The sequence below is a fragment of the Arsenophonus endosymbiont of Apis mellifera genome, from assembly GCF_903968575.1.
Classification (GTDB): domain Bacteria; phylum Pseudomonadota; class Gammaproteobacteria; order Enterobacterales; family Enterobacteriaceae; genus Arsenophonus; species Arsenophonus apicola.
Genome location: NZ_CAJCFU010000051.1, coordinates 1 through 45,215, shown reverse-complemented (window position 1 = coordinate 45,215; position 45,215 = coordinate 1). Strand labels below are relative to the sequence as shown.

Sequence of the window (45,215 nt, the reverse complement as noted above, 5' to 3'; positions counted from 1 at the left end):
CGGGCTTTTCAAGCCCGACCAAATTCCCCTCCCACCTTATGTCGGTGGGAGTACCCTTTGGAGGTTAAGATGGTTTTTTGATCCGTCTCACAATTTAATTAATTTTGTCATGGTGTTAGTCTAAAAAAAAGATTTGACGATACCGCAGTCAAAAAAACCATAACTGTCTTTATTTCATAAACCTAAAGCATATTTTAGTACCCTTTTCTTAACGCCATTTAGTCTTTGTACTAGCATTAAGGCTAAATTTCGGCCAGATTTTACAGCCGCTAATTGGGAACTAAACAGTGTATAGATAGTATCCATGCCTGCCTGCATCAATTTATTATCTAGCATTCTATCTTTTTGATAAATCAGCAAAGTGTTTTGGGCATAGCAAGGTAATAAATGCGCCTTGGCATCAATCAACACCTTTAATAGACTATCAACTTCACGGTAACCGAGATTTACGCCCTGCCCCGCAAGTGGGTTAATACTATGAGCAGCATCGCCAATCAACGCTAGCCCTTCGTCAACATAACGATTAGCATGATGGCGGTTTAGTGGAAAACTACCTTTAGCAACTACTTGCAGTGAGCCAAGGCGAGCTGGAAAAGCTGACATAATTTCTTGCCTCAGTTGCTCCAAAGACATAGCTTGCAGTTGTCTAATTCGGGCAGGTTTATCATACCAAACCAAACAGGCCCAATGATCAAATAAAGGCAAAAATGCGCGCGGGCCAGAAGGAAAAAATTGTTGCCAAGTAATATCCTGTTGTGGTTGTTCCATCTTAACCGTAATAAGCAGACATGATTGACCATATTGCCAACCACTACTACCAATTCCAGCTAAAGAACGCACCTGTGAACGGGCACCATCAGCAGCAATAATTAAATTTGCCAAAAATTGCTGGTTGTTATTTAAGGTAATTTTCCACTGTTGATGGTGACGCTGCATTGCAACCAATTTGGCGGGGCATAGCAAGGTAAGATTGGGATATTGAGAAAATTGTTGCCATAATGCCAATTGCAAAATACGGTTTTCAACCATATAACCCAGTTCAGGTAAACCAAGGCTGTTTGCTTCAAACATCACATGGGCATTATCTCCTTCCCATGTTTCTAATCTTCGATAAGGCGCAACCCGCATCTTTAAAACACTATTCCACACCCCAAGTTGCTTAAGTAGATCCACGGAAGTACAACTTAGCGCTGAAACCCGTAAATCAGGCTGTGCTAACGGATCGAAAGGTGCAGGTTTAATATGTTCAATTAATAGGATCCGCCAACCTTCTTTGGCTAATCCAATTGCCATAGCTGCACCTATCATACCCGCACCAACGACGACAATGTCATAATTTTCATCTACTTTATTCATATCATCTTAACTATCAATAGTTATCAATCTAATAGTAGGGCTAATTTTTCTTAAGTCATTTACTAATAATCTATTCTACATACTGGTCAGCGATGCTCCAAACGAATACAATACATATCAAAATTTTCTAATTTAATACATAATGTTTTCAGTATGACAGATTTTGCTGCTGAAAACTTCGGATAGACAAAATGTTGACGAATAAAAAACTATACATTAAAACCTGGGGCTGCCAGATGAATGAATATGATTCATCAAAAATGGCTGACCTGCTCAACAGCACCCATGGATATCAATTAACAGAGATTGCCGAAGAAGCCGATATTCTACTACTAAATACCTGCTCAATTCGTGAAAAAGCGCAAGAAAAAGTATTTCATCAATTAGGACGCTGGAAAAATTTAAAAGAGGTTAATCCTGATATTATTATCGGAGTTGGTGGTTGTGTCGCTTCACAGGAGGGGGATTTCATTCGTCAACGTGCCCCTAGTGTTGATATCATTTTCGGCCCACAAACTTTGCATCGTCTACCAGAGATGATCAATCAAGTTAAAGGTACGCGTAGTCCAATTGTCGACATCAGTTTTCCAGAAATTGAAAAATTTGATCGATTACCGGAACCTCGAGCAGAAGGCCCTTCCGCTTATGTTTCCATTATGGAAGGCTGCAATAAATACTGCTCATTTTGTGTCGTGCCTTACACGCGGGGTGAGGAGGTAAGCCGACCATGTGATGATGTTTTATTTGAAATCGCACAGTTAGCGGCGCAAGGAGTACGTGAAATTCACTTATTAGGTCAAAACGTTAATGCCTATCGTGGAGCAACTTTTGACGGTAACATTTGTTCATTTGCGGAATTATTACGTCTGGTTGCCGCCATTGATGGCGTTGATCGCATCCGTTTTACCACCAGTCATCCAATTGAGTTTACCGACGATATTATCGCTGTCTATGAAGATACCCCTGAACTTGTTAGCTTCTTACATCTTCCCGTTCAAAGCGGCTCAGATCGTATTTTGACAATGATGAAAAGATCACATACGGCCCTGGAGTATAAAAGTATTATCCGTAAATTACGTAAAGCACGACCTGATATTCTCATTAGTTCCGATTTTATTGTTGGTTTTCCTGGTGAAACAGAAGATGATTTTCAAAAAACCATGCAACTAATTGCTGATGTTAATTTTGATATGAGTTTTAGTTTTATCTACTCACCACGCCCGGGTACCCCTGCTGCTGATTTGCCTGATGATGTGAGTGAAGATGAAAAGAAACAGCGCCTCTATCTACTTCAGCAACGTATTAATCAGCAAGCAATGAATTATAGCCGAACAATGTTGGGTAGCATTCAACGTATTCTGGTTGAAGGACCTTCCCGTAAAAATATTATGGAACTTTCTGGCCGCGCCGAAAATAATCGGGTGGTAAACTTTGAAGGTACACAAAATATGATCGGAAAGTTTGTCGATGTCGAAATTGTCGATGTCTATGCCAATTCTTTGCGCGGAAAGGTTGTCAAAAATGAAGATAGCATGGCGTTAAGGAGCCAAGAATCACCCGAATCGGTTATTGCTCGGACACGTAAAGAAGATGATCTTGGTGTAGCAAATTACCAACCTTAATATTAAATAGAGAGACTCTGTGACCCCAAAAGATAATTCACACATTGCCACTAGCGAAATATTTTTAGAACCGGCTGATAATCAACGGTTAATTAGCCTTTGTGGGCCGTTCGATGATAATATAAAGCAATTGGAGCGCAGACTCGGTATTGAAATTAATCGTCGAAATAACCGTTTCAAACTAATTGGCAAACCACTTAATATCAACGCAGCTAGTAATGTTTTACGCCGTTTATATGTTGATACAGCCCCTATTCGTGGCATTATCCCTGACATTGTCCCTGAACAAATCCACTTATCTATTATGGAAAGTAAATTTGTTGAACAATCAGTTGAAAATGTTGGCAATTACGATAAATTCATCAACATTAAAACCAAACGAGGCGCTATCAAACCACGCACAGCCAATCAGGCACAATATATTGCTAATATGCTTAGCCACGACATTACTTTCGGCATTGGTCCCGCCGGAACAGGTAAAACCTATCTCGCCGTTGCAGCTGCTGTTGATGCTTTAGAAAGACAAGAAATACGTCGAATCCTACTCACTCGCCCAGCTGTCGAGGCCGGTGAAAAACTTGGCTTTCTACCAGGTGATCTCAGTCAGAAAGTTGATCCTTATTTACGCCCTCTTTATGATGCCTTATTTGAAATGCTTGGTTTTGAAAAAGTAGAAAAATTGATTGAGCGCAATGTGATTGAAGTCGCACCCTTAGCCTATATGCGAGGTCGTACCCTGAATGATGCTTTTATCATTCTTGATGAAAGCCAGAATACCACGATTGAACAGATGAAAATGTTTTTGACCCGTATCGGGTTTAACTCTAAAACCGTGATCACTGGAGATTTAACGCAAATTGATCTATCGCGTGGCCATAAATCAGGTTTACGCCACGCAATTGAAGTACTTTCTGAAGTTAAAGAACTTAGCTTTAATTTCTTTCATAGTGATGATGTAGTACGTCATCCTATAGTGGCAAAAGTGGTTATTGCCTACGAAAATTGGGAAGCAAAAGAACAAGAACGCAAACAGTTACTTCGTCAACAAAAAGAGCCTTCAGGCGCTCTATAAAAAGGGAGATATTAGCTTGCAATCCGTTATTCTTGATCTCCAGCTTGCCTGTAGCGATCATCATGGCTTACCCGATGAAACGACATTCCAACATTGGCTTGAGTCTTTTCTGCCACAATTTCAAGCTGAAAGTGAAGTTACAATTCGTATTGTCGATATTACAGAAAGCCAATATTTAAATCTGACCTATCGAGGAAAAGATAAGCCAACAAATGTGCTATCCTTTCCATTTGAGGCATTAGATAATATTACATTACCCTTACTCGGTGATCTGGTTATTTGTCGTCAAGTAGTTGAAAAAGAAGCCATTGAACAACACAAAACCTTAGATGCTCACTGGGCGCATATGGTAATACATGGTTGTCTTCATCTACTAGGTTATGATCATCAGAATGACTTTGAGGCAGAAGAAATGGAGACAATAGAAACTGAAATTATGCAAAAATTAGGTTATCCTGATCCTTATCAGCATGAAAAAGCGTGATCATAATGCTAATTTCATGCTAAACAATGTATGATACGATTAACTACCGAGAGAAATATTAATAAAACGCCATGAGCGACGACCATCCTACCAACAATGACAATCACTCGAAAAAGAGTTTTTTCGGGCGCCTAAATCAATTATTTCACGGTGAACCAAAAAATCGTGATGACTTAGTTGAACTAATTCGTGATTCAGAACAAAAAGATGTTATTGATCCTGATACCAGAGAAATGCTTGAAGGCGTAATGAATATTTCTGACGAACGTGTTCGGGATATTATGATCCCACGCTCGCAGATAGTAACCTTAAAACGAAATCAATCGTTAGATGAATGCCTTGATGTAATTATCGACTCAGCCCATTCTCGTTTTCCAGTAATTAGTGAAGATAAAGATCATATTGAAGGTCTATTGATGGCGAAAGATTTACTGCCATTTATGCGTACCGATGCTGAACCTTTCAATATTGATAAAGTATTACGCCCTGCCGTAGTGGTACCTGAAAGTAAACGTGTTGATCTGTTATTAAAAGAGTTTCGCTCACAACGCTATCATATGGCAATTGTCATCGATGAATTTGGTGGTGTTTCCGGCTTAGTTACCATCGAAGATATTCTTGAATTAATTGTTGGTGAGATTGAAGACGAATATGATGATGAAGATGACATTGATATTCGCCAACTAAGCAAACATGCTTACTCTGTTCGTGCGTTAACCCAAATTGATGATTTCAACAAAGCATTTGGCACACGCTTTAACGATGAAGAAGTTGATACCATTGGTGGTTTGGTGATGCAAGCATTCGGCCATTTGCCCGCGCGTGGTGAAATTATCACGATTGATGGTTATATCTTTAAAATTACCATGGCTGATAGCCGTAAAATCATTCAAGTTCAGGTAAAAATCCCTGATGAAGCACCTATTCCAAATCTTGTAGAAGAATAGCATTAATGAAAAAAAAACCACTCTATCAATGTCAGTGGTTACGAGCCTTGATCGCGTTATTTTTCGGGCTCTGCGGAACACTGGCTTTTTCACCTTTTGATTTTTGGTTAGCCGCTCTTTTTTCTCTGTTTGGCCTACAACTGCTAATTGTTACCCGCTCGAGCAAACAAGCCAGTTTGATAGCATTTTGCTGGGGTATTGGTTTATTTGGCAGTGGTATTAACTGGGTTTATGTGAGTATTGCCGATTTTGGCGGTATGCCATTGCTGGTTAATGTCTTTTTAGTTATCTTATTGGCGGCTTATTTATCACTTTATCCCGCGCTATTTGCTTATCTGCTCAATAGATTCTTTTCACGCCTTAATATTGCACGCTTTTTTTTTGCCGCGCCAGCAATATGGCAAATAACTGAATATTTACGTGGCTGGATACTAACTGGTTTCCCTTGGTTGCAATTTGGTTACAGCCAAATTGATGGGCCACTTAAAGGCATTGCACCGATATTTGGCGTGGAGATGATAACCTTGCTATTGCTGATTATTAGCAGTTGTTTGGTTTTTGCTTGCATAAAACGTCGAGTTATTCCGTTAATCACGGCCGTGATCTTATTATTTTTACCGCTAGTAATTAAAAATTATCACTGGTTTACACCGGTCGCAGAAAAGAAATCACAAGTTGTTTTAGTTCAAGGTAATATTCCGCAAAGCTTAAAATGGCAACCAGGATTTCTCGAACAAACTATTAGCACCTATCTCGATCTATCCAGACCTTATTTTGGCAACGCTAATATCATTATTTGGCCTGAATCGGCTATACCCTCGATCGAATTAGATAATTACATTTGGCTAACCTCATTAGATAAGCTACTACACTTACAAAATACTCGCTTAATTACTGGCATTGTTGATGCCAAACCAAGCAAACAAGGCGTGAGTGATTTTTTTAATAGTATTATTGTGCTGGGAGAAAATAAACCTTATCAATATCCAACCAGTAACCGTTATCAAAAACACCACCTAGTGCCTTTTGGTGAATTTGTGCCATTAGAAGATATTCTTCGCCCCATTGCCCCTTTATTCAATTTACCCATGTCAGGTTTTAGTCGTGGTGATTATGAGCAACAGCAGTTATCTGCTGGCAATATTCATTTAACTGCCGTTATCTGCTATGAAATTATTTTAGGCTCCCAAGTCAGAGATAACTTTAAATCAAATACTGATTTTCTATTAACAGTTTCAAATGATGCCTGGTTTGGCCATTCTATCGGCCCATGGCAACACTTTCAAATGGCGCGCATGCGTGCGCTTGAGCTTGGCCGACCACTATTGCGTGCCACTAATAACGGTGTTACGGCAGTGATCACAGCCGATGGAGATATTCAGGCTAAACTTCCTCAATTTACTCGCTCAGTATTAAATACCGAGGTAACACCAACATCAGGTCTTACACCTTATGCACGTTGGAGTAACTGGCCTATGTGGGCCTTGGTGACTCTATTTCTTATATGGGCATGCTTTATTAAGCGAAAAGAAGATTAACTAATTTAGCATATATTAATTATCATCATGGATTAAACCACCGATGATCCGGTTTTATCTTGCTTATTAATATTTATCATTAAATTAATGTTCTCTTTTATTATAATAATTTATTATTTGTTAAAAAATTTGATTTTTTATTGATTTATTTAGATTTATGCTGGTCAGTTATCTGAAAAAGGACTATTAATGATTTCTTTAAAAAATGTTTCTAAATGGTATGGACAGTTTCAGGTGCTTTCTGATTGTTCGATGGATGTCAAAAAGGGGGAAGTTGTCGTTATCTGTGGCCCCTCTGGTTCAGGTAAATCAACATTAATAAAAACCATTAATGGTTTGGAGCCAATTCAAAGCGGTGAAATATATATTGATAATGTTCATGTTAATGACAAAAAGACCGATTTGGCTAAATTGCGGTCAAAAGTAGGTATGGTATTTCAACATTTTGAACTATTCCCTCATCTATCAATTATTGAAAATTTAACACTAGCACAAATAAAGGTCTTAAACAGAGATAAAAAAACCGCTGAAAGCACCGCCTTAAAACTATTAGAGCGAGTTGGATTAGCTAACCACACCAATAAATTTCCAGCTCAATTATCTGGTGGGCAACAACAACGCGTTGCCATTACCAGAGCACTCTGTATGGATCCGATTGCGATGCTATTTGACGAGCCAACCTCAGCATTAGATCCAGAAATGATCAACGAAGTACTTGATGTGATGATAAAGCTTGCTAATGAAGGCATGACCATGATAGTCGTCACTCACGAGATGGGATTTGCTAAAAAAGTTGCTCATCGAATGATTTTTATGAACGAAGGAAAAATTATTGAAGATAGCAATAAAGACGATTTCTTTGCTGCGCCGAAATCAGAACGTGCTAAAGAATTTCTTGCTAAGATCATACATTAATTCAACTATCCGTTATTGGGTGACAAAAACCGTTGCCCAATTAGCTAAATAATAATATAAAAAAAGGCCTAATTCGGGCTAGACGGATAATTTAAAACTTTACTCTTTGAATCTACAGAACTTTTGTCTAGATAAAATTAATTTAGCCTGGCCACTAAATATTCATCAATAGTTGTTGTTAGGGTCAATTATCCGCTATTCTATGCAGATCTATAATTCACAATTTTATTCGCGGCTAATGCCGCATTTTTCGCCATAGGAACATCGGTATCATGCAAGAACAATATCGACCAGAAGAGATAGAACAATACGTACAACGTCGTTGGGAAGAAAAACAAACATTTAAAGTATTAGAAGATAATAACAAAGAAAAATACTATTGCCTGTCAATGTTACCTTACCCATCTGGTCAACTACATATGGGCCATGTTCGCAACTATACCATTGGTGATGTTATCTCTCGTTATCAACGCATGCTAGGCAAAAATGTGCTGCAACCTATCGGCTGGGATGCTTTCGGTTTACCAGCAGAAGGGGCGGCGGTAAAAAATAATACCGCCCCAGCGCCTTGGACTTATGCCAATATTGATTACATGAAAAATCAATTAAAAATGCTCGGATTTGGTTATGACTGGAGCCGAAAAATTACAACTTGTACTCCTGAGTATTATCGTTGGGAGCAATGGTTTTTTACTAAGCTTTATGAAAAAGGTTTGGTTTATAAAAAAACCTCCGCCGTTAACTGGTGTCCAAATGATTTAACGGTCTTGGCTAACGAGCAAGTCATTGATGGTTGCTGCTGGCGTTGCGATACTCCTGTCGAGCGCAAAGAAATTCCCCAATGGTTCATAAAAATTACCGCATATGCTGAAGAGCTTCTCAATGATTTAGATAGACTCGATGGCTGGCCAGAACAAGTTAAAACCATGCAGCGTAACTGGATCGGCCGCTCAGAAGGGGTTGAAATTACCTTTGCACTGGCAGGCAAGGATGAAAAACTAACTGTTTATACTACGCGACCTGATACTTTTATGGGAGTGACTTATCTCGCTATTGCAGCCACTCATCCGCTAGCAAAAAACGCGGCAGAAAAAAATACTAAACTTAGCGCTTTCATTGATGAATGTCGCAATACCAAAGTTGCTGAAGCTGAAATGGCAACCATGGAAAAAAAAGGTATCGCCACCGATTTGTTCGCAATTCACCCGCTAACTAATGAAAAAATTCCGATCTGGATAGCCAATTTTGTATTAATGGAATATGGTACAGGCGCCGTCATGGCGGTTCCAGGGCATGATCAGCGCGACTGGGAATTTGCCAGTAAATATCATTTACCAATTAAAGCAGTTATTGTTGATAATGAAGGCCGGCTCCCCGATCTAAAAACTGGTCCATTGACTGAAAAAAATGCACTAATCAATTCAGGCGTATTTAGTGGTATGGACAACCAAACAGGCGCTAATGCGATAGCCGATAAACTGGTTGCACAAGGTACTGCTCAGCGTAAAGTTAATTATCGTCTACGTGACTGGGGCGTGTCTCGCCAACGTTATTGGGGAGCCCCCATTCCAATGGTAACCATGGAAGACGGCTCTGTTATGCCAGTACCAGAAGAACAACTACCTGTCATCTTACCTGAAGATGTTGTGATGAATGGGATCACAAGTCCAATCAAAGCCGATCCCCAATGGGCCAAAACCGACATCAATGGTCATGCGGCATTACGTGAAACCGATACCTTTGATACCTTTATGGAGTCATCCTGGTATTATGCTCGTTATACTTGTCCTAATTATGAGCAAGGAATGCTGGATCCGGCCGCGGCCAATTACTGGCTACCCGTTGATCAATATATCGGTGGTATTGAGCATGCCATTATGCATCTATTGTACTTCCGTTTTTTCCATAAATTAATGCGAGATGCTGGCTTAGTTAATTCCGATGAGCCAGCTAAGCGCTTGTTATGTCAAGGAATGGTTTTAGCCGATGCTTTTTATTACTTGGGTGAAAATGGACAACGGGTTTGGGTATCACCTGTTGATGCAACGGTTGAACGCGATGAAAAAGGTAAGATTGTCAAAGCAACCGATCAACATGGACATCAACTCTTCTATACCGGAATGAGTAAAATGTCCAAATCAAAAAATAACGGCATCGATCCACAATTAATGGTAGAAAAATATGGAGCTGATACGGTCCGCCTATTTATGATGTTTGCCGCTCCACCGGAACTAACTTTAGAATGGCAAGAATCCAGTGTAGAAGGTGCCAATCGTTTTGTTCGTCGTCTCTGGCGCACGGTTTTTGAACATACACAAAAAGGTAAAACAGCGCCATTAGATAGCACTAGTCTCACGCCAGAGCAGAAAAATTTACGGCGAGATCTGCATAAAACCATCGCTAAAGTGACCGATGATATCGGCCGTCGTTATGCCTTTAATACTGCGATTGCCGCTATTATGGAGTTTATGAATAAACTGACGCGTGCCCCCCATGACAGTGAGCAGGATCGTGCGTTACTCCAAGAATCTTTAGAGGCTATCGTGCGGATGCTGTCACCTATTATTCCTCATGCCTGCTTTATGATGTGGAAAGCACTTGGTCACCAGGAAGATATCGATAATGCGCCTTGGCCGATTGCGGACGAACAAGCAAAAATAGACGATACTAAATTAGTCATTATTCAAGTTAATGGTAAAGTGCGTGGACGTATTACTGTCGATATCAATGCATCACAAGATTCTGTTTTAGCTTTAGCAACGCAAGAATATGGTGTAGCAAAATACCTGGAAGGTATGAATATCCGTAAGGTAATTTACGTGCCTGGCAAGCTATTAAACCTGGTTGTCGGCTAATTTAATAAGGAGACAATGTGCGTTATTTAATTACCTTATTTCTAAGCTTAGCCGTGTTGATCACGGCTGGTTGTGGATTTCGCTTACAAGGTACGACGCAAGTACCTGAAGAACTAAAAACATTAAGATTAAGTAGCGGTGACCCTTATGGTCCGCTGGCACGCGCAATTAGACAGCAATTACGCCTGAATAATGTCAACTTAATCGATGATAATCTGCAGAATGTGCCCTTTTTAAAAATTGTCGGTTCATCGGAAAACACCAAAACTGTTTCTATCTACCAAGATGGTAAAAGTGCAGAAAAACAGTTAAATTTTTGGGTTAGCGCACAAATTATCCTACCCAACGGCGCTGTTTACCCAATCAAAACCCGTGTCGAGCGCGCTTTCTTTGATAATCCGTTAGAAACACTGGCAAAAGACGCCGAAAACGAACTTGTTAAACAAGAAATGCGTGAACAAGCTGCTCGTCAGTTAATTCGTAAGTTACTGATCGTTCATAGCACTATTCAAAATGAGCCTGAAGAATCAGTTGCTGTTGAAAAAGCGCTAGCGGAAGACTCAGAATGATCCGTCTTTACCCGGAACAGCTAACTTCGCAGCTTGCTGATAAGCTGCGAGCTTGTTACCTGATTTTTGGCAATGACCCTTTTTTAGCACAAGAAAGTGTGGATAAAATTTGTCAAGTAGCCAAGCAGCAAGGTTTTACAGAACGTTATAGCTATTCGCTAGATACAAACACCGAATGGGACACAATTTATCGTTTGAGTCAATCGCTTAGCCTGTTTGCCAGCCGACAAATCCTTATCTTGCTATTACCTGAAAGTGGCCCTACCACAGTCATAGCTGAAAAGCTGCTTAAGTTGGCTGAATTATTACATCCTGATTTATTACTTATATTACGCGGCGGCAAATTAACTAAAGCACAAGAGAATAGTGGCTGGTGTAAAAAAATAGGCCAAGATGGGATCTATATTAATTGTCTGACCCCAGAACAGTCCAGACTGACTCAATGGGTAACGCAACGAGCAAAAGCGATGTCTGTTACCTTAGATAAACAAGCTAATCAGCTTCTTTGCTATTGCTATGAAGGCAACTTACTGGCCCTTAATCAAGCATTAGAGCGTTTATCACTATTATATCCTGACGGTAACCTCACCTTACCGCGTGTCAAAGAAGCAGTAAATAATGCTGTTAATTTTACACCTTATCATTGGGTTGATGCACTACTTGCAGGCAAAATTAAACGCAGTTGGCATATCCTGCAACAATTACAACGCGAAGATTATGAAGCAGTGATTCTATTGCGTATAATTCAACGTGAGCTCATATTGCTTTGGACATTAAAACAACAAAGTAACGATAAAAATTTAAAAAAATTATTTGATCAGCATAAAATTTGGCAAGCGCGCCGCCCTCTTATTAGCGCTACGCTACAACGCTTACCACTGCGCGAACTACAACATGCAATACAGTTAATTACCCAAGCTGAATTACATTTAAAACAAGATTATGGTCACTCAATTTGGCCAAAATTAGAAACTTTATCTATGCTATTGTGCGGTAAATCACTGCCCGAGAGTTTTATTAATGACTCAACAAACTAAACAAACAACTAATTCCCCATCTATTCAAGCACTTTTCGGTGGCACCTTTGATCCGATTCACTATGGTCACTTACTTCCCGTAGAAGCGCTAGCCAAACAAGTTGGCTTACAACAGGTTGTTTTACTTCCTAATCATAAGCCACCACACCGCCCACAACCTGAAGCAACCGTTCAACAAAGACTCGCAATGATAAAATTAGCGATCAAAAATAATCCTCTATTTACTATTGATACCCGTGAGCTTAAACGCACAACCGCCTCCTATACTGTTGAAACATTACTCTCTTTCCGGCAACAGATCGGTTGGCAAAAACCATTAGCTTTTATTATCGGGCAAGATTCATTACTGTCGATCGATACCTGGTTTGATTGGCAAAAAATTTTAGATCTTTGTCATTTATTAGTTTGCGCCCGCCCAGGCTATACCACCTATTTTCCAACATCATCAATGCAACAATGGCTAAAACAACATCAAGTGCATGATCCGCAAATACTCAGCCATAAACCCTGTGGTGCCATATATCTGGCTGATACTCCCTTATTAAATATTTCCGCAACTGAAATTCGCGAACGAAAACGTAATAGGAAAAGTTGTAAAGATATATTGCCACCCGCAGTTTTGCGCTATATTGATAAACATCATCTTTATCAAAATTGCGCATAATTAACCAATAAATATAAAAAATTGACAAAAGTACCCTTAAACTATTGTGAGTATATAAGGTGATTGGTACTATCTTGGCGCTTTTTACACTACTGTTGAAAATAGAGCATAATTTCCGATAATTTATCCTAAAACTAATTATAAATATTCAACTGGTTTTACTAAAAATTAGATTAAAATATAGATTATCTTATGCTTATTTCTTTCAACAAAATTTTATAACTGAATAATATAAAACATTAATATTTTTTTTAACTTGAAATTAAAGGTGAACCTTTGCAAGGAACTGAACTCCAACAATTTATTATCGACCAACTGGTCGATACAAAAGCGCAAGATATTGTCACTATTGATGTAAGTGGAAAATCTAGCATTACTGATTGCATGATAATCTGTACCGGAACATCTAATCGTCACCTGACATCGGTTTCGGACAAATTAATTGAAGCATGCCGCAAGACAGGAATAATTCCTCTTGGTGTTGAAGGACAAGGTATTTCGGATTGGATCGTGGTTGATTTAGGCGATGCAATTGTTCATATCATGCAAGAAGATAGTCGCCGCATGTATGAACTTGAAAAACTCTGGAGTTAAATTTGAAATTACAACTGATTGCGGTTGGTAGCAAAATGGTTGATTGGATCCAAACAGGTTTTCAAGATTATCTTCATCGTTTTCCAAAAGATATGGCTTTTGAACTCATTGAGATCCCCGCGGGAAAACGCGGGAAAAATGCGGATATTAAACGTATTATCGAGAAAGAAGGAGAACAAATGCTGGCTGCTGTAGGCAAAGGTAACCGCATAATTACCCTAGATATACCTGGCACAAGCTGGACAACTCGACAACTTGCCGAACAATTAAATCAATGGAAACAAGATGGACGCAATATTAGCTTTCTCATTGGTGGCCCAGAAGGTCTTGCTCCTGCCTGTAAAGCAGCAGCAGAGCAAAGTTGGTCACTGTCATCCTTAACAATGCCTCATCCTTTAGTTCGAATATTTGTTGTTGAAAGCCTTTACCGGGCATGGAGCATTACAACAAATCATCCTTACCATCGGGAATAACATATATATGTAGGTTATGAGTGTGAATGCGAAGAAAGAAACAAAAAAAAAGAAGCGCACCCCTTTTCGCGATTACACCGCTGAATCTACTCTATTCATTCGTCGGGCGTTAATAACTTTTATTATCATCGTAATATTAGTCAGTATTTTAATTGCTAATCTTTATCATATACAAGTGGTTCGCCATGAAGATTACCAGACGCGCTCCAACGATAATCGGATAAAACTGGTTCCTGTTCCACCAAGTAGAGGTATTATTTATGACAGAAATGGTATTCCTCTCGCGTTAAATCGAACATTTTATCAATTAGAAGTCATTCCTGAGAAAGTCACTAATTTACCAGAGATATTAGCCCAATTGCGTGATGTGGTTGATCTTACTGACGACGACATTGCAAACTTCAAAAAAGAGCGTAAACGTTCACGCCGCTTTACCTCTATCCCATTGAAAACCTCATTAGATGAAGTACAAGTTGCACGTTTTGCCGTTAATCAATACCGGTTCCCCGGGATTGAAGTCAAAGGTTACCAACGCCGTTATTATCCTTATGGCTCGGCGCTAACCCATGTTATCGGTTATGTCGCCAAAATTAATGATAAGGATATAGAACGTCTAGAAAATGACGGTCTACTAAAAAATTACACTGCCACCCATGATATTGGTAAATTAGGTATTGAACGCTATTACGAAAATATTTTACATGGTAAAACAGGTTATGAAGAAGTTGAGGTGAATAGTCGGGGAAAAGTCATACGCCAACTACATGAACAACCACCGCAAGCTGGCAAAGATATTTATCTTACTATCGATCTCAATTTACAAATTGAGATTGAAAAATTGCTAACCACCAGCCGAGCTGCCGTTGTTGTCACCGATCCCCGCAACGGAGAAGTACTGGCTCTGGTATCCACTCCTAGCTATGATCCTAATCTATTTGTTAATGGTATCTCTAATAAGGATTATCAAGCTTTATTAAATAATCCCAATCGCCCACTAATTAACAGAACGACGCAGGGATTATATCCACCCGCCTCTACCGTTAAACCGTTTATTGCCGTTGCCGCATTAAGTGAAAATGTTGTCACCCCTAACTCAACAATTTTTGATCCTGGTTGGTGGCAGTTACCAAATTCCGAAAAACGTTATCGAGATTGGAAACGTTGGGGACACGGTAGATTAAATGTTGTCAGAGCCATTGTCGAATCAGCCGACACCTTTTTCTACCAGGTTGCTTATGATATGGGTATCGATCGTATCTCCGATTGGATGCAAAAATTTGGCTATGGTCACTATACTGGTATTGACCTGTCGGAAGAACGTTCAGGTATTATGCCAACGCGTGAATGGAAACAAAAACGTTATAAAAAACCCTGGTATCAAGGAGACACAATTCCAGTAGGCATTGGCCAAGGTTATTGGACGACAACACCAATCCAAATGGCCAAAGTATTAATGACGTCAATTAATGACGGCGTGGTTAAAATTCCCCACCTACTTTATGGCACTAAATTAGGTAACGCTATGCTACCCTATGAACAGAAAGAACATATCCAAATCGGCAATATTCATTCAGGCTTTTGGGAATTAGCTAAAGAAGGTATGTATGGGGTTGCTAATGCACCAAACGGTACAGCACGTAGAAGTTTTGCCAACACACCCTATAAAGCGGCAGTCAAATCAGGTACGGCACAGGTATTCAGTTATGAAACCTACAATGCCAGTAAATTGGCTGAGCACTTGCGTGATCATAAATTAATGATTGGATTTGCGCCTTACCAAAATCCAACCGTTTCCGTAACTATTATTTTGGAAAATGGTGGTGCCGGACCGGCCGTTGGCGATCTTGTTCGCAGTATTTTTGATTATGTATTGCTTGGTAAAAAAACGACATCACAAACACCGGATACGAATGTATCTCTAGAAGAAGATCAGTAATATATGAGCGATAATTCACGTAAATTACCTATTTGGACACGTTTACATATTGATATTCCAATGTTGCTGATTATTCTTGCCTTAACAATATATAGTGTCATGATCATGTGGAGCGCGAGTGGGCAAGATATTGATATGATGCAACGTAAACTAATACAAATCGCGATTGGATTTGTTGTTATGCTTGTTATGGCGCAAATTTCACCGCGTATATATGAAAATTGGGCGCCTTATCTCTATATTTTCTGTCTAATTTTATTAGTTTTTGTCGATGCATTTGGTCAAATCAGTAAAGGTGCACAAAGATGGTTAGATCTTGGCTTCATTCGTTTTCAACCCTCTGAAATTGCTAAAATTGCGGTTCCATTGATGGTAGCACGTTTTGTCAATCGCGATCTCTGTCCTCCCACACTAAAAAATACGCTATTAGCATTGATACTTATATTTCTGCCTACACTACTTGTTGCCGCTCAACCTGATCTGGGTACATCTATTCTAGTTGCTGCTTCCGGTTTGTTTATCCTTTTTTTAGCAGGCATGAATTGGAAATTGATTGCCATTGCAGCCACAGGTATTGCTTGTTTTATTCCCATTCTATGGTTCTTTTTGATGCATGATTATCAACGAGATCGCGTTATGATGTTACTCGATCCAGAAACGGATCCACTGGGAGCGGGTTATCATATTATCCAATCAAAAATTGCTATTGGTTCAGGGGGATTATTTGGCAAAGGCTGGTTACATGGCACCCAATCGCAATTAGAATTTCTACCAGAACGCCACACTGATTTTATTTTTGCAGTACTAGCTGAAGAGCTTGGCTTAATTGGCGTCGTTATTTTACTTGCATTATATCTATTGCTAATTATGCGCGGACTAATAATTGCTGCCAATGCACAAAATACCTTTGGTAGAATGATGGTTGGTGGCCTAATGTTAATTTTATTTGTCTATATATTCGTCAACATTGGCATGGTTAGCGGTATCTTACCTGTAGTGGGTGTTCCTTTACCATTGGTAAGTTATGGCGGCTCTGCATTAATCGTTTTAATGGCTGGGTTCGGTATTATTATGTCAATCCATACCCACCGAAAATTTCTGTCAAAAAGTTTATAACCATGAGGTCTGTAATGCACTATCACGGGCTTATGCTTAGCATTATAATAGCAATTTTAGCTGGCTGTGCTTCCCAAACTCAACAAAATACCGATATGCCTAAGATGCCGGTACAAGATATATTAGGAGCAGAGCCCCGTTACGAACCTTATCATGCTGGCGCTAATAATGACTATCAACTGAATGGTCTAACTTATCAAATAGTAAAAGATCCTGCTCATTTTAGTGAAACAGGTTTTGCCAGCATTTTTGGCTCTGAAGTTATCGGTAAAATAACTGCAACAGGTGAAAAAGCCAGCCCTTATGCGTTCACAGCTTCACACCCTACTTTACCTATTCCAAGTTATGCCCGCATTACTAATTTAATTAATGGCAGAATGATAATAGTACGCATTAATGATCGAGGACCCTATATATCAGGTAAAATTATTGCCCTATCACGAGCAGTTGCCGATAGATTAAATTTAATGCAAACGGCGCGTATTAAAATTGATCCGATCTTAGTTTCCCCTGCCGGCACTTTAACCGGACCTGGTACACTTGGTGTCAATATTGCTAAACAAAGTTATGCTTTACCTAAACCACCGAAATTAGAAACCCATTCCATAAACTTGGCTGCAAGCACCAATCAATCAACAGCGGGGAATCAGCCTCACCACCCAGCCGCTTTATCTCAATCAACCCAACCAATGACAATCGGCAATACGCTAGCAACGAATGGGATTGTTGAAAATAACCATCCTAAGCCGTCGCCAGTGAAATCAGCTAGTGGAGCTGCTAAACATTACTTTGTACAAATAGGTGCATTAAGTGATCAAGCAAAAGCAGAAGCATGGCAACAGTCTGTTTCGAAACAACTGAACACACCTGGCCGTATTCAAGCATTTAACAATATCTATCGCGTACAACTTGGCCCATTTCAAGATCCTCATACAGCGGAACAAATAAAAAATAAAATATTAACAGAGTTACAACAATCGAGCATTATCATAAATAGCGAATAATTTATTGATTAATCAATAAAATCTAATTAGAGTAAAACAAAAATCAACTAAGCTGGCATCTCTGTTTTAGAATAGAATATTGCTTTTTTATGCTGATAATAGGATGCCCACTCTATTAACATATTGCCCGCGGATCTCGTATATTATTATGAACTATGCAATTTTCTCCCGTTCTATCGGTAGTCTAATATTAATTACTAGTCTTATATTTTCCAGCACTCTATTAGCTAATAGCAATAATCCGATGCAAATCAATATGATACCTTCAGCACCAAATATTGACGCTGAAGCTTATATTCTTATTGATTATTATTCAGGCAAAGTTTTAGCAGAAAAAAATGCCGACCAACGTCGTGATCCTGCCAGTCTAACTAAAATGATGACCAGTTATATCATTGGTCAAAGCATTAAAGCCGGCAAAATTAGCATGAATGATATTGTTACTATCGACGAAAATGCTTGGGCTACTGGTAATCCGGTTTTTAAAGGCTCTTCGCTAATGTTCTTAAAACCCGGTGATCGCGTCTCTGTATCTCAACTGATACGTGGTATTAACCTGCAGTCTGGGAATGATGCATGTGTTGCAATGGCCGAGTATGTAGCGGGTGACGAAGCGAGTTTTGTCAAATTAATGAACGATAATGTGCAACGGCTTGGATTAAAAAATACTCACTTTCTTACTGTCCATGGCTTAGATGCCGATGGGCAATATAGTTCCGCACGTGATATGGCGTTAATCGGTCAAGCCTTGATCCGCGATGTGCCTGAAGAATATGCCATTTATAAAGAGAAAGAGTTCACCTTTAATAAAATCCGTCAATTAAATAGGAATGGTTTGTTATGGGATAAAAGTCTGAATGTAGATGGTATTAAGACCGGACACACTAGTGCTGCCGGTTACAATCTAGTTGCCTCTGCTACCGAGGGTAATATGCGACTAATATCTGTTGTATTAGGTGGTCATAGCAGTAAAGGGCGTGATGCAGAAAGTAAAAAATTACTCACTTGGGGCTTTCGCTTTTTTGAAACTGTTAACCCATTACAAGGCGGGATGGAATTTGCCTCTCAACCTGTTTGGTTTGCTAATACTGATCAAGTAAAGCTAGGTATTGAAAACGATCTTTATCTGACCATTCCCCGTGGCCGTATGAAAGATTTAAAAGCCAGTTACATATTAAACAATACTGAACTACAGGCGCCTTTAGCCAAAAACCAAGTGGTGGGCACGATTAACTTACAATTAGATGGTAAGATCATTGAACAACGGTCGCTGGTGGTATTGAAAGAAGTCGATGAAGGTGGATTTTTTAGTAAGATATTAGATTATATTAAATTGTTTTTTCAGCGCTGGTTTGGCTAAATATTGAAAAATTACATTGCAACCTTGATTATAGTAAATATGTTCAATTTATAACTTAATTTTAATTAAGAAATATGAATAAGTATACTATCTAAATCATATAACATTTAATATTGTAATAAGGGTGGTGGTAGTATTTTAGGAGAACCTATGAAAACCAGACTACATGAACTACTAGAGTTCCCTTGCTCATTTACATACAAAGTGATGGGAGTCGCTAAACCTGAGTTAACTGATCAAATTATTGAAGTGGTTCAACGGCATGTTCCGGGTGATTATGTACCATCAGTTAAACCAAGCAGTAAAGGTAACTTTCACTCAGTATCAATTACCATCACAGCAACCAATATTGAACAGATAGAAAAACTGTATGAAGAATTAGCTAAACTAGAATTAGTTCGTATGGTGTTGTAGACACAATTTATTACTGTGCTTGAAATTATAAACCGGAAAAACTGATATTTTCGAGTTTTATAATTTCAAGTGCCCTACTAGCTATGCTAGTAAGAATAATTTGCGCAGGTTATACTGCATAATTAGTGCATATACCCCTATCAGCGGCAGAAAAAGATTGTTAAAAGAAACTATTATATTACGTCAACTTGGGCTTCATACTTACCAACCCATTTCCGATGCGATGCATCAGTTTACTAAAAAACGCACGGTTGATACGCCAGATGAACTTTGGTTAGTGGAGCATTACCCTGTTTTTACCCAAGGCCAAGCTGGTAAAAAAGAGCACCTACTGGCGCCTGGAAATATTCCCGTTATCCAATCTGATCGTGGCGGACAAATCACCTACCATGGCCCGGGTCAGCAAATAATGTATGTTTTATTAGATCTAAAGCGTAATCAAATGAGTGTAAGAGAGCTGGTTACTACACTGGAAGATACGGTAATTAATACTTTATCTGAATTTGGTCTTTCCGCTTATGCACAGCGCGAAGCTCCCGGTGTTTATGTTGAACAAAAAAAAATATGCTCTGTCGGATTACGTATTCATAAAGGTTGTTCGTTTCATGGCCTAGCATTAAATATTAATATGGATCTTGCCCCCTTTCAGCGTATTAATCCTTGTGGCTATGCCGGTATGCAAATGACTCAACTTAATGATTTAGTTCCTGGCTGTCAGGTTAAAGATGTCGAACCTTTACTAGTAAAGCATTTCTGCAACCTATTAGGATTTCAACTTGCAGAATAAGTTGTTATAATTTTTTTATAATTATTAAAAAAAAATTGAAACATGGCATAAATAATGAGCATCTGTGTTAGCATAAAATATATCTATTATTGATCCGCAGCAGGAACCTAATGGAACTGGCATAATTATGAGTAGACCAATTCAAATGGAGCGTGGCGTTAAATATCGTGACGCTGATAAAATGGCACTGATCCCTGTCAAAACAGTTAGAACGGATCATACAGAAATTTTACCTAAACCTAAGTGGATGAAAATAAAACTTCCCGCTGATTCCAGTCGAATAAAAGAAATCAAAAACGCAATGCGTAAAAATGGCTTACATTCAGTTTGTGAAGAAGCCTCTTGTCCTAACCTGGCTGAATGCTTTAATCACGGTACTGCCACTTTTATGATTTTAGGTGCTATCTGTACTCGTCGCTGTCCATTCTGCGATGTTGCCCATGGACGACCTAATGCTCCTGATCCCAATGAACCCGAAAAATTAGCAGCAACCATTAAAGATATGGGATTAAAATACGTTGTCATTACTTCCGTTGATCGTGATGATCTGCGTGATGGCGGAGCCCAACACTTTGCTGATAGCATTACTGCTATTCGAGAGAAAAATCCAAACATCAAAATAGAAACGCTAGTGCCTGATTTTCGTGGCCGTATGGATCGCGCCTTAACAATTTTAGCCACCGCGCCACCTGATGTCTTTAATCATAACCTTGAGAATGTTCCGCGTATCTATCGCCAAGTGCGTCCTGGCGCTAATTACGAATGGTCATTACAACTACTTGCAAAATTCAAGCAAATGCATCCTGAAATACCCACAAAGTCAGGATTAATGGTTGGATTAGGTGAAACTAATGAAGAAATTGTTGATGTTATGCGTGACTTACGCCGCCACGGCGTTACCATGCTAACCTTGGGTCAATATCTGCAACCCAGCCGTCATCATCTGTCAGTAAAACGTTACGTCAGCCCGAAAGAATTTGAAGAAATGAAAAATGAGGCAATCGCAATGGGTTTCACGCATGCCGCCTGTGGCCCATTAGTTCGCTCATCTTATCATGCAGATTTACAAGCGAAAGGCATAGAAATTAAATGATAAATCATTTAATTTCATACCAACATAAAAACCCGTCTCATTAATTGAGACGGACTATTATAAATTCTTAAAGTAAATCAAATGGCGACAACGTTGATAGCAGATGGCCCTTTCTCCCCCTCAGTAATATCAAACTCGACTTTCTGACCTTCGGCCAAAGTCTTAAAACCTTCGGATTTAATAGCGGTGAAGTGAACGAAAACATCTTTACTGCCATCTTCTGGAGTGATAAAACCAAAACCTTTAGCTTCGTTGAACCACTTAACGTTACCTTTAACTTTTGACATCAAAATTACCTTTACTTAATAAAAACACACAGTTTGTGCCGCATATAGTACAGCAAAAATTATGCTTGATTGTCTACTACCAAGATCACGAAATTAATCAAAAACCTAAATTATCATTGTATATAGGATAACAACCTAAAAAAACAATAAAAAAAACTAATAATCGTGTTTATTAATATTTATTATAACATTTTTAGCCAATTTTTCGATTATTTCTATTCTTTTCATAACCTATAAGCCAGCTTTTGATATCTAACCCGCCGCTGTAACCTACCAATTTACCATCATGACCAATAACGCGATGACACGGAATAATAAGTGCAATAGGATTACGTGAATTGGCCATACCAACTGCTCTACAAAAATTAGCAGAACCTAGCGCAATTGCCAGTTTCTTATAACTCCAACATTGGCCATATGGAATTTCACTAAGTTGCTGCCAAACTCTTTTTTGAAAATAGCTACCGGTAGGATTTAGTAGTACAGAGAAATTGTTTCTTTCACCATTAAAATACTCCTGTAATTCTTTTATACACTGTTCGATATGCGCATTTTTACCTTCTTTTTCAATTATATTTTTAACAAAATTAACACTGGTTACTCCATGATTATCAGCGCTAATGTGAATGAAAGGTCTTGGAAAATCACTGGGAGTGGAAAAATAATGGTGGTACATAACAACTTCCTTAAAATAGAGAACTATTTTAACAATTCATTTTATTCCTCAAGCAAAATTAACTCTATTTGCAAAAATATTTCTGCCTATTGGAACATTGTTAAAAAAATATTATAAAAATACAAATTTTTTATTTCTTGTTGAAATAACAAGTTAGATATAATTCCTGCCACAAATCAGATAACACTATATATAGTATGGTTGAATAAAAATAAATCAAGATATAGTATTTATAATAATTGATCGATTGTAAACTTAGTCATTATGCATTAAGGAGCTAACAATGATTATTACCGTCTACAGCAAACCAGATTGTGTACAGTGCAATGCTACTTGTCTAGCACTAAAACGTAAAAACTTACCTTATGATGTTGTGGATTTAACCCAAGATCATGAAGCACTGCGTTTTATTACCAAATTGGGCTATCAACAGGTGCCCGTGGTTATTGCAGGTAAGCAACATTGGTCAGGCTTTCGTCCAGATATGATCAGTCAATTAGCCAGTAACTAAAACAATATCATGAAAACACAGTCGCTTATTTACTATTCCAGCAAATCGGAAAATTGCCATCGCTTTGTGCAAAGATTGGGGATCCCGGCTACCCGCATTCCCATGGATGCAAATGAAATGCTAACAAATGCGACACAGCCTTACGTTTTACTGCTACCTACCTATGGTGGTGGTGGCACATTAGGAGCTGTGCCTAAACCTGTTATTTACTTTTTAAATCAACAACAGAATCGAAAATTTTTACGAGGCGTCATTGCTTCAGGAAATAGTAATTTTGGTGAAACTTATGCTATAGCAGGCAACATTATTTCCGCTAAATGCCAAGTACCATTGCTCTATCGTTTTGAATTACTCGGTACTGAATGGGATCTTCAACAAGTACGCCAAGGGTTACAACAATTTTGGCAACAACAAATGCAGTAAAGTAATACGGAGCTTCCTTTATGACAGTACAGCCTCAAGAACAACTCGATTATCATGCGCTTAATGCCATGCTAAATCTGTATGATAACGATAATAAAATTCAACTCGATAAAGATAAGCAGGCGGCACATCATTACTTCCGCCACCATGTCAATCAAAACACGGTTTTTTTTCATAATTTACAAGAGAAACTGGATTTTTTATTAGCAGAAAATTATTACGAATCGGCAATACTGGCACAATATGAATTTACTTTTATAAAAAAACTTTTCCAGCAAGCCTATAACCACAAGTTTCGCTTTCAAACATTTCTTGGCGCTTTTAAATATTATACTAGTTATACCTTAAAAACTTTTGATGGTAGACGTTACTTAGAACGTTATGAAGATAGAGTATGCATGGTTGCTCTGACACTTGCACAAGGAAATCAGGAGTTAGCTAGCCAACTGGTAGATGAAATCATTAGTGGCCGCTTCCAACCAGCAACTCCCACTTTTTTAAATTGCGGTAAAAAACAGCGCGGTGAACTGGTATCTTGTTTCTTACTACGCATAGAAGATAACATGGAATCGATAGGCCGCTCTGTTAATTCGGCTTTACAACTGTCAAAACGTGGCGGCGGTGTGGCTTTCTTACTGACTAATTTACGTGAGGCTGGAGCCCCAATAAAGCTGATTGAGAATCAATCTTCTGGTGTCATACCTGTAATGAAAATGTTAGAAGATGCCTTTTCTTATGCCAATCAACTTGGTGCAAGACAAGGCGCTGGAGCCGTTTATCTTCACGCCCATCACCCCGATATTTTAAGCTTTTTAGATACTAAACGTGAAAACGCCGATGAAAAAATCCGCATTAAAACCTTATCACTAGGAGTAGTGATCCCGGATATTACCTTTCATTTGGCTAAAAATAATCAAGATATGTACCTATTCTCACCTTACGATATTGAGCGCTGTTATGGTGTCCCTATGTCAGAAATTAACATCACTGAAAAATATTCAGAGATGGTAAATAATAAAAACATTCGCAAACAGAAGATCAACGCCCGTGAGTTTTTTCTCACCTTAGCAGAAATTCAATTTGAATCAGGCTATCCCTATATTTTATTTGAAGATAATGCCAATCGTCTAAATCCTATTTATGGCCGAATTAATATGAGTAATCTGTGTTCAGAAATCTTACAAGTTAATAATGCCAGTATTTACGACGAAAATTTAGATTATCGCCATGTAGGTAAAGATATTAGTTGTAATTTAGGCTCAATGAATATTGCTAAAACGATGGATTCCCCAGACTTTGCACATTCAATTGAAATTGCTATTAGAGCATTGACGGCAGTTTCAGATATGAGCCAGATCCAATCAGTGCCTTCGATTCAAGAAGGTAATAAAAAATCACATGCTATTGGTTTAGGGCAAATGAATTTACATGGCTACCTAGCACGTGAACATATTTATTATGGTTCAGAAGAGGGGATTGATTTCACCAATATCTATTTTTATACCGTAACTTACTACGCATTGCAGGCCTCAAATAAGCTGGCTATTGAGCGTCAACACTATTTTAGCGGTTTTGAGCACTCTAAATACGCCTCTGGCGAATATTTTGAAAAATATATCAATCAGCAGTGGCAACCTAAAACTGAAAAAGTAAAACAGCTATTTCAACACTCGGCCATTCATATTCCCACTTCTAAAGATTGGCAAAAACTCAAGCAATCTATTATGGAGCATGGGATCTACAATCAGAATTTACAAGCCATTCCGCCAACTGGCTCTATTTCTTATATTAATCATTCAACTTCAAGTATTCATCCTATTGTTGCGCGTATTGAAATTCGTAAAGAAGGTAAAATTGGCCGCGTCTATTATCCTGCGCCTTACCTAACGAACGAAAATTTAGAGTATTATCAAGATGCTTATCAAATAGGCGCTGAAAAAATCATCGATACTTATGCGGCTGCTACTCAACATGTCGATCAAGGACTATCATTAACCCTTTTCTTTACTGATAACGCAACCACACGAGATATTAATCGCGCTCAGATATATGCCTGGAAAAAAGGTATAAAAACCCTTTATTACATTCGTATCCGCCAATCAACTTTAGAAGGAACTGAAGTCAAAGGCTGCGTTTCATGTGCACTATAATTTATAGGTTTAACAAATGGCGATAACAAATTCGATAGTACGAGCAATCAACTGGAACCGTATTGAGGATGATAAGGATCTAGAAGTATGGAATAAATTAACCACCAATTTTTGGTTACCAGAAAAAATTCCGCTTTCAAATGATATTCCAACTTGGAATACATTAACAAAAGAGGAAAAGAAACTAACAATACGTGTTTTTACTGGCTTAACCCTATTGGATACTATCCAAAACAACGTAGGAGCGCCTGCATTAATGGCAGATGCCTTAACACCTCATGAAGAGGCTGTCATGTCAAATATCAGCTTTATGGAGGCCGTTCATGCTCGTTCTTACAGCTCTATCTTTTCAACCCTTTGTCTGACTTCTGATGTTGATGATGCTTATCAATGGAGTGAAGAAAATAGCGCTTTACAAAAAAAAGCCCATTTAATACTGGAGCACTATTGTAATACTCATCCACTTAAGAAAAAAATTGCCAGTGTCTTTCTCGAATCCTTCCTCTTCTATTCCGGATTTTACCTGCCAATGTATTGGTCAAGCCGAGGCAAATTAACCAATACTGCCGATCTTATTCGGTTAATAATCCGTGACGAAGCAATCCATGGCTACTATATCGGTTATAAATTTCAAAAATCATTAATCAAATATAGTGCGAAAGAAAAAGACGAAATAAAAGATTTTGCTTACTTCTTATTATTAAACTTATATGAGAACGAAATTAAATATAGTGAATCTTTATATGATGACGTTGGTTGGACAGAAGATGTAAAAAAATTTCTTCACTATAATGCCAATAAAGCATTAATGAATTTGGGTTATGAGTCACTTTTCCCGGAAACAATGACTGATGTTAGCCCGGCAATCTTGTCAGCACTATCACCAAATGCCAATGAAAATCACGATTTCTTTTCTGGTTCAGGTTCTTCTTACATTATTGGTAAAACCATTACTACAGAAGATGAGGATTGGAATTTCTGATTTTTTAATATTTTTTTAAATAATGATAATAAAGCAGCTAAATAAATGCAGTTTAGAATATTATATATGCATACTTTATTTAGCCTGCTTTTTATTATCAATAACAGATATCAAATCAATTTCTCTCTTATCTTGATAACCGAAAACAAACCTATTTTCGCAATAATTACCCATAGCATTTGACTATAAAAAATAAAATTAATTAAATTCATAAATTAATTTAATTGGTAAATAAAAATTTATACTAAAGATCACTTGATAAAGCCAAAAATAACAGCCTTAATGAGAAATAAATATATTTACATTAATATCAATTAGTTATAAAACAAAACCTTATTATTTCAAAAACAAGTTGCGCCAAAATTAAGGCTCCATCCACATTCTCTCCAAAAAAACACCCTTCTTTTTGATTAATTTTATTAAATATAGGGTTGTCAGCATATTTCATTATGTTAGGTTATATAAAGCATAAATTTAAATAAGGATACGAAGAATTAATACACCATTAATTAACTAATCAAAGGATATTATTATTACATGTCATTTAAAATTGAAGTGAAAAATTTATACAAAATATTCGGAGATCACCCTAAACAAGCTTTTAAACTTATCGATAAAGGCTTAAATAAAGAACAAATATTTAATAAAACCGGTTTAACTGTTGGTGTCAAAAACACCAATCTGGCCATTGAAGAAGGCGAAATCTTTGTCATTATGGGTCTATCGGGATCAGGAAAATCTACCCTAGTGCGCCTCCTCAATCGCCTAATCGAACCGACCAAAGGTCAAGTCTTAATCGACGGCGAAGATATTGCTAGCATTTCGCAGGAAAAATTACGAAAAGTCCGGCGTAAAAAAATTAGTATGGTATTTCAATCCTTTGCGTTAATGCCCCATCTCAATGTATTAGATAATGTCGCATTTGGTATGGAATTAGCCGGTGTTGCCAAACCAGAACGAACAGAAAAAGCATTAGTCGCATTACGACAAGTTAATCTTGAACAATGGGCACAATCTTTTCCAAACGAACTATCAGGAGGAATGCGTCAACGTATCGGTCTTGCGCGGGCATTGGCTAATGATCCTGACATTCTGCTGATGGATGAGGCCTTTTCTGCATTAGATCCGCTAATTAGAACAGAAATGCAAGATGAATTACTGTCTTTACAAGGTGATAAACAACGCACAATTATCTTTATCTCTCACGATCTAGATGAAGCGATGCGGATCGGCGATCGAATCGCTATTATGCAAGATGGCATTATTATCCAAGTCGGTACTCCTGATGAGATCTTAAATAATCCAGTTAACAATTATGTTAAAACGTTTTTTCGTGGCGTCGATATTAGCCAAGTCTTCTCTGCCAAGGATATTGCCCGCCGTCGACCTGACGCCCTATTACATGTTGCTCCTGGTTTTGGACCACGTTCAGCACTAAAAATACTGAATGATGAAGATCGTGATTATGGCTATCTAATTGAAAGAGGACAAAAATTTGTCGGTATCGTTTCGATTAGCTCATTGGAACAAGCATTACACGATAAAAAAAATATTGAGCAGGCAATTCTAACCTCACCTGGTGCTATTGATGCCAACACGCCACTTAATGAACTTATTTCAACCATTGCTCAATCTCCCTGTGCAGTTCCTGTCATTGGTGATAATCAACGTTATATTGGCGTTATTTCCAAAGGGATCTTACTGCAAGCATTAGATAAGGAGACAATAAATGGTTAATCAAGCTCACCTAAATCAAGAAATAATTAATGATCCTTGGAACACGGTAACGACAGAAAGCGCTACAGATTGGTTAGATAACCCCGTAGATGTAGCAACGGAACATTTTGATATCATGCATCCCTTCCAGCAGCCACTAATACCGCTGGACTCATGGGTTTCGCAGGCTATCGATTGGATAGTTTTACACTTTCGCCCATTGTTTCAGGGGATCCGTCTGCCAATTGATTTTATGTTAAGTCGTTTTGAACATATCCTAACCACATTACCTGCTACTTTTATCATTATTTGTTTCGCTCTGTTAGCCTGGCAGTTAGCAAATAAAAAAATAGCAGTAGCGACGTTTATCTCATTGGTTTTCATTGGAGCCATCGGCACCTGGTCAGAAGCAATGATCACTTTATCTCTGGTATTAACTTCCTTATTTTTCTGTCTGTTAATTGGTTTACCCTTGGGAATATGGTTAGCAAATAGCAAACCTGCAAGTCAAATAATTCGGCCGCTATTAGATGCAATGCAAACTACACCCGCGTTTGTTTATCTGGTCCCTATTGTCATGTTATTTGGAATTGGTAACGTCCCTGGTATTGTCGTTACAATTATTTTTGCTCTACCACCAATCATTCGATTAACTATTTTGGGAATAAGGCAAGTTCCTGATGATCTTATTGAAGCAGCAGAATCGTTTGGTGCCAGTCGAAATCAACTTTTATTTAAAGTTCAACTACCTCTTGCTGCGCCAACTATTATGGCGGGAGTTAATCAGACATTGATGTTATCACTTTCGATGGTTGTTATTGCCTCTATGATTGCTGTTGGCGGTTTGGGACAGATGGTACTAAGGGGAATTGGCCGATTAGATATGGGATTAGCGGCCGTAGGCGGTACAGGTATTGTCATATTGGCAATTATTCTGGATCGACTAACACAATCATTAGGTGAAAAAGCCAGCATTAAAAAAAATATCGCTTGGTATCACACGGGACCTATTGGCTTAATTATCTGTTTATTGCAAAAAACTAAAAGTCGCTTTGGGCAATAAACATAATGTTATTTTCATCAGCTAAAAAATTTTTAGCTCGCTCATCTGTCTGTGATCCCTAGAGAGGAAATAGCAATGCGCAACTCTGTTTTTCTGGCTGCGGTTTTAACAATATTAATTAGTATTAAACTTTCTGCTACTGAACTACCTGGCAAAGGTATAAAAGTACAACCTATTCAAAGCACCATTGCGGAAGAGACTTTCCAAACTTTGATCGTTAATAAAGCATTGCAGAAATTAGGTTACCAAATATTACCGACTCAAGAGGTCGACTATAACGTTGCTTACGCATCACTCGCTGCCGGTGATGCAACTTTTATGGCTGTCAATTGGCAGCCATTACACAATGCTCAATATGAAGCAGTTGGTGGCGATAAACGCCTATACCGCAAAGGTATCTATATCAGTAATGCAGTTCAAGGTTACCTAATAGATAAAAAAACGTCTGATAAATACCACATCACCAACTTAGCCCAATTTAAAGAAGCGAATATTGCTAAATTATTCGATACTAATGGTAACGGTAAAGCTGACCTCACTGGCTGTAACCCAGGTTGGGGTTGTGAAGCCGCAATTAATAACCATTTAAATGCTTATCACTTAAATACAACCGTAGAGCACAATCAGGGTAACTATGCGGCGATGATTGCAGATACCATCACTCGTTATAAAGAAGGTAAACCCATCCTCTACTATACCTGGGCACCTTATTGGGTCAACGCCTTGCTTAAACCGGGTAAAGACGTTGTCTGGTTGCAAGTTCCTTTTTCTTCACTACCAAACAATGATAAAAGTGATACCACTTTAGCAAATGGTAAAAATTATGGTTTTCCACCTAGCACAATGCATATCGTCGCTAATAAAATTTGGGCGGAAAAGAATCCTGCTGCGGCAAAACTATTTGCCATTATGAAAATTCCAATTACAGATATTAATGCCCAGAATCTTCGTATGCATAATGGTGAAGCTTCGCAAGCTGACATTGAACGTCATGCTCAAGGTTGGATAAAAGCTCATCAACAACTTTTTAATAACTGGATAAAGATGGCTTTAGAAAGCTAGCTTGTAAAAATCCTATCGTTACACATTTTATGTGATTTTCCATAAATAGGTTGAATGCTCTCTTTTCAACCTATTTTTATATTGTATTGCAACTTAATGACGATAAAGACATTCACCTATATTTAAATGAATAAGGAAATTAATTTTTACTTATTATCTTACAATCAAATAGATAGCTAGTTTAGATTAACCATTGTTTATTTTAATTTATATATGGTTAATTTAATGTTAGTGTTATAACAAAACAATCAATTAATATTAAATGTATATAATTTATTACAAATGATATTTATTTTTTATTAATTTGATAATGAAATTATTTTGCAAATAAGAAGTTATGGCCTATTTAAATCTATTTTAAAATTTATTTTTCTTATATTAACATTCAAAATATTTATGAATTAAATACCAATAACAAAATAAATTTCGCGATAATAAATAACTATAATTGATAATTTTAGCTTTTGATATACCATTTAGATTGATTATGACAGTTGCTATCTTACCAACTGAAACTAATAAGGTATATAAATAATGGAAAGCACACAAACACAAAAAGAAACTTCATTTTCTCCCATAGAGCAATTACTTAATGAGCGCAAACAACAACAACAAAAATCAATGATTCCGTTACCCTATCAGCAAATTTTACTAACACGCTTATGTATGCATGTTCAAGGTAAACTGTTAGAAAATAGAAATAGTATGCTTAAAAAACAAGGAATTAATGAAACGTTATTTATGGCATTAATAATTCTCGATACCCAAAAAACTCATAGTATACAACCCTCTGAACTTAGCGATGCTTTAGGTTCTTCGAGAACAAATGCAACGCGCATTGCAGATGAACTAGAAAATCGCAAATGGATTGAACGTAAGGAAAGTCACAATGATCGCCGCTGTTTACATCTCCATTTAACCGAAGAGGGGGCGAACTTTTTAAAAAAAATACTTCCTCGCCAAAACGAAAACTTAGAAAAAATTTGGTCTGTTTTTAGCGCTGAAGAAAAAAATACTATCGAAAAATTGATGAGAAAGTTATTAGTTAAACTTGATGATCTTGACAATCAAACAGTATGTTGATGATTACCATAAAACCAATCCCAATCATAAAAAATTATTAATAATAACCATACCGTTTCCAGTGGTATAATAGTAAGCTACTGGAAACTTTTGCTTATTAAGCGTAGATTAAACATTAGTAAAATGAATAATATGGAGTTTGATACAACATGGGCGTTAATGAACAACAAATAACAGCCACTAAAACACAAAAACGCCGAACTATAATTATACTAGTCAGTATTTTTTTTATTATTACTGCATTAATATGTGGAATTTATTGGTTTTTAGTGCTTCGACACCATCAAAGTACAGATAATGCTTACATTGCAGGCAATCAAATCCAATTAATGTCTCAGGTGCCTGGCAGCGTTATTACCGTTAACGTTGAAAATACTGATTTTGTAAAAAGTGGCACAGTGCTGGTAATGCTTGATCCCAAAGATGCTATTTTGGCATTGGAAAAAGCAAAAACTAATTTAGCTAATAGCGTGCGGCAAACCCATCAACATATGATTAATAGTCGACAGTATCAAGCTAATATCTCTCTTCGTCGTTCTGAACTAAATAAATTACAACAAGATCTTCAACGTCGTGAAATACTTGGCCAATCAAACGTTATTGGTAAAGAAGAATTACAACATGCTCGTGAAGCAGTGACCAGCGCTAAAGCCGCCTTAGATGTTGCTGTTGAGCAATTTAATGCTAATCAAGCTATCGTGTTAGATACCCCGCTTGATAAACAACCCGCGGTTTTACAAGCGGCCACTGAGCTTCGTAACGCTTGGTTAACTTTAAAACGAACTCAAATTGTTACCCCAATTGATGGCTATGTTTCACGTCGTAGTGTTCAAGTCGGTGCTCGTATTACCCCAGCAACACCGCTTATGGCGGTAGTACCCAGCGATAATATGTGGATTGACGCAAATTTTAAAGAAACCCAACTTGCTGATATACGTATCGGTCAACCAGCAAAAATCACTACCGATTTTTATGGTAAAAGTGTTGTTTACCAAGGAAGCGTTGAAGGCTTAGATATGGGAACCGGTAGTGCTTTTTCACTATTACCGGCCCAAAATGCAAGTGGTAACTGGATCAAAATTGTTCAACGCTTACCCGTTCGGATAACCATTGATGCGGAACAGTTAAAGAAATATCCTCTAAGGATTGGACTATCAAGTGAAGTTACCGTCGATACAAGTAATAAAAATGGCCTGACACTTTCACAAAAAATTCGCGCTAATCCTGTTTACCATACTAATGTATTTAAAATTGATATGGCTCCCGTCGATCAACTCGTTACCGATATTATTAATAATAATTCAGGAACAAAATAAAAGGAGCTTATCGTGGCTAAAGAGCCATTACAAGGCGCAAAACTGGCATGGATGACATTAGCACTATCATTAGCGACCTTTATGCAGGTTTTGGATTCTACCATCGCTAATGTTGCAATCCCAACAATCGCAGGTAATTTAGGTGCTTCCAATTCACAAGGTACCTGGGTAATCACCTCCTTTGGAGTAGCTAATGCCATTTCGATCCCAATTACAGGTTGGTTGGCGAAACGTGTTGGCGAAGTTAAACTTTTTCTTTGGTCAACCGGGCTATTCACCCTGACATCATGGTTATGCGGTATTGCTGGCAGCTTGGAAACATTGATCTTCTTTCGCATCTTACAAGGAATGGTCGCGGGCCCACTGATTCCTTTGTCACAAAGCTTACTACTTAATAACTATCCTCCGCTTAAACGTAATATGGCGCTTGCGCTTTGGTCAATAACCATCGTCATTGCCCCTATTTGTGGTCCGATCTTGGGGGGTTATATTAGTGATAATTATCACTGGGGTTGGATTTTCTTTATTAATGTCCCGTTCGGTTTCGCTATTATTTTCATTATTATGCAAACACTCTCTGATCGTGAAACAGCAACCGAAATAAAACCCATTGATACTATTGGATTAACATTACTAATCATTGGTATCGGTGCATTACAAATTATGCTTGATCGAGGTAAAGAGCTAGATTGGTTTAATTCCACAGAAATTGTTGTGCTTGCGATAACCGCAGTAATTGCATTGAGCTTCCTTATTATTTGGGAATTAACAGATAATAACCCGGTTATTGATCTTTCACTGTTTAAAGAGCGTAACTTCACCATTGGCTGTTTATCACTCAGTCTGGCTTATATGCTCTACTTTGGTACGATTGTACTACTTCCGCAGTTATTACAGGAAGTGTTTGGCTATACGGCAACTTGGGCAGGTTTAGCCTCAGCGCCGGTCGGAATTTTACCCCTATTAATAACGCCGTTAATTGGGCGATTTAGCCATAAAATTGATATGCGTGTCATCGTTACCTTCAGCTTTATTGTTTACGCCATATGCTATTATTGGCGCGCGTGGACATTTGAGCCGACAATGGATTTTGCCGCCGCAGCCTGGCCGCAATTCGTGCAAGGATTAGCTATTGCTTGCTTTTTCATGCCACTTACCACCATTACTTTATCTGGCTTGCCAGCTGAAAAGATCGCTTCAGCATCCAGTCTATCAAATTTTACCCGCACACTTGCCGGCGCGATAGGAACGTCTGTGACAACGACTTTATGGACACAAAGGGAAGCGATGCATTATGCCCATTTTACGGAGATTATTACCCCCTATAATCCAGAGTCACAACAATTCTACGCAAAATTATCCGCTCTAGGATTAAATGAGCAACAATCATCAGCTTATCTAGCCAAAATGATTACCGATCAAGGATTAATTATCTCAGCTAATGAAATTTTTTGGTTATCAGCAGGTGTTTTTATTGCTCTTTTAGTTTTACTTTGGTTGGCAAAACCTCCTTTCACTGCAGGGGACAGCCAAAACAGCGGAGGCGCACATTAATAGAAGGCGTGATAAAAAATAAGTTAGGCAATAATTATGCTAGTTGTTGAGATAGTTTAGTTTTACTCGCTATCTCAATAATATATGACTAAATTTTATTTTGTTGCCACCATTTAGCCAATATAATACCGGCAGCGACCGAAACGTTTAGACTTTTAACCTGACCGGTGCCTCCAATAGATAAACTCATATCGCCCTTCTGACAAAGACTTGTCGTCAATTCATCACTTTCCTGTTCCAATAGCAGTACTATTTTTTCCGGTAACTCTGCTTTAGCAATATCAATATTATCTTTATGACTAGACGTTGTAACAATGGTATAGCCTGCATGACGGAATTTATTCAATGTGGTAGCAAAATTATCTGATTGAATGCATTTAATATACTCGGCACCACCTGCTGCGGTTCTAACTGCAGAACCTGACTCCATTGCTGCAACATTATGTAGAATAATGCCTTGTGCGCCAAAATGAGCGCAACTACGCATAATTGCCCCTAAATTATGTGGATTACCAATATCCTCAACGGCTAATACACAATCAACTTTAGTTGATTGGGCTAAATAAGCTTCAGCATCAAACCCAGCACGCTTTTTAATTAAGAAACAAACTCCACCGTGATGTTCAGTACCAGAAGCTTTTACTAGCTCTTCTTCGTTAACCACATGATAGGCTTTGCGATTTGCTGCCATCCACTTGAGTGCATCACGGAAATGAGGAGTAATAGACTGAACAAACCAGGCGCGAACAATTGCCTCCGGACGATGTTTAAACATCGCTTGACAGGCATGCTCACCATAGATACGTGTCTCTTCTAAACGCTGGCGACGAATTTGTTCTGGATCAAGTAGACTTTTACCACTAATACCACTATGGCTAATAACAGGATCTCGGCGTTGAGAAATCGCTTTCCAGGGATCATCCGTTAAACGTTCATTATTACGATCATTACGGCGTGATGACGATTTCTTATTTTTAGTGGAAAGATGTTTATTCTTTCGTCGATCATTGGTGGTGTTGCTGTCGTTATTACGAACATACATCACTTTTACTTTACCGTTTTTACCGCTATATGAATCATTCATGAGTGCCTCCAGCCACGTTATGCCAGGCAGATTACATGATGTTAGGATCAAACGCTACTGACTTTTTATACTTTATTATTAACGCTAAAAATAGAAAGCTGACGAATTAATTCAGAAAGATTAAATTTTGCTGCTATGGAAAGATTTTCAGCCAACTAAAGCATAAAAGACATTTCCCTGCTTTGGCCTTATCTATTGATAAGTTGCTATAGTGTAGCTTGTATAGGCTGTATCTCTACTCTTACAAAAGTGTTTTACTGCTCGCTAAGTTCTAAAAGCAAACATAGTCATAGTGTTTTTCATTCAACGTCGGCCTTAGTCAAAAATATTATTTTTTATAACAGCGTTGTTTTTTTTAAATCAGGCTTATTTAATTATTTGCTCCCCTTTAGGTTTACCTTATTTTTAGCTACCAATGTGTATTTTGACAAAACATAAAATATTTCAGGTCTATACCTGATCATGATTAAATTCTATTCATTTAATAATTAAACCATCTAATTTGTATTATTCGCAAGGGATAAACACATGAGAGATGAATTTGCGACTCAATTAACATTACTGTATGAAAATATTGGACTGCAATTACCAATAAATTTTAATCAAATTGATTTTTCCATCAGAGTCGATGGAAAATTTTCTGTTAGATTAATTGAGTACCCGGTGGGTAGATTGGTTTTATGCACTGTATTACAAACTCTCAATCAAGAAAAAATTCTTGAGTTGATGAAATTTAATTTAATAAATCATCAACTCTATCAACCCGTATTAGCAATAAGTGATGATAGACAGTTAGTTATTTGGCAAGGATTTACTGATATGGTTTTTTCTGAAAAAAACTTAATCGGCCGGTTTGATGAGTTTGTTCAATTTTCTGAATTAATGCTAGAAATCATAGCATAATCAATTTGTCATCATGAACTTATTTGTTACAAAAAAAGCAACCAATTGCCATTACTTAAGCATGATGAGTAAGTTTTTAGCAAAAAATTTAAATACACATAACTAATTTTAGGCTCAACCTTTAAATACTTAACTAGGGGGAAAAATGAAGATACTTAATGATTTAGTTGTTGGTGTTAATCAAGCACTATTTCCAAACCAAGTCGCTCCTGAGCAATTGAGCCAAACTCGACAACTGCTTTCAGAACAGACTCAGAATTGCCATCAACCGTTTGGTCAAGCAATATACAATATAAACGGTAGTATGGGAACTTACGGGGTAGATATACCCAGTTGGAAAGCTCGGCAGTATGCACAGGATAGCTCTGAGGTTGAAAATGGTTTTAGGTCTAATACCTCAGCCTTTGCCAGATCATCGGTAGGCTGGGCAAAAATTGGTGATCCTGTTGGTACAATAATGAATTTAGGCGGTGCACTATTAGCCGGCGCAATAGATGGCACTAATTACAGTACAGGACATATTTTCCGTATGGAAAAGTTAGCTTAATATGTTCATATATCACGGTGAGTTCTCTGAGTATTAATTCTTATCATTAGCTATCATTGGGCCTGTATGTTATAGATATCATGCTAAGTTTTAGTTTTACAACATACCATTGATTGTAAACCATTCAAATCAAATGTTGATGGGTAAAATGGCAATATGAAAACCGCTGTTAACCTAAGTCAGAGAACTCGCTATTATTTGCTAATAGACACTCAAAATAATATATAACCTCGTCAACGATAAAGCTAAAAAATCATCTCGATAAAATTTAGATTTATGTTTAATACCAATCAGGCGGCAATACTGTTGCTAATTGATTAGGAAATTGTTTCCTTGCGTGATCTATCATTTCACTGAACAATAGCGAAGTACAATAAAACTTTTTTCTAAGCCAAGCAATCGACTTTTCCACTCGGTAACTTGTTGTTCGGAATCAAAAATAGACGGGCAAATTTCATAAGCTTTATTCAACATCGCACAGGAAAAATATCTTAAAGCATTAGGTGATTCGGTTTCAGTACCCAAAATAGCACTAGAAGTATATTTGACAAATACCGCTGATAAGCTAAATATTTTTTCTGCTTTTTCCTTATCGGTTGCTTCATTTAATTTATAAGTATTGAGAATATCCTGATAAAATTTTTCTGTTAATTGATAATTAATTGGCGTGAGAACCTGATAGGCTTTATTAGTTAATAGCTTTTCTAATTGAATTTGTTCTTCTGGGTTAACTAATTTCTCTGTTGAAATAGCTTTTTTTGTTACTGCAATAAATAAGTCATACAATTTTTCATCTAAGTCTAATAAATCAAGCAAACGGTTAAAAGTATTTATTCGAAGCAGAGATTGATATCCGCTATAAAATATTGGAAATTTATTTTTTAAAATATCCTCTAATTGATAATCAGCTTGATTTAAATTATTTTGTTGCTGGTAAAGAAAAAATTGGTTTAATACTTGATCTTTGCCTGTTAGATTTGGCATTAACATTCCAGTTAGTACATTTTGCGACAACATCATGGCATAACCCTGTTCGTTAGGAGAAAATAGAATATAGTTTGCCGCATTTTTGTCTGACCAATCAGTTTTATTATCACCATAACAGCCAAAATCATCCAACTGGACATAAGGTTGGATTTGGCTACTTTTTAGGTAATGCTCATAAATAGCGATCGCTTTTTCTTTTAATTGCGCTGAATCAACTTTATATATAGCTTGAGAAATAGTCTGTATAAAGGCTGAATTACCGCTAAAAAGTAAATCAGGATAATGTTGGAAAGTATCAATCATCAAATTAATAACCGATTCTTTTTGTAATGGCATCGGCCAATCATTAAATTTTTCAATATAGCTAGCACAAACACTTTTTAGCCAATTTGAAATTTCAGTATCAGCATAAAAGGGTGGTTCAGCTAAAATATCGATTAATGATGCTGCGACAGCGGACGTGTCAACTCGCTGATTTGTTAATGATGCAATAATTTGTTTTATCATATCTATTTTTGCCACATCGGGCATTTTATCAATGCTGGCAATCTGGGTTAAAACACTATTAGTCTCTCGATTATTTATATGATTTAAATATCGATCAAGGCTATTTTGTTCCCACTTTTACTCAATCGATAAATTAATGGCTTTATGCAAAATAATCGACTGGAGATCTAAGTTAATAAACGATTGCAAAGATATTGTCGCACCACTTAAATTGCTGTTAGTGAGTTTAACATTGGTTAGATTAGCATTTTTTAAATTTGCATCCGTGAGATTTGCATTAGTTAAATCTGCGCCACATAAATCGGTCTTAATTAAACTGGCATTGGTAAAATCTACATTTTGCATCTTAGCGCTACGAAAATGAGCTCGCGTTAAGTCTGCACCTATTAATTTAGCATTAGTTAATATTGAACTTACCCCCCTGGCCTGTTCTAAATTAGCGTTAGTCAAATTAGCCTCCGTTAAATCTGTATTGGACATCTCAGCATTTAACATATTTGCGGCAGTTAAATCAGCACGTTGCATAATGCTACACAATAAAAATGCTTGCGATAAATTTGCTCCCTTCAACTTAGCTCTCATTAAATCAGCATACTGTAGATGAGCTCTGCTCAAATTAGCCATTGCCAAATTGCAATATTTTAAATTAGCATTCATGAGATCTATGTCTTGCAAATCCGCATTAGCGATATTCGCATCTGTTAAAATCGTCCACTTCAAAATGGCATTATTTAATTTGGCATTCCTTAAATCTATTTTGCTCAAATCCGCGCTAGACAAATTACTATGTTGTAAATCAGCATTAATCATCTTAACCGCCACTAATTTACTGTGCATTAAATTAACGTTACTAAGATCAATCTCTGCGGGTAATTCCATACCCGTCAAATCAATTTCAACTAACTCAAAGCAATCACCCGCTTCTCTGATTTGTAATTTCTCCAGTAAGCTAGCTAATTTTTTATTTTGCAAATCTTGCCTATCACCTAAACCACTATCTAAAGTTAATTTTTCGCTTAAAATTGCCAAGTCCTTTTTTACTTTAGGCTGTTCTTCGCTAATAAGGTCGGGCTCTATGGGGGAAATTAAAATATTTTCGTTTTTAAAGATCTTAAACATGTTTACCTCTATGATGTTGAATTCTCCATTATTGCCAATACCGTATCGCTCAAAACACCGTTTTATTAATTTCTTTTTAGAGTAATAATTACCACCAGTAATATGATGAAATTATTTTTTATTTAACAAAAAACAACATAATATTCTTTACTTTTTAAAATAATAAACTTTTATATTTTTTTACTTTTAAATTCCGCTCTCAAAAGCAAGCTAATTTTTTTAACACCACTTAATCTTTATCGTGTGAATCTGTGTGATATTAAAATAACAACCATTAAAGAATGAAAAAAATATTCATAAGAAACTAATAATTATGAAATTATGATTTCATAATTTATTTTTTATAAATAGTATCTGACCAACAAACTTTGTCCTCTGGCGGCAAAAATCACAGAAAAATGCGAAAATATCAGCTACATTGATAGACAATACCCATGACAAGGTAAATATCTATGAGCCAGCGTGGACTCGACGCATTATTGCGACCTAAATCCATTGCAGTTATTGGTGCCTCAGAAAAACCAGAACGAGCAGGATCTGTGATTATCAAGAATCTACTTTCTAGTGGCTTTACAGGCCCGATCCTGCCGGTTACACCAAATAAAAATGCGGTAATGGGAATACTCACCTATCCTACAATTGATAAATTACCATTTTCACCAGATTTAGCGGTTATCTGCACAAATTCAGATAGAAATTTAGCTTGTCTAAAACAACTGGGTAAAATGGGTTGTAAAGCGGCCATTATCCTCTCGTCGCCACCTTCTCAGTTTGTGAAACTTAAAGCATTAACACAGCAGTACAATATAAGATTATTGGGGCCCAATAGTTTGGGGATCCTAGCCCCCTGGCAACAACTAAACGCCAGCTTTTCACCAATTCCAATCTTAAAAGGCAAACTAGCTTTTATTTCTCAATCTGCTGCAGTTTCAAATATTATTCTGGACTGGGCACAACAGCGTAAAATTGGCTTTTCTTACTTTATTGCGCTGGGAAATAGTTTGGATATTGATATCGATGATCTACTTGATTTTCTGGCTAGAGATAATAAAACCAGCGCCATATTACTTTATATAGAACATATTCAGCAGGCGCGAAGATTCCTTTCAGCTGCTCGCAGTGCATCACGTAATAAACCGATTCTAGTTGTTAAAAGCGGACGTACTCAACAAGCACAATATTTACTAGGTGAAGTCCAAAGCTTTGATGCTGCTTATGACGCAGCTATTCAACGAGCGGGATTACTTCGAGTGCAAGATACCCATGAAATGTTTTCCGCAGTAGAAACATTAAGTCACATGTCTCCTTTAAAGGGGGACAGGCTCTCTATTATTAGTAATGGTAACGGGCCCGCCGCAATGGCCCTCGATGAGCTTTTTCGGCGCAAAGGAAAGCTGGCAAAACTGAATACTAATACGCAACAAAAAATTCAAGCCATTTTTCCCAATCTTCACTCAAATCAAAATCCAATTAATATCGGTGATGATGCAACCATAGAATGCTACATCAAAATCCTTAATATTATGTTAGATAGCCAGGATCATGATGCTATATTACTTATTCATTCGCCTAGTACTATTGCCCCCAGTTTATTTACCGCTGAGAGGATCATTCACACCATTCAATCACATCCCCGCGGTAAATGGTTAACTATATTAACTAACTGGTGTGGCGAATATTCATCCCAAGATGCCCGTAAACGTTTTAGTGAAACGAGTATTCCAACTTATCGAACACCGGAAGGCGCCATTACTGCTTATATGCATATGGTAGAATATCGCCGTAACCAAAAACAATTGACAGAAACACCGGCATTACCTATTGGATTAACCGCTAACACAACAAAAGCCCATGCATTAATTCAAAAAGCATTAAAAAAAGGGATAACCCAGCTTGATACGCATGAGGTGGAACCTATTTTACGCGCCTATGGCTTAAAAATATTACCCACATGGATAGCCCATAATAGTGATCAGGCAATCGCTATCGCTGAAAAAATTGGCTATCCGGTTGCTTTAAAATTACGCTCGGCAGATATTCCTCACAAATCTGATATTCAAGGCGTTATGCTTTATTTACGCAATGCCAAAGAAGTGGCAGATGCTAGCCAGGGAATTTTTGATCGCGCCGCTCAACACTTCCCTAACGCCATGATTCAAGGCCTATTAGTACAAAGTATGGCAAATAAAGCAGGTTCTCTCGAGTTAAAAATAGCAATTGAACAAGATCCCATTTTTGGTCCTTTGATCTTATTAGGTGATGGTGATATTGAATGGCAGCCAGAAACCCATGCTGCGGTAGCGCTCCCCCCTCTCAACATGACATTAGCCAGATATCTAGTTATTCAAGCAATTAAAAATCAAAAAATAAAATCAACAAATTCATCCCATCAACTAAATATTGATGGTCTTTGCCAATTACTCGTCCGTGTTTCAAACTTACTGATAGATTGTCCGCAGATTGTACGACTAAATATTCATCCCCTGCTGGCTTTTGAGGATGAATTCACTTTACTGGATGTTGCAATGGAACTCTGCCCTATTGTTGGTGATCCTAAGGCAAGATTAGCAATTAGACCTTATCCTAATGAATTAGAAGAAATTATTTCTCTTAAAAATGGCATAAAGTGTCTACTTAGACCTATCCTACCGGAAGATGAACATCTACTTAAAGATTTTATTACTCAGGTAACCAAAGAAGATCTTTATTATCGTTATTTTAGTGAAATTAGCGAATTTACCCATGATGACTTAGCAAATATGACCCAAATCGACTATGACCGCGAAATGGCTTTTATTGCGATTAAAAAAAATTCCGAGATCATTGGCGTAGTTCGCGTAGTAGAGGATCCTGACAATCAGCAAGCAGAATTTGCCGTTTTAGTCCGTTCTGATATGAAAGGTAATACACTTGGATATCAACTAATGGATAAAATTATCAGATATAGCCGTAGCCGAGGTACTCAGCGACTTACCGCAATTACCATGCCTGAAAATAAAAAAATGCTACAACTAGCACAAAAATTAGGTTTTAATCTCGATCTTCAATTTGAAGATAGTATTGTCAACCTAGATTTAGCACTATAAAGAAAATAATCTTATAACTATATAGGCCTAATAATGTAGTAAATAATGACTGAACAATCGCTCAACATAGCTGGGATTAATAGATACAAAAAATTAAACTAATGGTATCATGAATCACTAATTTTCAATAAACCTAAACAAGAGTATATAATCTACTCCCTTAATAAAAAAGAGAAAATTTACACTGTGATGTTGTCCAAATTAAAAAAAGCAAAGCATCAACAATATCTTGAGCAATTAGCAAAATTACCTCAGTCTGCCACTGGCGTTGTCACGCTTTACCAAACAGAAAGTTTCCGTAAAGCCCTGTTAGACAAAATTGCCAACGCTCAACGGTATATTTATATTACTGCACTCTATTTCGAACATGATGATGCTGGACGCGACATATTAAATGCGCTTTACCAAGCAAAAAGGGCGCGACCTGAATTAGATATCAAAATAATGGTTGACTGGCATCGAGCGCAACGTGGTCGCATTGGTGCAGATGCCAGCGCAACTAATGCTGATTGGTATTATCAAATGGCGCTGGCTCATCCAGGAGTGAATATTGCTATTTTTGGTATCCCTGTCAATACACGTGAAGCACTAGGTGTTTTACATCTAAAAGGCTTCATCTTCGATGATACCGTTATTTATAGTGGTGCCAGTATTAATGATGTCTATCTGCAACAACATCAACGTTATCGCTACGATCGTTATCATATATTAGATAATGCCCAATTAGCAGCGACAATGAAAAGTTTTATCGACCAAAGCTTGCTATCTTCACCCGCCATTCAGCGTCTAGATCAAGCACATCGCCCGCGAAATACTCAAATTAAAAGTTTGATTAAACAATTTCGTCATAGTTTAAAAAGTTGTCACTATCAATGGCACAATAATGCCACCAATGAAGAGTTAGCAGTAACTCCATTAATCGGTTTAGGCAAAAAAAATGAATTAAATAAAGTTATTATGCATTTAATGAACAGTACAGAAAAAAAAATGACTATCTGTACCCCCTATTTTAATTTACCTACTATTTTAACGCGTATAATTAGTAAATTATTACGTGATGGCAAACATATTGAAATTATCATTGGCGATAAAACGGCTAATGATTTTTATATTCCACCAGAAAAACCTTTCAAAATTATCAGTGCATTACCATATTTATATGAAATTAATCTACGTCGATTTATCTGTCGGTTACAACACTTTGTAGATAGCCAACAATTAACCATCAGATTATGGAAAGACGGGGACAATAGCTATCATTTAAAAGGAATTTGGATAGATAATAATTGGCAATTACTTACTGGCAATAATCTCAATCCACGTGCATGGGGACTGGATTTGGAAAATGCAATTTTAATTCATGATCCCCAAAAAGTTCTACTACAGCAAAAAAACAAAGAATTAAAATGTATCACAACAAATACTCATATTGTGAAACATTATCAAGAGCTTGAAAATATCCAACGCTATCCAGTAAAAATTAAAAAACTTATTCGCCGTTTACGCAGGATCCGCGTAGATAGGTTAATACGTCGCATTCTCTAATAGGCTAGCTCAATTTCCTACCGCTAAATATGATTTTATTTTTTATATCTAAAATCAAAATATTATCAGTAGATAAAACGTCAAAAAGCCACCCTTAGGTGGCTTTTTAAACATAATTAACGTCTGGCAGCTCCCTACTCTCACATGGGGAGACCCCACACTACCATCGGCGCTACGGCATTTCACTTCTGAGTTCGGCATGGGATCAGGTGGCACCACCGCGCTATTACCGCCAGACAAATTCTTTTTTCGCTATCCTGTTTCGTTACGCTACTGCCTCGGGCGCTCATCTCGGCTGCCTCTCGCTATGCGCAGGCCATCTCGCCCGTTGACTTCTAGCGCCGTAACCGCTTACAGGCACCAATCTCTGAACAAGCTAAAATCTCTTCTCTCTTCTCAAAACACCTTCGGTGTTGTCAGGTTAAGCCTCTCGGGTCATTAGTACTGGTTAGCTCAACGTATCGCTACGCTTACACACCCAGCCTATCTACGTCCTCGTCTCGAACACCCCTTATAGGACATTACTGTCAGGGAAGACTCATCTTGAGGCAAGTTTCCCGCTTAGATGCTTTCAGCGGTTATCTCTTCCGCACTTAGCTACCAGGCGATGCCATTGGCATGACAACCTGTACACCAGTGGTGCGTCCACTCCGGTCCTCTCGTACTAGGAGCAGCCCCCCTCAATCTTCCTTCGCCCACGACAGATAGGGACCGAACTGTCTCACGACGTTCTAAACCCAGCTCGCGTACCACTTTAAATGGCGAACAGCCATACCCT

The 45,215-nt window shown here is 37.7% G+C and carries 38 protein-coding genes, 2 rRNA genes and 1 pseudogene; 33 read left to right on the top strand and 8 right to left on the bottom strand.

Annotation, left to right across the window (positions count from 1 at the left end; genetic code table 11):
* Positions 1-174: 174 nt before the first annotated feature.
* Positions 175-1,356 carry a 3-demethoxyubiquinol 3-hydroxylase gene (ubiF, locus tag H1X92_RS07585; RefSeq protein WP_180559578.1) on the bottom strand — a complete coding sequence of 394 codons (1,182 nt, stop codon included), beginning with the start codon at positions 1,354-1,356 and terminating at the stop codon, positions 175-177.
* Positions 1,357-1,547: 191 nt separating this feature from the next.
* On the opposite strand from ubiF, the gene miaB reads away from it, so the two are divergent.
* From miaB to lipA, 19 genes are all read left to right on the top strand, one after another.
* Positions 1,548-2,978 (top strand): tRNA (N6-isopentenyl adenosine(37)-C2)-methylthiotransferase MiaB, encoded by a 1,431-nt coding sequence (miaB, locus tag H1X92_RS07580; RefSeq protein WP_180559577.1) that lies wholly within the window; start codon positions 1,548-1,550, stop codon positions 2,976-2,978.
* Between the two features lie 19 nt (positions 2,979-2,997).
* A complete protein-coding gene (locus tag H1X92_RS07575; protein WP_180559576.1) occupies positions 2,998-4,050 on the top strand; it encodes a PhoH family protein in 1,053 nt (350 codons plus the stop codon).
* Positions 4,051-4,066: 16 nt separating this feature from the next.
* Positions 4,067-4,534 carry an rRNA maturation RNase YbeY gene (ybeY, locus tag H1X92_RS07570; RefSeq protein ID WP_180559575.1) on the top strand — a complete coding sequence of 156 codons (468 nt, stop codon included), beginning with the start codon at positions 4,067-4,069 and terminating at the stop codon, positions 4,532-4,534.
* Positions 4,535-4,605: 71 nt separating this feature from the next.
* A complete protein-coding gene (corC, locus tag H1X92_RS07565) occupies positions 4,606-5,481 on the top strand; it encodes a CNNM family magnesium/cobalt transport protein CorC (RefSeq protein WP_180559574.1) in 876 nt (291 codons plus the stop codon).
* 5 nt (positions 5,482-5,486) lie between these two features.
* Complete coding sequence (gene lnt, locus H1X92_RS07560; RefSeq protein ID WP_180559573.1) at positions 5,487-7,019, top strand: apolipoprotein N-acyltransferase; 1,533 nt, start codon at positions 5,487-5,489, stop codon at positions 7,017-7,019.
* Positions 7,020-7,208: 189 nt separating this feature from the next.
* Positions 7,209-7,934: an amino acid ABC transporter ATP-binding protein gene (locus H1X92_RS07555; protein WP_180559572.1), complete on the top strand. Its 726-nt coding sequence runs from the start codon at positions 7,209-7,211 to the stop codon at positions 7,932-7,934.
* A gap of 272 nt (positions 7,935-8,206) precedes the next feature.
* Positions 8,207-10,789: a leucine--tRNA ligase gene (gene leuS / locus H1X92_RS07550; protein WP_180559571.1), complete on the top strand. Its 2,583-nt coding sequence runs from the start codon at positions 8,207-8,209 to the stop codon at positions 10,787-10,789.
* Between the two features lie 17 nt (positions 10,790-10,806).
* Positions 10,807-11,358: an LPS assembly lipoprotein LptE gene (lptE, locus tag H1X92_RS07545; protein ID WP_180559570.1), complete on the top strand. Its 552-nt coding sequence runs from the start codon at positions 10,807-10,809 to the stop codon at positions 11,356-11,358.
* Positions 11,355-12,395, top strand: a complete 1,041-nt coding sequence (gene holA, locus H1X92_RS07540) for a DNA polymerase III subunit delta (RefSeq protein ID WP_180559569.1) — start codon at positions 11,355-11,357, stop codon at positions 12,393-12,395. The genes lptE and holA overlap by 4 nt, the downstream gene beginning before the upstream one ends.
* Positions 12,379-13,059, top strand: coding sequence for a nicotinate-nucleotide adenylyltransferase (gene nadD, locus H1X92_RS07535; protein WP_180559568.1), 681 nt, complete (start codon positions 12,379-12,381; stop codon positions 13,057-13,059). The genes holA and nadD overlap by 17 nt, the downstream gene beginning before the upstream one ends.
* Before the next feature lie 276 nt (positions 13,060-13,335).
* Positions 13,336-13,653 (top strand): ribosome silencing factor, encoded by a 318-nt coding sequence (gene rsfS / locus H1X92_RS07530; RefSeq protein ID WP_180559567.1) that lies wholly within the window; start codon positions 13,336-13,338, stop codon positions 13,651-13,653.
* Between the two features lie 2 nt (positions 13,654-13,655).
* Positions 13,656-14,126 carry a 23S rRNA (pseudouridine(1915)-N(3))-methyltransferase RlmH gene (gene rlmH / locus H1X92_RS07525; protein ID WP_180559566.1) on the top strand — a complete coding sequence of 157 codons (471 nt, stop codon included), beginning with the start codon at positions 13,656-13,658 and terminating at the stop codon, positions 14,124-14,126.
* Between the two features lie 22 nt (positions 14,127-14,148).
* Positions 14,149-16,062, top strand: coding sequence for a peptidoglycan DD-transpeptidase MrdA (gene mrdA, locus H1X92_RS07520; protein WP_225505607.1), 1,914 nt, complete (start codon positions 14,149-14,151; stop codon positions 16,060-16,062).
* Between the two features lie 3 nt (positions 16,063-16,065).
* Positions 16,066-17,178: a peptidoglycan glycosyltransferase MrdB gene (gene mrdB / locus H1X92_RS07515; protein WP_180559564.1), complete on the top strand. Its 1,113-nt coding sequence runs from the start codon at positions 16,066-16,068 to the stop codon at positions 17,176-17,178.
* Between the two features lie 2 nt (positions 17,179-17,180).
* Complete coding sequence (rlpA, locus tag H1X92_RS07510; RefSeq protein ID WP_233458142.1) at positions 17,181-18,182, top strand: endolytic peptidoglycan transglycosylase RlpA; 1,002 nt, start codon at positions 17,181-17,183, stop codon at positions 18,180-18,182.
* A gap of 148 nt (positions 18,183-18,330) precedes the next feature.
* Complete coding sequence (gene dacA / locus H1X92_RS07505; RefSeq protein ID WP_180559563.1) at positions 18,331-19,542, top strand: D-alanyl-D-alanine carboxypeptidase DacA; 1,212 nt, start codon at positions 18,331-18,333, stop codon at positions 19,540-19,542.
* A gap of 150 nt (positions 19,543-19,692) precedes the next feature.
* Positions 19,693-19,956 (top strand): DUF493 family protein YbeD, encoded by a 264-nt coding sequence (gene ybeD / locus H1X92_RS07500; protein ID WP_026822448.1) that lies wholly within the window; start codon positions 19,693-19,695, stop codon positions 19,954-19,956.
* Positions 19,957-20,113: 157 nt separating this feature from the next.
* Complete coding sequence (lipB, locus tag H1X92_RS07495) at positions 20,114-20,743, top strand: lipoyl(octanoyl) transferase LipB (RefSeq protein WP_180559562.1); 630 nt, start codon at positions 20,114-20,116, stop codon at positions 20,741-20,743.
* Between the two features lie 127 nt (positions 20,744-20,870).
* On the top strand, positions 20,871-21,836 hold the full coding sequence (lipA, locus tag H1X92_RS07490; RefSeq protein ID WP_180559561.1) for a lipoyl synthase: 966 nt from the start codon (positions 20,871-20,873) through the stop codon (positions 21,834-21,836).
* A 77-nt stretch (positions 21,837-21,913) separates the two neighbouring features.
* Here lipA and cspE read toward each other — a convergent pair whose 3' ends face one another.
* Positions 21,914-22,123: a transcription antiterminator/RNA stability regulator CspE gene (gene cspE, locus H1X92_RS07485; protein ID WP_026822451.1), complete on the bottom strand. Its 210-nt coding sequence runs from the start codon at positions 22,121-22,123 to the stop codon at positions 21,914-21,916.
* A gap of 193 nt (positions 22,124-22,316) precedes the next feature.
* Positions 22,317-22,799, bottom strand: coding sequence for a methylated-DNA--[protein]-cysteine S-methyltransferase (locus H1X92_RS07480; RefSeq protein WP_180559560.1), 483 nt, complete (start codon positions 22,797-22,799; stop codon positions 22,317-22,319).
* A 283-nt stretch (positions 22,800-23,082) separates the two neighbouring features.
* Here H1X92_RS07480 and H1X92_RS07475 point away from each other — a divergent pair, with 283 nt between their 5' ends.
* The 10 genes from H1X92_RS07475 to emrB all read left to right on the top strand — a co-directional run bounded on the left by H1X92_RS07475 (position 23,083) and on the right by emrB (position 34,659).
* Positions 23,083-23,310: a glutaredoxin family protein gene (locus tag H1X92_RS07475; protein WP_180559559.1), complete on the top strand. Its 228-nt coding sequence runs from the start codon at positions 23,083-23,085 to the stop codon at positions 23,308-23,310.
* A gap of 9 nt (positions 23,311-23,319) precedes the next feature.
* The gene (gene nrdI / locus H1X92_RS07470; protein WP_180559558.1) at positions 23,320-23,733 is read left to right on the top strand and encodes a class Ib ribonucleoside-diphosphate reductase assembly flavoprotein NrdI; all 414 of its coding nucleotides are present in this window, start codon (positions 23,320-23,322) and stop codon (positions 23,731-23,733) included.
* 20 nt (positions 23,734-23,753) lie between these two features.
* Positions 23,754-25,883 (top strand): class 1b ribonucleoside-diphosphate reductase subunit alpha, encoded by a 2,130-nt coding sequence (nrdE, locus tag H1X92_RS07465; protein ID WP_180559557.1) that lies wholly within the window; start codon positions 23,754-23,756, stop codon positions 25,881-25,883.
* 16 nt (positions 25,884-25,899) lie between these two features.
* The gene (gene nrdF, locus H1X92_RS07460) at positions 25,900-26,865 is read left to right on the top strand and encodes a class 1b ribonucleoside-diphosphate reductase subunit beta (protein WP_180559556.1); all 966 of its coding nucleotides are present in this window, start codon (positions 25,900-25,902) and stop codon (positions 26,863-26,865) included.
* Positions 26,866-27,402: 537 nt separating this feature from the next.
* Positions 27,403-28,602, top strand: coding sequence for a glycine betaine/L-proline ABC transporter ATP-binding protein ProV (proV, locus tag H1X92_RS07455; protein WP_180559555.1), 1,200 nt, complete (start codon positions 27,403-27,405; stop codon positions 28,600-28,602).
* On the top strand, positions 28,595-29,644 hold the full coding sequence (gene proW, locus H1X92_RS07450; RefSeq protein ID WP_180559554.1) for a glycine betaine/L-proline ABC transporter permease ProW: 1,050 nt from the start codon (positions 28,595-28,597) through the stop codon (positions 29,642-29,644). Before proV ends, proW begins: the two co-directional genes overlap by 8 nt.
* A 75-nt stretch (positions 29,645-29,719) precedes the next feature.
* Positions 29,720-30,706, top strand: coding sequence for a glycine betaine/L-proline ABC transporter substrate-binding protein ProX (gene proX, locus H1X92_RS07445; protein ID WP_180559553.1), 987 nt, complete (start codon positions 29,720-29,722; stop codon positions 30,704-30,706).
* Positions 30,707-31,240: 534 nt separating this feature from the next.
* Entirely contained in the window at positions 31,241-31,789 is a 549-nt protein-coding gene (mprA, locus tag H1X92_RS07440) for a transcriptional repressor MprA (RefSeq protein ID WP_180559552.1), read from the top strand.
* 149 nt (positions 31,790-31,938) lie between these two features.
* On the top strand, positions 31,939-33,105 hold the full coding sequence (gene emrA / locus H1X92_RS07435; RefSeq protein ID WP_180559551.1) for a multidrug efflux MFS transporter periplasmic adaptor subunit EmrA: 1,167 nt from the start codon (positions 31,939-31,941) through the stop codon (positions 33,103-33,105).
* A 12-nt stretch (positions 33,106-33,117) separates the two neighbouring features.
* Positions 33,118-34,659 carry a multidrug efflux MFS transporter permease subunit EmrB gene (gene emrB, locus H1X92_RS07430; RefSeq protein WP_180559550.1) on the top strand — a complete coding sequence of 514 codons (1,542 nt, stop codon included), beginning with the start codon at positions 33,118-33,120 and terminating at the stop codon, positions 34,657-34,659.
* Between the two features lie 88 nt (positions 34,660-34,747).
* Here the strand turns inward: emrB and H1X92_RS07425 are convergent, their stop codons facing one another.
* On the bottom strand, positions 34,748-35,743 hold the full coding sequence (locus tag H1X92_RS07425; protein WP_180559549.1) for a tRNA/rRNA methyltransferase: 996 nt from the start codon (positions 35,741-35,743) through the stop codon (positions 34,748-34,750).
* Between the two features lie 528 nt (positions 35,744-36,271).
* Between H1X92_RS07425 and H1X92_RS07420 the strand changes: the two genes are divergently transcribed.
* A complete protein-coding gene (locus H1X92_RS07420; protein WP_180559548.1) occupies positions 36,272-36,646 on the top strand; it encodes a CesT family type III secretion system chaperone in 375 nt (124 codons plus the stop codon).
* A 145-nt stretch (positions 36,647-36,791) separates the two neighbouring features.
* Positions 36,792-37,193 carry a hypothetical protein gene (locus tag H1X92_RS07415; RefSeq protein WP_180559547.1) on the top strand — a complete coding sequence of 134 codons (402 nt, stop codon included), beginning with the start codon at positions 36,792-36,794 and terminating at the stop codon, positions 37,191-37,193.
* A gap of 280 nt (positions 37,194-37,473) precedes the next feature.
* On the opposite strand, the pseudogene H1X92_RS07410 reads toward H1X92_RS07415, so the two are convergent.
* Both H1X92_RS07410 and H1X92_RS07405 read right to left on the bottom strand, forming a co-directional pair.
* Positions 37,474-38,687, bottom strand: a pseudogene (locus H1X92_RS07410) (hypothetical protein).
* Positions 38,688-38,804: 117 nt separating this feature from the next.
* Entirely contained in the window at positions 38,805-39,806 is a 1,002-nt protein-coding gene (locus H1X92_RS07405) for a pentapeptide repeat-containing protein (protein WP_180559545.1), read from the bottom strand.
* 452 nt (positions 39,807-40,258) lie between these two features.
* Between H1X92_RS07405 and H1X92_RS07400 the strand changes: the two genes are divergently transcribed.
* Both H1X92_RS07400 and pssA read left to right on the top strand, forming a co-directional pair.
* Entirely contained in the window at positions 40,259-42,892 is a 2,634-nt protein-coding gene (locus tag H1X92_RS07400; RefSeq protein WP_180559544.1) for a bifunctional acetate--CoA ligase family protein/GNAT family N-acetyltransferase, read from the top strand.
* Between the two features lie 189 nt (positions 42,893-43,081).
* The gene (pssA, locus tag H1X92_RS07395) at positions 43,082-44,437 is read left to right on the top strand and encodes a CDP-diacylglycerol--serine O-phosphatidyltransferase (protein ID WP_180559543.1); all 1,356 of its coding nucleotides are present in this window, start codon (positions 43,082-43,084) and stop codon (positions 44,435-44,437) included.
* Between the two features lie 121 nt (positions 44,438-44,558).
* On the opposite strand, the gene rrf is transcribed toward pssA, so the two are convergent.
* A 5S ribosomal RNA gene (gene rrf / locus H1X92_RS07390) occupies positions 44,559-44,674 on the bottom strand.
* A gap of 180 nt (positions 44,675-44,854) precedes the next feature.
* Positions 44,855-45,215: ribosomal RNA gene (locus H1X92_RS07385) — 23S ribosomal RNA — on the bottom strand; the annotation flags it as partial.

Bases quoted from the DNA above. Each gene is read 5' to 3' on its own strand.
- mprA (WP_180559552.1), top strand. From the start codon at position 31,241: ATGGAAAGCACACAAACACAAAAAGAAACTTCATTTTCTCCCATAGAG.
- nrdF (WP_180559556.1), top strand. From the start codon at position 25,900: ATGGCGATAACAAATTCGATAGTACGAGCAATCAACTGGAACCGTATT.
- nrdI (WP_180559558.1), top strand. From the start codon at position 23,320: ATGAAAACACAGTCGCTTATTTACTATTCCAGCAAATCGGAAAATTGC.
- lnt (WP_180559573.1), top strand. From the start codon at position 5,487: ATGAAAAAAAAACCACTCTATCAATGTCAGTGGTTACGAGCCTTGATC.
- lipA (WP_180559561.1), top strand. From the start codon at position 20,871: ATGAGTAGACCAATTCAAATGGAGCGTGGCGTTAAATATCGTGACGCT.
- nadD (WP_180559568.1), top strand. From the start codon at position 12,379: ATGACTCAACAAACTAAACAAACAACTAATTCCCCATCTATTCAAGCA.
- cspE (WP_026822451.1), bottom strand. From the start codon at position 22,123: ATGTCAAAAGTTAAAGGTAACGTTAAGTGGTTCAACGAAGCTAAAGGT.
- dacA (WP_180559563.1), top strand. From the start codon at position 18,331: ATGAACTATGCAATTTTCTCCCGTTCTATCGGTAGTCTAATATTAATT.
- mrdB (WP_180559564.1), top strand. From the start codon at position 16,066: ATGAGCGATAATTCACGTAAATTACCTATTTGGACACGTTTACATATT.
- H1X92_RS07400 (WP_180559544.1), top strand. From the start codon at position 40,259: ATGAGCCAGCGTGGACTCGACGCATTATTGCGACCTAAATCCATTGCA.
- miaB (WP_180559577.1), top strand. From the start codon at position 1,548: ATGTTGACGAATAAAAAACTATACATTAAAACCTGGGGCTGCCAGATG.
- H1X92_RS07415 (WP_180559547.1), top strand. From the start codon at position 36,792: ATGAAGATACTTAATGATTTAGTTGTTGGTGTTAATCAAGCACTATTT.
- proV (WP_180559555.1), top strand. From the start codon at position 27,403: ATGTCATTTAAAATTGAAGTGAAAAATTTATACAAAATATTCGGAGAT.
- H1X92_RS07405 (WP_180559545.1), bottom strand. From the start codon at position 39,806: ATGTTTAAGATCTTTAAAAACGAAAATATTTTAATTTCCCCCATAGAG.
- proW (WP_180559554.1), top strand. From the start codon at position 28,595: ATGGTTAATCAAGCTCACCTAAATCAAGAAATAATTAATGATCCTTGG.
- H1X92_RS07555 (WP_180559572.1), top strand. From the start codon at position 7,209: ATGATTTCTTTAAAAAATGTTTCTAAATGGTATGGACAGTTTCAGGTG.
- leuS (WP_180559571.1), top strand. From the start codon at position 8,207: ATGCAAGAACAATATCGACCAGAAGAGATAGAACAATACGTACAACGT.
- pssA (WP_180559543.1), top strand. From the start codon at position 43,082: ATGTTGTCCAAATTAAAAAAAGCAAAGCATCAACAATATCTTGAGCAA.
- H1X92_RS07475 (WP_180559559.1), top strand. From the start codon at position 23,083: ATGATTATTACCGTCTACAGCAAACCAGATTGTGTACAGTGCAATGCT.
- H1X92_RS07425 (WP_180559549.1), bottom strand. From the start codon at position 35,743: ATGAATGATTCATATAGCGGTAAAAACGGTAAAGTAAAAGTGATGTAT.
- proX (WP_180559553.1), top strand. From the start codon at position 29,720: ATGCGCAACTCTGTTTTTCTGGCTGCGGTTTTAACAATATTAATTAGT.
- corC (WP_180559574.1), top strand. From the start codon at position 4,606: ATGAGCGACGACCATCCTACCAACAATGACAATCACTCGAAAAAGAGT.
- emrA (WP_180559551.1), top strand. From the start codon at position 31,939: ATGGGCGTTAATGAACAACAAATAACAGCCACTAAAACACAAAAACGC.
- H1X92_RS07480 (WP_180559560.1), bottom strand. From the start codon at position 22,799: ATGTACCACCATTATTTTTCCACTCCCAGTGATTTTCCAAGACCTTTC.
- ubiF (WP_180559578.1), bottom strand. From the start codon at position 1,356: ATGAATAAAGTAGATGAAAATTATGACATTGTCGTCGTTGGTGCGGGT.
- H1X92_RS07420 (WP_180559548.1), top strand. From the start codon at position 36,272: ATGAGAGATGAATTTGCGACTCAATTAACATTACTGTATGAAAATATT.
- ybeD (WP_026822448.1), top strand. From the start codon at position 19,693: ATGAAAACCAGACTACATGAACTACTAGAGTTCCCTTGCTCATTTACA.
- holA (WP_180559569.1), top strand. From the start codon at position 11,355: ATGATCCGTCTTTACCCGGAACAGCTAACTTCGCAGCTTGCTGATAAG.
- rlpA (WP_233458142.1), top strand. From the start codon at position 17,181: ATGAGGTCTGTAATGCACTATCACGGGCTTATGCTTAGCATTATAATA.
- nrdE (WP_180559557.1), top strand. From the start codon at position 23,754: ATGACAGTACAGCCTCAAGAACAACTCGATTATCATGCGCTTAATGCC.